At 69.5% G+C, this 57,066-nt stretch carries 51 protein-coding genes and 1 pseudogene (1 of these 52 only partly in view); 24 read left to right on the top strand and 28 right to left on the bottom strand.

From position 1 onward, the window contains the following. Positions 1-640: the 5' end (the start) of a fibronectin type III domain-containing protein gene (locus VFS34_14890; protein ID HET9795738.1), read on the bottom strand. Its footprint begins 2,762 nt before the window's first position; only the first 640 of its 3,402 coding nucleotides appear in the window; it begins with the start codon at positions 638-640; its stop codon lies beyond the left edge, outside the window. 125 nt (positions 641-765) lie between these two features. Between VFS34_14890 and VFS34_14885 the strand changes: the two genes are divergently transcribed. Continuing rightward, positions 766-1,062 (top strand): hypothetical protein, encoded by a 297-nt coding sequence (locus VFS34_14885; protein ID HET9795737.1) that lies wholly within the window; start codon positions 766-768, stop codon positions 1,060-1,062. Between the two features lie 59 nt (positions 1,063-1,121). Here the strand turns inward: VFS34_14885 and VFS34_14880 are convergent, their stop codons facing one another. Together VFS34_14880 and VFS34_14875 are read right to left on the bottom strand one after the other, a co-directional pair. Beyond that, on the bottom strand, positions 1,122-2,408 hold the full coding sequence (locus VFS34_14880; GenBank protein HET9795736.1) for a glucoamylase family protein: 1,287 nt from the start codon (positions 2,406-2,408) through the stop codon (positions 1,122-1,124). After that, a complete protein-coding gene (locus VFS34_14875; protein ID HET9795735.1) occupies positions 2,405-5,314 on the bottom strand; it encodes an FAD-binding and (Fe-S)-binding domain-containing protein in 2,910 nt (969 codons plus the stop codon). The genes VFS34_14880 and VFS34_14875 overlap by 4 nt, the downstream gene beginning before the upstream one ends. Before the next feature lie 142 nt (positions 5,315-5,456). Here VFS34_14875 and VFS34_14870 point away from each other — a divergent pair, with 142 nt between their 5' ends. After that, positions 5,457-5,744, top strand: a complete 288-nt coding sequence (locus tag VFS34_14870) for a hypothetical protein (GenBank protein ID HET9795734.1) — start codon at positions 5,457-5,459, stop codon at positions 5,742-5,744. A 37-nt stretch (positions 5,745-5,781) separates the two neighbouring features. Here the strand turns inward: VFS34_14870 and VFS34_14865 are convergent, their stop codons facing one another. The 6 genes and pseudogenes from VFS34_14865 to VFS34_14840 all read right to left on the bottom strand — a co-directional run bounded on the left by VFS34_14865 (position 5,782) and on the right by VFS34_14840 (position 12,796). Next, positions 5,782-6,327 (bottom strand): helix-hairpin-helix domain-containing protein, encoded by a 546-nt coding sequence (locus tag VFS34_14865; GenBank protein HET9795733.1) that lies wholly within the window; start codon positions 6,325-6,327, stop codon positions 5,782-5,784. A gap of 155 nt (positions 6,328-6,482) precedes the next feature. Next, the gene (locus VFS34_14860) at positions 6,483-9,509 is read right to left on the bottom strand and encodes an efflux RND transporter permease subunit (protein HET9795732.1); all 3,027 of its coding nucleotides are present in this window, start codon (positions 9,507-9,509) and stop codon (positions 6,483-6,485) included. Next, entirely contained in the window at positions 9,506-10,489 is a 984-nt protein-coding gene (locus VFS34_14855; protein ID HET9795731.1) for an HlyD family efflux transporter periplasmic adaptor subunit, read from the bottom strand. Before VFS34_14855 ends, VFS34_14860 begins: the two co-directional genes overlap by 4 nt. Further along, positions 10,486-10,983: pseudogene (locus tag VFS34_14850) on the bottom strand (TolC family protein). Before VFS34_14850 ends, VFS34_14855 begins: the two are co-directional and overlap by 4 nt. A gap of 21 nt (positions 10,984-11,004) precedes the next feature. Next, positions 11,005-11,727, bottom strand: a complete 723-nt coding sequence (locus VFS34_14845) for a TolC family protein (protein HET9795730.1) — start codon at positions 11,725-11,727, stop codon at positions 11,005-11,007. Between the two features lie 49 nt (positions 11,728-11,776). Next, positions 11,777-12,796, bottom strand: a complete 1,020-nt coding sequence (locus tag VFS34_14840) for a hypothetical protein (GenBank protein HET9795729.1) — start codon at positions 12,794-12,796, stop codon at positions 11,777-11,779. 55 nt (positions 12,797-12,851) lie between these two features. On the opposite strand from VFS34_14840, the gene VFS34_14835 reads away from it, so the two are divergent. From VFS34_14835 to VFS34_14825, 3 genes are all read left to right on the top strand, one after another. Continuing rightward, entirely contained in the window at positions 12,852-14,165 is a 1,314-nt protein-coding gene (locus VFS34_14835) for an NAD(P)/FAD-dependent oxidoreductase (GenBank protein HET9795728.1), read from the top strand. 83 nt (positions 14,166-14,248) lie between these two features. Further along, positions 14,249-15,889 carry an AarF/UbiB family protein gene (locus tag VFS34_14830; protein ID HET9795727.1) on the top strand — a complete coding sequence of 547 codons (1,641 nt, stop codon included), beginning with the start codon at positions 14,249-14,251 and terminating at the stop codon, positions 15,887-15,889. Next, positions 15,886-17,220, top strand: coding sequence for a phospholipase D-like domain-containing protein (locus VFS34_14825; protein HET9795726.1), 1,335 nt, complete (start codon positions 15,886-15,888; stop codon positions 17,218-17,220). The genes VFS34_14830 and VFS34_14825 overlap by 4 nt, the downstream gene beginning before the upstream one ends. A gap of 165 nt (positions 17,221-17,385) precedes the next feature. Here the strand turns inward: VFS34_14825 and VFS34_14820 are convergent, their stop codons facing one another. The 3 genes from VFS34_14820 to VFS34_14810 form a co-directional block, all read right to left on the bottom strand. Next, complete coding sequence (locus VFS34_14820; GenBank protein HET9795725.1) at positions 17,386-18,024, bottom strand: DUF2911 domain-containing protein; 639 nt, start codon at positions 18,022-18,024, stop codon at positions 17,386-17,388. 95 nt (positions 18,025-18,119) lie between these two features. Beyond that, the gene (locus VFS34_14815; GenBank protein HET9795724.1) at positions 18,120-18,587 is read right to left on the bottom strand and encodes a DUF2383 domain-containing protein; all 468 of its coding nucleotides are present in this window, start codon (positions 18,585-18,587) and stop codon (positions 18,120-18,122) included. Positions 18,588-18,591: 4 nt separating this feature from the next. Then, on the bottom strand, positions 18,592-19,038 hold the full coding sequence (locus VFS34_14810; GenBank protein ID HET9795723.1) for a DUF2383 domain-containing protein: 447 nt from the start codon (positions 19,036-19,038) through the stop codon (positions 18,592-18,594). Positions 19,039-19,151: 113 nt separating this feature from the next. Between VFS34_14810 and VFS34_14805 the strand changes: the two genes are divergently transcribed. Then, positions 19,152-19,394 (top strand): hypothetical protein, encoded by a 243-nt coding sequence (locus VFS34_14805; protein HET9795722.1) that lies wholly within the window; start codon positions 19,152-19,154, stop codon positions 19,392-19,394. Positions 19,395-19,590: 196 nt separating this feature from the next. On the opposite strand, the gene VFS34_14800 is transcribed toward VFS34_14805, so the two are convergent. Continuing rightward, positions 19,591-20,208: a DedA family protein gene (locus VFS34_14800; GenBank protein HET9795721.1), complete on the bottom strand. Its 618-nt coding sequence runs from the start codon at positions 20,206-20,208 to the stop codon at positions 19,591-19,593. Between the two features lie 153 nt (positions 20,209-20,361). Here VFS34_14800 and VFS34_14795 point away from each other — a divergent pair, with 153 nt between their 5' ends. Further along, complete coding sequence (locus tag VFS34_14795; protein ID HET9795720.1) at positions 20,362-21,237, top strand: MBL fold metallo-hydrolase; 876 nt, start codon at positions 20,362-20,364, stop codon at positions 21,235-21,237. Positions 21,238-21,368: 131 nt separating this feature from the next. Here VFS34_14795 and VFS34_14790 read toward each other — a convergent pair whose 3' ends face one another. Beyond that, positions 21,369-21,908, bottom strand: coding sequence for a hypothetical protein (locus VFS34_14790; protein ID HET9795719.1), 540 nt, complete (start codon positions 21,906-21,908; stop codon positions 21,369-21,371). 162 nt (positions 21,909-22,070) lie between these two features. On the opposite strand from VFS34_14790, the gene VFS34_14785 reads away from it, so the two are divergent. Beyond that, positions 22,071-22,427: a DUF202 domain-containing protein gene (locus VFS34_14785; protein HET9795718.1), complete on the top strand. Its 357-nt coding sequence runs from the start codon at positions 22,071-22,073 to the stop codon at positions 22,425-22,427. 79 nt (positions 22,428-22,506) lie between these two features. Here VFS34_14785 and VFS34_14780 read toward each other — a convergent pair whose 3' ends face one another. The 3 genes from VFS34_14780 to VFS34_14770 all read right to left on the bottom strand — a co-directional run bounded on the left by VFS34_14780 (position 22,507) and on the right by VFS34_14770 (position 24,921). Beyond that, positions 22,507-22,980 carry a hypothetical protein gene (locus tag VFS34_14780; GenBank protein ID HET9795717.1) on the bottom strand — a complete coding sequence of 158 codons (474 nt, stop codon included), beginning with the start codon at positions 22,978-22,980 and terminating at the stop codon, positions 22,507-22,509. Positions 22,981-23,061: 81 nt separating this feature from the next. Then, the gene (locus VFS34_14775) at positions 23,062-24,132 is read right to left on the bottom strand and encodes an Mrp/NBP35 family ATP-binding protein (GenBank protein HET9795716.1); all 1,071 of its coding nucleotides are present in this window, start codon (positions 24,130-24,132) and stop codon (positions 23,062-23,064) included. Positions 24,133-24,183: 51 nt separating this feature from the next. After that, positions 24,184-24,921, bottom strand: a complete 738-nt coding sequence (locus VFS34_14770; protein HET9795715.1) for a lysophospholipid acyltransferase family protein — start codon at positions 24,919-24,921, stop codon at positions 24,184-24,186. A gap of 47 nt (positions 24,922-24,968) precedes the next feature. On the opposite strand from VFS34_14770, the gene VFS34_14765 reads away from it, so the two are divergent. The 6 genes from VFS34_14765 to VFS34_14740 all read left to right on the top strand — a co-directional run bounded on the left by VFS34_14765 (position 24,969) and on the right by VFS34_14740 (position 31,209). Next, the gene (locus VFS34_14765) at positions 24,969-25,790 is read left to right on the top strand and encodes an ABC transporter permease (GenBank protein ID HET9795714.1); all 822 of its coding nucleotides are present in this window, start codon (positions 24,969-24,971) and stop codon (positions 25,788-25,790) included. Between the two features lie 38 nt (positions 25,791-25,828). Further along, positions 25,829-26,623, top strand: coding sequence for an ABC transporter ATP-binding protein (locus VFS34_14760; GenBank protein HET9795713.1), 795 nt, complete (start codon positions 25,829-25,831; stop codon positions 26,621-26,623). Continuing rightward, on the top strand, positions 26,620-27,819 hold the full coding sequence (locus tag VFS34_14755) for an MlaD family protein (GenBank protein ID HET9795712.1): 1,200 nt from the start codon (positions 26,620-26,622) through the stop codon (positions 27,817-27,819). The genes VFS34_14760 and VFS34_14755 overlap by 4 nt, the downstream gene beginning before the upstream one ends. Next, positions 27,816-28,763: an NAD-dependent epimerase/dehydratase family protein gene (locus tag VFS34_14750; protein HET9795711.1), complete on the top strand. Its 948-nt coding sequence runs from the start codon at positions 27,816-27,818 to the stop codon at positions 28,761-28,763. The genes VFS34_14755 and VFS34_14750 overlap by 4 nt, the downstream gene beginning before the upstream one ends. Before the next feature lie 19 nt (positions 28,764-28,782). Then, a complete protein-coding gene (locus VFS34_14745) occupies positions 28,783-30,081 on the top strand; it encodes a UDP-glucose/GDP-mannose dehydrogenase family protein (protein HET9795710.1) in 1,299 nt (432 codons plus the stop codon). A 165-nt stretch (positions 30,082-30,246) separates the two neighbouring features. Then, positions 30,247-31,209: a UDP-glucuronic acid decarboxylase family protein gene (locus VFS34_14740; GenBank protein ID HET9795709.1), complete on the top strand. Its 963-nt coding sequence runs from the start codon at positions 30,247-30,249 to the stop codon at positions 31,207-31,209. Between the two features lie 95 nt (positions 31,210-31,304). Here VFS34_14740 and VFS34_14735 read toward each other — a convergent pair whose 3' ends face one another. Then, a complete protein-coding gene (locus tag VFS34_14735) occupies positions 31,305-32,270 on the bottom strand; it encodes an FHA domain-containing protein (protein ID HET9795708.1) in 966 nt (321 codons plus the stop codon). Then, the gene (uvrA, locus tag VFS34_14730) at positions 32,270-35,122 is read right to left on the bottom strand and encodes an excinuclease ABC subunit UvrA (GenBank protein ID HET9795707.1); all 2,853 of its coding nucleotides are present in this window, start codon (positions 35,120-35,122) and stop codon (positions 32,270-32,272) included. The genes VFS34_14735 and uvrA overlap by 1 nt, the downstream gene beginning before the upstream one ends. Before the next feature lie 143 nt (positions 35,123-35,265). On the opposite strand from uvrA, the gene VFS34_14725 reads away from it, so the two are divergent. Then, positions 35,266-36,366 carry an Ig domain-containing protein gene (locus tag VFS34_14725; GenBank protein HET9795706.1) on the top strand — a complete coding sequence of 367 codons (1,101 nt, stop codon included), beginning with the start codon at positions 35,266-35,268 and terminating at the stop codon, positions 36,364-36,366. A 9-nt stretch (positions 36,367-36,375) separates the two neighbouring features. On the opposite strand, the gene VFS34_14720 is transcribed toward VFS34_14725, so the two are convergent. Further along, entirely contained in the window at positions 36,376-39,801 is a 3,426-nt protein-coding gene (locus VFS34_14720; protein HET9795705.1) for a sialidase, read from the bottom strand. A gap of 144 nt (positions 39,802-39,945) precedes the next feature. Between VFS34_14720 and acnA the strand changes: the two genes are divergently transcribed. Next, positions 39,946-42,840, top strand: coding sequence for an aconitate hydratase AcnA (gene acnA, locus VFS34_14715; GenBank protein HET9795704.1), 2,895 nt, complete (start codon positions 39,946-39,948; stop codon positions 42,838-42,840). A gap of 18 nt (positions 42,841-42,858) precedes the next feature. Further along, positions 42,859-43,275, top strand: a complete 417-nt coding sequence (locus VFS34_14710) for an MscL family protein (GenBank protein HET9795703.1) — start codon at positions 42,859-42,861, stop codon at positions 43,273-43,275. Positions 43,276-43,430: 155 nt separating this feature from the next. On the opposite strand, the gene VFS34_14705 is transcribed toward VFS34_14710, so the two are convergent. Together VFS34_14705 and VFS34_14700 are read right to left on the bottom strand one after the other, a co-directional pair. After that, complete coding sequence (locus tag VFS34_14705; GenBank protein ID HET9795702.1) at positions 43,431-44,534, bottom strand: helix-hairpin-helix domain-containing protein; 1,104 nt, start codon at positions 44,532-44,534, stop codon at positions 43,431-43,433. A gap of 7 nt (positions 44,535-44,541) precedes the next feature. Continuing rightward, complete coding sequence (locus VFS34_14700) at positions 44,542-44,763, bottom strand: hypothetical protein (GenBank protein HET9795701.1); 222 nt, start codon at positions 44,761-44,763, stop codon at positions 44,542-44,544. A 145-nt stretch (positions 44,764-44,908) separates the two neighbouring features. On the opposite strand from VFS34_14700, the gene mscL reads away from it, so the two are divergent. Both mscL and VFS34_14690 read left to right on the top strand, forming a co-directional pair. Further along, entirely contained in the window at positions 44,909-45,343 is a 435-nt protein-coding gene (gene mscL, locus VFS34_14695; GenBank protein ID HET9795700.1) for a large conductance mechanosensitive channel protein MscL, read from the top strand. Positions 45,344-45,413: 70 nt separating this feature from the next. Further along, positions 45,414-46,148, top strand: coding sequence for a DUF481 domain-containing protein (locus tag VFS34_14690; GenBank protein HET9795699.1), 735 nt, complete (start codon positions 45,414-45,416; stop codon positions 46,146-46,148). A 45-nt stretch (positions 46,149-46,193) separates the two neighbouring features. Here the strand turns inward: VFS34_14690 and VFS34_14685 are convergent, their stop codons facing one another. From VFS34_14685 to VFS34_14670, 4 genes are all read right to left on the bottom strand, one after another. Continuing rightward, on the bottom strand, positions 46,194-48,407 hold the full coding sequence (locus VFS34_14685; protein HET9795698.1) for a UvrD-helicase domain-containing protein: 2,214 nt from the start codon (positions 48,405-48,407) through the stop codon (positions 46,194-46,196). Between the two features lie 154 nt (positions 48,408-48,561). Then, complete coding sequence (gene glmS / locus VFS34_14680; protein ID HET9795697.1) at positions 48,562-50,388, bottom strand: glutamine--fructose-6-phosphate transaminase (isomerizing); 1,827 nt, start codon at positions 50,386-50,388, stop codon at positions 48,562-48,564. 200 nt (positions 50,389-50,588) lie between these two features. After that, positions 50,589-51,899, bottom strand: a complete 1,311-nt coding sequence (gene glmU, locus VFS34_14675) for a bifunctional UDP-N-acetylglucosamine diphosphorylase/glucosamine-1-phosphate N-acetyltransferase GlmU (protein ID HET9795696.1) — start codon at positions 51,897-51,899, stop codon at positions 50,589-50,591. A 63-nt stretch (positions 51,900-51,962) separates the two neighbouring features. Next, entirely contained in the window at positions 51,963-52,637 is a 675-nt protein-coding gene (locus VFS34_14670) for a hypothetical protein (protein ID HET9795695.1), read from the bottom strand. A gap of 132 nt (positions 52,638-52,769) precedes the next feature. Here VFS34_14670 and VFS34_14665 point away from each other — a divergent pair, with 132 nt between their 5' ends. The 3 genes from VFS34_14665 to VFS34_14655 all read left to right on the top strand — a co-directional run bounded on the left by VFS34_14665 (position 52,770) and on the right by VFS34_14655 (position 53,921). Further along, positions 52,770-53,051: a hypothetical protein gene (locus tag VFS34_14665; protein ID HET9795694.1), complete on the top strand. Its 282-nt coding sequence runs from the start codon at positions 52,770-52,772 to the stop codon at positions 53,049-53,051. A gap of 91 nt (positions 53,052-53,142) precedes the next feature. Further along, positions 53,143-53,595 (top strand): Mpo1-like protein, encoded by a 453-nt coding sequence (locus tag VFS34_14660; GenBank protein HET9795693.1) that lies wholly within the window; start codon positions 53,143-53,145, stop codon positions 53,593-53,595. A gap of 59 nt (positions 53,596-53,654) precedes the next feature. After that, positions 53,655-53,921, top strand: coding sequence for a ferredoxin family protein (locus tag VFS34_14655; GenBank protein ID HET9795692.1), 267 nt, complete (start codon positions 53,655-53,657; stop codon positions 53,919-53,921). Between the two features lie 167 nt (positions 53,922-54,088). Here the strand turns inward: VFS34_14655 and VFS34_14650 are convergent, their stop codons facing one another. After that, the gene (locus VFS34_14650; GenBank protein ID HET9795691.1) at positions 54,089-54,847 is read right to left on the bottom strand and encodes a dienelactone hydrolase family protein; all 759 of its coding nucleotides are present in this window, start codon (positions 54,845-54,847) and stop codon (positions 54,089-54,091) included. A gap of 71 nt (positions 54,848-54,918) precedes the next feature. Here VFS34_14650 and VFS34_14645 point away from each other — a divergent pair, with 71 nt between their 5' ends. Together VFS34_14645 and VFS34_14640 are read left to right on the top strand one after the other, a co-directional pair. Then, positions 54,919-55,431: a SprT-like domain-containing protein gene (locus tag VFS34_14645; GenBank protein ID HET9795690.1), complete on the top strand. Its 513-nt coding sequence runs from the start codon at positions 54,919-54,921 to the stop codon at positions 55,429-55,431. After that, complete coding sequence (locus tag VFS34_14640; protein ID HET9795689.1) at positions 55,428-56,282, top strand: DMT family transporter; 855 nt, start codon at positions 55,428-55,430, stop codon at positions 56,280-56,282. Before VFS34_14645 ends, VFS34_14640 begins: the two co-directional genes overlap by 4 nt. A 51-nt stretch (positions 56,283-56,333) precedes the next feature. Here the strand turns inward: VFS34_14640 and VFS34_14635 are convergent. Then, positions 56,334-57,066: hypothetical protein (locus tag VFS34_14635; protein ID HET9795688.1), on the bottom strand; the 733-nt coding region annotated here is incomplete at its 5' end.

The following is a 57,066-nucleotide window of genomic DNA, read 5'->3' as shown; positions in this document are numbered from 1 at the left end:
ACTTCCCGGTCTTCCAGTCGGCGCCGATCGACGGCTCGCCGGCGCTCAGACCGAGGCCGCTCCCGGAGGCGGGCGTGTAGGTCTGATACCGGGGAACGCCCGGAACCGGCGGCGGGGAGGGAAGCGGCGGAGGCGTCGAATTGACGGTGAGCGTGATCGTTCCCGTGAACGTGTCGCCGCCGGCGCCGTGGTTGACCGCGTAGGGGACGACGAGGACGGTGTAGTCCGTATCGACCCGCGGAATCGCGGAGAAGCTCACGACCTCCGGGTCCGCGGCAGAGGCCGATTGCGCCACTTCGTTTCCGTTCGCGTCGAGAACCGTCATGTCGAAGTCGGACGAGGCGTCGGCCCAGCCGATCGAGACGGTCACGACGTAGGACGTTCCGTCGGTCGCCGGAATCGACACCTTCAGCGCATAAGAATCGCAAGGAAGTGCCGGGTCGGCACACGTCGGCGTGACGCCCCCGATCGGGGCCGAGTCGTTGTCGTAGTCGAATGGTCCCCCGGTATAGGTCAGCGTCGTGACGGTCGGAGAAAGCGTGCCCGAGGATGGCGATCCCGCGAAAGCGGCGGTCGTCGCCAGAATCGCGGCGAGCAACCCGATCGCCAGGGTCCGGTAGGCGCCCGAATTCGTCTGCATTGGTTCCTCCCCTTCGGGCAGGCTCACAATGCAACAATGGTACCACCACTACCTATAGCCATAGTTTCGCTACTACCCGATTGGCTTACAATCCGGTCATGGCTGGGTCGCCCCGAACTAAAGCATTGACAGAACTGACGCACCGGACCCGGAAGGCCCTGGATGAGTTTCGCGAGGAGCTCAAGCGAACCGCGCGCTGGAGCGCCGTCCACCAGGCCGCCTACAACGCCTGGAGGCGACATCTCGACGATTCCGAGAAGCACGCCCGCGAGGCGTCCGGCAAGACTCCGAAGGCCGCGTGGGACCTGGCGGTCGCCCAGGCCCGACGCGAGCGGGATTACTGGTCTTCGGCGACGGCGAAGGCCGCCGCCCACCCGACCCGGAAGATCGGCGTCGAGGTCTTCGACGCGGACACGGATTAGCCCGCCCTGTCCGACGGAGCGGCACGCGCCCGGCCGGCTCTTTACGTCGCCGCGCCCGCCTAAGAAAGCCAACCGTTGCGGAACCCCGCGGCCTTCAGCCCCCGCACGATCGGTTCGCATTCCCGCATCAGCTTCCAGAGCAGACCGGTCCGGTAGTTTTCGATCATCAGCACGATCGGCCCGTCGTTCAGCCCGAAGTTGTAGGGAGAGAGCCAGCCGCTTCGGCGCCCCGAATCGGGGAACGTCGGGTTGAACGTCGCCTCGACGCCGTACGGGCTCGTCGAACCGACGCCGAGCTTCATCAGGTGGCGAATCGTGGGCAGGACGATCTCCGGCGCGAACGGAAGCGACGCGACGGCGCCCCAGGGACCGATGGTCCCGTCGTCGGGTCCGTCCGGGGCTCCCCGGGCGAGATAGCTGAAGAAACGCCGCTTCACTCCGTCGATCTCGAAGACGGCGGGGCCGGGTCCCTCCGAGGCCGTCACGCCCCAGCAGTGTTCCCCGTATTCGCGGAACTTCAGCGGGTTCCGGATCGCGTACTGCTGCTGGACGTGCGTCGCGCGGCGGCTGTTCTCGAAATAGTCGCATTCCTTCTCGCGCATGAACGCGTCCTGGATCCCGCGAAAATCGACCCAGACGTGCGAAAGCTGGTGGATGAAGAGAGGCCCCGCGTGGAGATAGTCGATCCCGTAGACGTTCCTCCACCAGTAGGTCTTCGTCCACGCCTCGTAGCTCTCGGGCGGCACCGGATGCGTGGGTGACCCGAGCGCGAGAGCGTACAGGACCAGCGCTTCGCTGTACCCTTCCCACCGGTACGGGATGAATCCCCGCTCCGGCGTCCATCCGTGCGTCACCGTCGCTCCGCCGTTTCTCGCCCACTCCCAGTCGGCTCGCCGGTAGATCGCGTCCGCGCCGTCGCGCACCGAACGCTCGACCGGGCCGGAGCCGTCGAAATACCGGGCGGCCGCGAGCGCGCCGGCGAACACGTAGGAGCTGTCGATGGTCGAGACCTCGCAGCCCCACACGCGGCGGCCGCTCGCCATGTCGAGGAAGTGGTAGAAGAACCCTCGGTTTCCGATCGCTTCCTCCCCCTCCCCCTGTTTCCCGTTCGCGAAGAAGGCGAGCATCCGCGCGGCGCGCTCCGCCGCCACGGCTCGCGAGACGTAGCCGCGCTCGACCGCGATCGGGTAGGCGGAGAGACCGAGTCCGCACGCCGCGATGCTCGAGGGCGCTCCCGGACGCGTGCAATCGGCGACGAGCCCCGTTTGGGGATGGGTGTGCCGCGCGAAATACCCGAACGCGTCGCGCTGGAGCCGGTCGAGATCCTCCGGGGAAAGCGGCTTCATGCCGGCTCTCCCGGCCCGAGGACCTCCGCGAGGTGCTTCGGCCGGCGCCCGGTCCCCTGCGCGATCTGCTCGCGGCAGGAAAACCCGTCGGCCAGGACGAGAGTGTCGGGCGACGCCGCGCGGACGATCGGAAGGAGAGCCCGCTCGCCGACGGCGACGGAGACCCGATGACGCTCGCCGCGCTCGAACCCGAACGCTCCGGCCATGCCGCAGCAGCCGGCGTCCGGCACGTCGACCGAGAGCCCGGCCGCCTCGAGCAGGGTCCGCTCTTCCGCGAATCCGGTCGCCGCGCGATGATGGCAGTGCGGCTGCACGAGAGCGCGCCCCCGGAGCGTCGGCGGCCGGTAACCGGGAGCCCGCGCGAGGAACTCCGAGAGGAGAAAGGTCGTCTCCGAGAGCCGCCGCGCGGCGCCGTCGTCGGGAAACAGGCTCCGCAGCTCGTCGCGGAACACCGAGGCGCAGCCCGGCTCGAGCACGACGACCGGCGTCCCCGCGGCGAGGGCGGGGGCGAGCGCGGAGAGGATCGTCCGCAGCTGCCGGCGCGCGAGATCCAGCATGCCGAAATCGTAGAGCGGCCGGCCGCAGCAGAGCGGCCGCGGCGGAATCTCGACGCGGAACCCGGCGCGCCGAAGGACCGACACCGCCGCGTGAGCGATTCGCGGCTCCAGGTGATTCGTGAAGGTGTCGGGAAAGAGGAGGACCGGGACGCCGCGCGCGTCTTCCCCCTCCCGCCGGAACTCCGAGACGAAGGTTTTCGGCGCGAAGCGCGGCACCTCCCGTTCGGGCGCGATGCCCGCCGCGAACTTCGCGACGCCCGAGAGGAGCGGCGCATGCGTGAGGAAATTCGCCGCGCCGGGCGCCATCGACGCCGCCCGCGCGATCCAGGGAAAGAGACCCATCGACCAGGCGGCCCGCGGACGAAGGCGCCGCGCGTAATGGTGCGAGAGGAACTCGGCCTTGTACGTCGCCATGTCGACCTGGACGGGACACTCGCTCTTGCACGCCTTGCAGGAAAGGCAGAGGTCGAGCGCCTCGCGCACTTCCCGGCTCCTCCATCCCGCGGTGAGCGCCTCCCCCTTCAGCATCTCGAAGAGGAGGCGCGCCCGGCCGCGCGTCGAATGCTTCTCCTCCCGGGTCACCATGAAGCTCGGGCACATCGTTCCGCCCTCGGTGCGGCGGCAGGCCCCCACGCCGACGCATCGCAGCATGGCGCGGGGAAAGCTCCCTCCGTCCTCCGGGTATCGGAACGCGGTCGGCGAGGGCGCCGCGAGCGGACCGCCGGCCAGCCGCAGGTTCTCGGTCGCGCCGTGAGCGTCGACGACCTTTCCCGGGTTCATCCTTCCGTCGGGGTCCCAGATCGCCTTGAACTCGCGGAAGGCGGTCACGAGCCGCTCGCCGAACATCAGGGGGAGCAGCTCGGCGCGCGACTGCCCGTCGCCGTGCTCACCCGAGAGCGATCCGCCGAAGGACACGACCAGCCGCGCGGCGTCCGCGAGGAATCGCCGGAACCGGTCGACGCCGGCCGGCGATTCGAGATCGAAGTCGATCCGCGTGTGGACGCATCCCTCTCCGAAATGGCCGTAGAAGTCGCCGCGGTAGCCGTGTTCGTCGAGGAGCCTCCGCAGGTCGCGAAGGTAGGCCCCGAGCCTCTCCGGCGGAACGGCCGAGTCCTCCCATCCCTCCCACGTGAGCGACTTTCCGGGAACGTGCGCGGTCGCGCCGAGCCCCGATTCGCGCACGAGCCAGAGGCGCCGTTCGTCGTCCGCGTCCGCGAAGAGCCGGTGGCCGGCCGTCGCCCCGGCCATCGCCGCGGCGAGCGCCGCGGCCCTCGCGTCCGACTCGGCGCGGGTCGCTCCGCCGAACTCGACGAGCAGGAAGCCGCGGCCGCGCGGAAGCAGCCCGAGAGCGTCGCGGTGCAGGCCGATCGCCGCCATGTCCGCGACGAGCCGGTCGTCGACTCCCTCGAGGCCGATCGGCCGATGCGCCATGATCGACGGAACCGCGTCGGCCGCGGCGAAGACGTCCTCGAAGCCGAGCACGACGAGGGATCGGGCGGGGGGCGCCGGAACGAGGTTCGCGGTCGCCTCGAGCACCGTCACGCACGTGCCTTCGGATCCCACGAGCGCCCGCGCGACGTGGAAACCGTTCTCCGGAAGGAGCTGCGGCAGGTTGAAACCCGAGATGCGCCGCGGGATCCGAGGATAACGGGCGCGGATCTCGTCCGCGTAGCGGTCGCGGAGATCGCGGAGCGCCGCGTAGATCGCGCCGCGCGGTCCTCCGGCGGCCACGATCGCCGCGAGCTCCGCGTCGGTCGTCCGCCCCACGCGCAGGCGTTCGCCCCCGTACGTCGCGACCTCGAGCGACTCGATGTTGGCCGCGGTCGTTCCGCCGTCTCCTTCGAACGCGGCCATCACCGAGTGCACGCCGCACGAATCGTTTCCGATCATTCCCCCGAGCGTGTTGTACGCGTGGGTGGCGGGATCGGGGCCGAACGTCAGCCCGTGGGGCGCCGCCGCGTCGCGCAGCGTGTCGAGCACGCATCCCGGCTGGACGCGGGCGAGCCGGCGGCGGGGATCGACCTCGAGCACGCGGTCGAGATGGCGGGAGAAGTCGAGGACCACCGCGACGTTGCAGCACTGGCCCGCGAGGCTCGTCCCGCCTCCCCGGGAAAGCACCGGCGCGCCGAACGCGCGCGCCGCGGCGAGCGCCGCCATGACGTCCTCCGCATCGAGAGGCACCACGACGCCGATCGGCACCTGGCGGTAGTTGGACGCGTCGGTCGCGTAGAGGGCGCGCGAGCCGGCGTCGAAGCGGACGTCGCCGCGGACGCTCCGGCGAAGCGCTTCGGCGAGACCGCGGGCGTCGACCGGACTCGGGCGCGTGCGGTTTCTCGTGGGAGGTCTCACGTCGGCGGCGCCGAGAAGCATATCCCGGCCGGCTGCGGAGTTCCGGCCGGCGGGCGCACCTCGTCGGAGAGAGCGTACCCCGGCCGGACGAATCCGCGGAAAGGGGCGCCTGGACGTAGAATCGCGGACGAAAGGAGAACCCATGAAATCGAAGCTGCTCCTCGCCGCCGCCGTCTCGGTCGCCTCGCTCTTCCCGCTCGCCGCCTCGGCGGAGACGGCGAAGACCTACCAGGTCACGGGTCCCGTGCTCGAGGTGAGCCCGACGATGATCACCGTCCAGAAGGGGAAGGATCGCTGGGAGATCGCGCGCGACGGCTCGACGAAGATGCCCGCCGACGTGAAGGTCGGCGACAAAGTGACGATCGAGTACCGGATGACCGCGACGAGCGTCGAGGTCAAGCCCGCCGCGAAGAAGGGCGCCAAGAAATAAGGAGTCTCCGGGGGCCGCGGGATCGCGGCCCCTTTCGTCACTCCTTCCCGGACTTTCGGTACCCCGCCTGGATCGCCTCGCTCTCCGTCATCCAGCGGCCATGTTCCGTCCTCCCGGAGGCGGGGTCGCTCGAGAGCCGATACGTGCGCGAGTCCGGATCTCCCCACACCATGCCCCGGTGCGGAGGAACGACGGCCCTCGGCGGCGGGGCGGGGTTCATCGGCCGGTCCGCCGCCCCCATCGGAGTCGACGGCCCTCCGGCGCCCGTCACCTTCACGAGCGGCCCGATCCGTTCGAGCGTCTCTTTCGAGAGTCCGGTCCGCGAGAGCTCGGCGACGGATGCGAACGGCCGCGCGTCGACGATCCGCCGCGCGCCCTCGGTTCCGACCCCGGGCAGCGCCGCGAGCTCGGCCTCCGACGCGGTATTGACGTCGAGCGGATGTGCCCGGGTCGGTATGCCGGCAGGCCGGGCCGTCTTTGCCGGCTCCCCGCTCCGCGGCGAGGGCGGCGGGGGCGACCCCAGAAGCGGCAACGCGGCCGCGGCCGTGACCAGAGCCAGGACGATACGGATATTCGTACTCATGGCGACTCCCTCCACTCCCCGGAGAAGCAAGATCCGAGCCCCGAAGCACGTCGCCCACGCGGTCGGGCGCCCCCGGAAGCCGGGCTCGGCGGGGCCGGACCGGAGGCGCCCGTCGAGCCGCCGGCGGGCCCGGCGGGCCCGTCCGGCGGCTCGGATCACCGCCCCAGTCGCCCTTTCGGGTCGAGCCACGAATAGAGGGCGGGCAGGATCAGCAGGACGACGAGCCCCGAGAAGATGAACCCGCCGATCACCGCGATCGCGAGCGGCTGCTGCAGCTGGGCGCCGGCGCCCCACGCGAGCGCGAGCGGCAGCAGGGCGAAGACGGTGGCGAGCGTCGTCATCGCGACGGCCCGGAACCGCCGCTCGGCCGCCCGCGCCCACGCCTCCTCCTTCGCGTACCCCCGCCGCAGCTCCTCGCGTGCGTCGTGGATGAAGAAGACCGACTTCTCCCCGACGATGCCGACCATCATGATCGCCCCGACGAAGCTCGAGATGTTCAGCGTCATTCCCGTCGCGAGCAGGAGGGCGAAGACGCCCGCGAGCACCGACAGGGAAACGAGTCCGGTCAGGAGCGGCGCTCGCCAGTCCCCGAATTCGAAGAGGAGCACGACGGCGACGAGGAGGAGTCCCCCGAGGAGGACCCCGACGAGCGACTTGAAGGACGACTGCTGCTGCTCGTACTGGCCGCCGTAGGCGAGCGTCATTCCCGGCCCGAGCGCCAGCTGCGACCCCAGCTTGTTCCGGATCTCCCCGACGGCGTCTCCCAGGCTGCGCCCCGCCAGCCGCGCCGTCACTCCGAAATAGCTCTTCAGGTTCTCGCGGTCGATCTCCGCTTCCGGAGGCCCGGTTTCGATCGACGCGAGGTCGGACAGCGGCACGACCGCTCCGGAGCCGGTCTTCACCGAGATACCGGTGATCGGGCCGTTCCGCCGCGTGAAGACGCGGACCGGATAGACGCGCTCCCCGATCGGGAGGTCGCCGGCGAGGGTCCCCGTGAGGGCGGGCTCGACAGCCGCGTGCAGGTCGTCGGTCGTCATCCCGCTGCGGGCGAGGACGCCGGCGTGGGGACGGATCGAGAGCGCCGGGCCGGCGATCGTGATCCCGTCGAAGACGTCCTCGACGCCGTGCACGCCGCCGATGATCTTCGCCGCCTGGCGCGCCTTCTGCTCGAGGAGAGCCGGGTCCGAGCCGAAGATCTTCACGTCGATCGGCTGCGGCACGCCGCCCGTGAGATCCCCGATGTTGTCTTCCAGGAGCTGCCCGAAATCGGTGTGGATCGCCGGCTCGGCGGAAGCGATCTTGCCGCGGAGGTCGTCGATGACGTCGTCGACGTCGCGGCGGTGCTTCTTCGGCTTCAGCTTGATCACGTAATCGCCCCGGTTCGGTTCGGTGATGAAGAAACCGAGCTGCGTTCCCGTGCGCCGCGAGTAGGCGTCGACGTCGGGCGTTGCGCGGATGATCTTCTCGGCCGCGTCGAGCATCTGATCGGTGTCGGTGAGCGACGTTCCGGGCGGCGTCCAGTAGTCGAGGATGATCGAACCCTCGTCCATCTCCGGAAGGAAGTCGGTTCCGATCACGCGCCAGAGGACGTATGCGCTCGCCATCAGGACGACGAACGCGGCGAGCGCGAGAACCGGCCGGCGGACGAAGGCGGAGACGAGGCGCCGGAGGCGCGGCATGCCCTCCTCCGCGGGAGGCTTGCCCCGCCCTTTCGTCGCGCCCAGCGCCTTGACGGCCGCGGGGACGGCGACCGCCGACAGGAGGAAGGACACGCCGAGCGCCATCGCCATCGTCAGGGCGAGCGGCCGGAAGAACGCCCCCGTGACCCCCGTGACGAGGACGAACGGCAGGAAGATGACCACCGTCGAAAGGCTCGAGCCGAGGAGCGGAGGGAGAAAGCGCGAGATCCCGAGGTCCTCGGCGAGCTCGCCGCCCGACGCGTGGGCGCCGTGCTGGATGTCCTCGACGACGACGATCGCGTCGTCGGCGATGAGGCCGATCGCCGCCGCGATGCCGCCGAGGGTCATGAGGTTGATCGTCTGACCGGCCGCCGCGAGTCCGAGCAGGACGATCGCGACGCAGACCGGGATCGTCGCCGCGGCGATCGCGGTGAGGCGCCAGTCCCGCAGGAAGAAGAAGAGGACCAGCACCGCGAGTCCGACGCCGATCAGGATCGCGTCCCGGGCGCCGCCGACCGACCCCGAGACGAACGCGGCCTGATCGTAGAAATTGGTCCAGCGGACTCCCCTCGGGATCAATCCCGGCTCCCGGCGGAGGAGGTCGGACACGCCGCGCGCGATCGCGACGGTGTTCGCCGAGGGCTGCTGGACGATGTTGACGAGAACGGCGGGCCGGCCGTCGGCGGTCGTCCGGACCGGCGAGAAGGCGTCGCCGGAGGCGACGGTCCCGAGGTCCGAAAGCCGCGCCGGCACGCCTTCGCCGGGGAGCGGAACCGGCAGCGCGGCGAGTTCGTCGATGCCCCGTGCGCGGCCGTCGACGAGGGAGAGATACAGCTCGTGGTTCGACTCGAGCAGGCCGGCCGATTCGACGTCGTTGTTCTTCCGGATCGCGTCGACGACGTCGCGCGCCGAGAGCCTCCTTCCCGCGAGGGCCGCCGGATCCAGACGGACCTGGAACTCGCGCCGGCGGCCGCCCTGGATCTGCACCTGCGCCACGCCCGGAATCCGGATGAGGGCGGGCTTCAGCGTGTATTCGGCGAGCTCCCAGAGCGACGCCTGCGACTCCGTGTCGGACGTGAGGGCGTAGCCGAGGATCGGAAAGATCGACGTGCTCATCCATTCGACGTCGACCTTGGCGTCCGGAGGCAGGTCGGGGCGGATGCGCTCGACCTCCGCCTGCACGCGCTGGAGCGCCTGCCGCATGTCGGTTCCCCACGAGAACTCCGCGCTCATCTCGGTCGAGCCGCGCGACGTCGCCGAGAGGACCCGGCGCACGCCGGGAACGCGGAGGACCGCCTCCTCGAGGGGGCGCGTCGACGTCGGCATCATCCGCGAAGCGGGCTCCTCGCCGACGTCCGCGATGACCTTGACGATCGGGAACGTGACCGCCGGAAAGATCGAGGCCGGCGAGCGCAACGCCTCGAAGACCCCGCCCGCCACGAGAACGGCGACGACGAGGAAGACGGCCGCGCCCCGGTCCCGCGCCAGTCGCGCGAGGCTCATCGCGACGGCGCCACCGGAGTGCCCTCGGGGAGACCCGCCTGCCCCGAGACGATCACGCGAATCGCGGGATCGAGCGGGGGGGCGGCGATCTCCGTACGGCCGTTCTGCGCGATCCCGGGCGTCACGGCGATCCAGTGCGCCTTCCCGTCGGCTCCCGCGACGGCGACGCGCGACGCTCCGGTCACGTCGTCCCGGACGACGGCGGCGTCCGGCACGGACGGGACGTCGCGCCGCTCGGCGACCGTGATCCGCGCGGTCGCGAACAGGCCGACGGCCATTCCCGGCGCGGCGTCGAGATCGATGCGTACCGGCGCCGTCAGATCCGAAGGGCCGGATTCCGCGAGGATGCCGTGCACTCTCCCGCCGGCCGGCGGACGCCCGGGGATCTCGATCTGCACCGCCTCGCCGGCGCGGATCTTCGGGAGTTGCGCCTGCGGGACGTCCGCGAGGACCACGAGAGACTTCGTCTCGGCGATCGACAGGATCTCCTCGTCCTCGGAAACCCGGTCGCCAGCGCTCGCGGCGTGAGAGACCACGATCCCGTCGGACGCGACGGCCAGAGGCGCCCGGACGAGGTTCCGCCGCGCGAGCTCGACGGCGCGGGCGGCGTCACGCCGCTCGGCGTCGGACTTCGCCTCCCGCTCCATCTCGCGGGCTCCCGCGAGCGCCGCTTCGCTGTCCCGCGCGACCACGCTCCCCACGATCTGGCCGCGGCGCACGCGGTCGCCGTCCGTGACGGTGAACTCGACGAGCGTGCCGGCAAACGGGGCGCGGACCTTCTCCTGCGACATCGCGGTGATCTTGCCGGGAGCGGAGACGATCTCGGCGAGCGTCGCTTTCTCGACCGGAGCGACGCGGACGGGCGTCGCCGGCCCGGGGGCGGAGGACTGCTCCTTCTTCGGGTCCGTCGCGCTCCCGCCGCACCCGGACGCGAGGATCGCCGCCAGGAGGAGCGTCGAAAGGCGCGCTCGGAAGGTCATGGCGTCTCCCATCGTTTCTCGAGCGCCTCCGCGATCCGCAGGCGGGACTCCGCCTGCGCGAGCTTGATCGAGGCGTCGATCGCCGCCGCGTACGCGTCGATCACCTCGAGCGCGGACGCGGCGCCCCCGCGGTATCGGCTTTCGGCTTCCAGCCACGAATCGCGCGCGGCCGGCGCCGCCCGCGTGAGCACGTCGATCTGCCGGCGAAGGGCCTCGGCCGTCGCCCGGGCCTTCGCCCGCTGGAGCGCGGCTTCGCGTTCCCGCGCGAGGATTTCGAGCCGCGCCCGGCGTCCCTCGATTCGCGCGCGAGCGATCCGCGCGTCCGAGGCCCCGAAATCCCAGAGGAGCCAGGACACCTGCATTCCGAGCGAGAAGCCCGCGTCCTGACGCCAGCGCTCGATCGACCAGCGCGTCGTGTCGGAGCCCCACCATCCGGCGTCCGCCGACGCGAAGAGATGGGGCTTGCGCTCGGCCTCCGCGGCGACGACGTCGGCGTCGGCGCCGCGCGCGAGCGCCTAGGCCTCGCGGACTTCGGGCGATGCGGGCGGCGGCCCGGACGCGGCGGGAGCGGCCGCCGGAATCGGCGGAGCGACCACCGTCAGCGGCGCCTCCGGAGCGCGGCCCATGAGCACGTTCAGCTCCGTTCGCGCTTCCTCCGCGCGCGCGTCGGCGTCGATGGCGTCCGCCTCGTCCGACGCGAGCCGGACGTCGGTCTTGAGCAGGTCCGCGGCGACGCCCTGCCCCGACGCCTTCCGGCTCTCGAGCGTCGTCCGGTATCGACTCAGCCTTTCGATCCCGCCGCGGCGCGCCTCCGCTTCGTCGCCCGCCTCGACGAGCTCGGCGAACCGGCTCGTCACCTCGACGTCGAGATCCTTCTCGGCCACCCGGTAGCGGGCGGTCGCCGCGTCCCGGTCCGCGCCCGCCTTCGAGATCGCCGCCCGGCGGGCGCCGCCGTCGAGGAGCGGTTGCTTCGCCGTGAGCTGCAGGCGGGCCTCGCCGGCGTTCGTCACGACCGGGTCGTATCCGCCCGGCGGGGCGTACAGGAAATCTCCGTCGATCGCGACCTTCATCCACCGTTCCGCCCGCGCCTCCCGGATCTTCTCCTCGGCGGAGTCCCGCTCCAGAGCGGCCTGGGGGAGCTTCGCGTTGGCCTCGTGCGCGAGCCGGATCGCGTCGTCGAGCGTCAGGGGCGCGGGAGAAGCCGCGGCGAGGAGCAGGGCGCACAGGAGCGGCATCATCGCGTTCGAACGGGCGCGCCTGCACGCGGCGCGCCAGAGGGGCGCGCCGTTACGGCGTTCCTCCCGGGAACGTGTCCCGGAGGACGATGACGGCGCCGTGCGGCGGGTCGCAGACGTAGATCCCGCCGCCCGGCTCGGACGCCACGCAATGCGCGCGCGGGGCCGTCGGGAAACGCCCGAGAGCCGCGAGCTCTCCCGACTTCGAGACCGAAACGACCGCGAGCTGCGCGTCCTTGGCTCCCGGGACGTAGAGATGGCCGAGCGCGGAGTTGTAGTCGATGATGTCGATGCCGTTCGGCGCGGCGACCGACGACAGGGTCTTTCCGTTTTCGACGTCGAGGGAGACGACGCGCCCCTCGGTGCACGCGGCGAAGAGGAACCCGCGCCGGCGATCGAGGGCGAGGCCGCGGGCGCCGCCGCAGCCGTTCTTCCACCGCGCGGCGACGCTCCGCGCTTTCAGGTCGATCGCCACGGTTTCCGCCTTCCAGAGATTCGCGTACGCCCTTCCCCGCGCTCCGTCGATCGCGAGCGACTCCGGACCGCCGGGAACGGAAACGAAACCGACGTGCTCGATGGTGGGCGGGAAGCCGGAGCCGAGCCGGAAGATCTCGATCTTCTCGCCGTCGGGTTCGGTCACCCAGATCTCGTGGGTGGCCTCGACCCAGCGCACGTAGTCGGGTCCTCCGGCGAGCTTCGCGCGCGAGACGATCTTCCGTTCCTTCTCGTCGACGGCGACGACCTCGCCCGCGGTCCGGTCGGTCGCGAACAGCAGGCCGGCTCCCTCGGAGGCGGACGTGGTCCCCTCGCCGTGGCCGGCCCCGGCCGCCGACACGCGGAACCCGCCGATCTCGATCATCGGGCCCCCGGCGGGATCGATCAGGTCGATGCGGCCCGTCCGCCCCGCCGGAACGACGATGCGGGAGAGCGAAGGCGCCCATCCCATGTCGTCGAGGCCGATGCCGCCCGAGCCTTCGGGAAGCGGGATCGCCTTCCCTCCGGGAGCCGCCGGCGTCGCCGCGGACAGGAGCCCGGCGACCAGGGTGAGAACGAGAAGACGCGCGCCGCGCATGCCGCCTCCTTCCGAACCCGGAGAGTGTATCGCGCGACGGCGATATTCTGCCGCCGTGACGTCGTCGACCGTGTCCGGCCGCGCCCCCGCGGATTCCGCCCGCCCGCACGTCGTGCTGATCGGTGGAGGATTCGCGGGACTCGCGGCGGCGCGGGAGCTCGCGGCCGCTCCCGTGCGGCTCACGATCGTCGATCGCCGGAACCACCATCTCTTCCAGCCGCTCCTCTACCAGGTCGCGACCGCCGCGTTGAACCCGAGCGACATCGCCGCGCCGATCCGGAGCGTCGTGCGCGCCCGGAAGAACACGACGGTCCTTCTCGGCGAAGTGACGTCGATCGATCCCTCCGGCCGCAGGCTCCGCGTCGACGGGCGCGATCTCGGCTACGACTTCCTGATCGTGGCGTCGGGAGCGGGAGACTCGTACTTCGGCCACGACGAATGGCGTCCCCACGCGCCGGGGTTGAAGACGGTGGACGATGCGCTCGAAATCCGGCGGCGCGTCCTCCTGGCGTTCGAGCGCGCGGAGTGGGAGACGAATGCCGCCGCCCGCCGGGAGCTCCTCACGTTCGTCGTCGTCGGAGGAGGTCCGACCGGCGTCGAGCTCGCCGGGGCGCTCTCGGAAATCGCCCGCCACTCGCTCGTTCGCGACTTCCGCGACATCGACCCGGCGCAGGCCGCCGTCGTCCTCGTCGAGGCCGCGGAGCGCGTCCTTCCCGGTTTTCCGCCCGAGCTCTCGGCGAAGGCGGCGCGGCAGCTGGAATCCCTCGGGGTGACGATCCGCACGGGAGCCCGCGTGACGAAGATCGACGAGGAGGCCGTCTGGCTCGGAACGGAGCGGATCGGCGCTCGCACCGCGCTCTGGGCCGCCGGAGTCGCCGCCTCGCCGCTCGGAAGATCGCTCGGCGTTCCGCTCGACCGGCAGGGACGCGTCCGGGTCGAGCCCGACCTCTCCGTTCCGGGGCACCCCGAGATCTTCGTTGCGGGAGACCTCGCCGCGGTCGAGCAGGAGGGCCGCCCCGTTCCCGGCCTCGCTCCCGCGGCCATGCAGGAGGGGCGCCACGCGGCCCGCTCGATCCGCCGCCGGATCGCCGGAAGGCCGACGATCCCGTTCCACTATGTCGACAAGGGGACGCTGGCCACGATCGGCAGGAGCGCGGCCGTGGCGGACATCCGCGGGTGGAAGATCTCGGGGTTCTTCGCGTGGGCGGCCTGGCTCGGGATCCACATCTTCTTCCTGATCGGATTCCGGAACCGGCTCCTGGTCATGTTCGAGTGGGCGTGGGCCTACCTCACGTGGCAGCGCGGCGCGCGGCTGATCACGGGGCGCGAGGCGGACGCCGGCGGGACGGATCGCCCGCCGAACGGCTGACCGCCTCGAAACTGGCCTCTTCGGCCACCCGGCCCGGTCCTTGCATTTCTTCCGGCATGGCCCTTTCGCTGAAGCCGAAACACGTGTCTCGATACAAGGACATCGCCACGCTCCTGTGGAAATACGGTCGTGGCGACATCGCGCGCAGCCTCGACGCGGACGCGCCTCCCCCGGCGGCGGGCGCCGAGGCACCCGCGAAAGAGCTGGCGCGCGATCTCGAAGAGCTCGGCCCCGCCTACATCAAGCTCGGGCAGATCCTCTCCACCCGGGCCGACCTGCTCCCGTCGACTTACCTCGATGCCCTCAGCCGGCTGCAGGACGACGTCGAGCCGTTCCCCTTCGAACGCGCGAAGACGATCATCGAGGAAGAACTCGGCGTCCGCCTCTCGAAGGCGTTCTCCGCGTTCGATCCCACGCCGATCGCCGCGGCATCGCTCGGACAAGTCTATCGGGCGGCGCTCCGCGACGGACGTCCGGTTGCCGTGAAGGTCCAGCGCCCCGATATCGAAAGCCGCATCGAGGAGGACGGCGAGGCGTTCGAGGAGATCGCCGACCTCGTCGACCGGCACGTCCGCGGCGGCCGCGACCACGCCTACCGGGACATGGTCGCGGAATTCCGGAAGGTGCTCGCGACGGAGCTCGACTACCTCCAGGAGGCGAACAACCTCAAGGCGATCGGGGCGGAGCTCGCCGATTTTCCGCTCCTCGTGATTCCCCGCCCGTACGACGACTACACGTCCCGGCGCGTGCTGACGATGGAGTACGTCGAGGGAACCAAGATCACCGGCCTCCATCCGGTCGTGCTGATCGACGTCGACACGGAGCGTCTGGCCGACGAACTCTTCCGGGGGTACCTGAAGCAGGTGCTGCTCGACGGCCTCTTTCACGCCGATCCCCATCCCGGCAACGTCCTCCTCACCTCGGACCATCGCCTGGCGCTCGTCGATCTCGGAATGGTCGGACGGCTGTCGAGCGAGGTCCGCGACCGCCTCCTGCGCTTCCTCCTCGCCGCGAGCGAAGGCCACGGAGAGCGCGCCGCGGAAGCGGTCGTCGGGATCGCCCGGCCCTCCGAGGATGCGCGTCCGGACGATTTCCGCCGCGCGATCGCGGAGCTCGTCCAGCGGTACGCGGGCTCGACCGTCGGCGACCTGCAGATGGGTCGCGTGCTGCTCGAGATCAGCCGGCTCTCCGCGGAAACCGGCATGGCGCTTCCGCCCGAGCTGTCGACCGTGGGAAAGACCCTCCTCCACCTCGATCTCGTCGGCCGCACCCTCGCGCCCGACTTCGATCCGAACGCCTCGATCCGCCGCTACAGCGCCGAGCTCATGTCCCGGCGCATGCGCCAGGAGGCACGGCCCGGCAACGTGTTCGCGACGCTTCTCGAGGCGAAAGACTTCGTCGGCAAGCTCCCGGAGCGGGCCGGAAAGATCCTCGATCTCGCGGCGGAGAACGGCCTGCGTCTCAAGGTCGATGCGATCGACGAGCACCTCCTGATCGAGGGACTTCACAAGATCGCCAACCGGATCGCCCTCGGCCTCGTCCTCGCTTCGCTGATCGTCGGGGCCGCGCTCCTGATGCACGTGCCGACCCGCTTCCAGATCCTCGGTTATCCGGGCCTCGCGATGGTCTTCTTCCTCGGGGCGGCGGCGGGCGGCGTCGCTCTGGCCGCGAGCATCGTGTTCGGCGACGCCACGCGGCGCGACCCCGACCGCCGGCGCGGATGAGCGCCCGCCCGAAGCCTCCGGGCGCCGCACGCCCGTCGTCCCGTGCTCGCCCGCGGACCCGCGGCGCGTCCGCCGCCCTCGTCACCGGCTCCATCGTCGCCGGCGTCCTGCTCGCCTCCGCGCTCTACCGGCTGCGCGCGCCGCGGGATCCGAACTTCCGGGTCGTTCACGGCTTCGGCGTCTCCGCCCCCACCTTCGTCCCCTCGGCCCTCCTGGTGCCCGCGTTGACGGCGGGTAACCGCGTGGATTTCCTCGAAAACGGCGACCGGATCTTCCCGTCCATGCTCGAGGCGATCCGCGCCGCCCGCTCCACGATCACGTTCGAGGCGTACATCTTCTGGTCCGGCCGGGTCGGTTCGAGCTTCCGCGACGCGCTCGCGGAACGCGCCTCTCACGGCGTGACGGTTCGCGTGCTGCTCGACGCGGTCGGATCCCCGGCGCGCCGGCTGAACTCCTCCGACGTGGAGGCGATGCAGCGCGCCGGCTGCCACGTGGCCTTCTTCCACCGAAAGAAGCCGTGGAGCCGGGGCGCGATCGATCACCGCACGCACCGCCGGATCCTCGTCGTCGATGGGCGCGTCGGATTCACCGGCAGCGTCGGCTTCGTCGACGAATGGCTGGGCGACGCCGACTCCCGGGAGCACTGGCGCGACACCCAGGTGCGCCTCGAGGGACCCGTCGTGACGGAGCTCCAGGCGGCGTTCCAGGAGAACTGGTCGGAGGCGACCGGCGAGACGCTCGCGGGCGAAGCGCTCTTCCCGCGCATCGACGCGGCGGGGCCGGTCGCCGCCGAGATCGTCTCGTCCTCCGCGCGGTATGCCGGAGCCGACGTCCAGAGACTCTACTCGGTCGCCCTCGCATCGTCCGAAAGGACGATCGACATCGCGAATTCCTATTTCCTGCCCGATTCCGACGCCGTCGCGCTCATGGTCGCCGCGCGGCGTCGGGGGGTTCGCGTCCGCATCCTCGTCCCCGGGAAAGTGAACGACGTTCCGGCGACCAAGACCGCCGGCCGCGCGGCCTTCGGAGACCTCCTCGCGGGCGGCGTCGGCATCTGGGAATACGGCGGCACGATGTTCCACCAGAAGTCCATGGTCGTCGACGGGCTGTTCGCCACGCTCGGCTCCGCCAATTTCGACAACAGGTCGTTTCGCCTGAACGAAGAGGACAACCTCGTCACGGACGATCGGGAAACGGCCGCGCGCCTCGAGGAGATGTTCGAGAGGGATCTCGCCCGGGCGCGCCCCTACACGTTGTCGGAGTGGAAACATCGATCGCTCGGGCAGCGGATGTCCGAGTGGGCGCTCCAGCCCTTCCGCTCCCAGCTCTAGCGGCTCCGCGACGCGTCGAGCGGTGCGGCCGTCTCTCGCCGCGCGTCGGCGTCGACTTCGAACGAGAGCCCTTCGCGTGAATCCCGCCGGGCGACGGGATTCTCGACGGCAAGAAAAAGGCGGAGCCGAAGCTCCGCCGGATTCGTGTCTCGACGGGGAACCGGGCTACTTGCCGACCGTGAAGTCCGCCATCGCGGACGTATCGCCCCACGCGACCGCCAGCTTGCCGCCGGCGTCGGTCATGTCGACGAACGCGATCGTCAGCTGATCGACGGAGTGCTTGATCTTGGCGACCGTCATCGGCGCGCGCGCCACGTCGAATTTCGGATCGTAGCCGTACGAGCCCCAGATCGCCGTCTTGTCCTTCGGGTCGTACTTCGCCTGGGTCGGCTGGGTCGAGGCGATGAGCGTCCATCCGCCTTCCTTCAGCTCGACGAAGAGGTCGTAGGTCCCGGGGGCGAGCGTCTTGCCGCCGATCGTCAGAGGCACTTCGGTCGTGAGCTTCGTCGTCTGGTTCGCGCCGAGCCGCCAGACGGGCGCTCCGGCGTTCACCTTCTTGCCGTAGTCGGCCCCGGAGCCGAAGACGTCCGAACGCCCGCGGAGGATCGGCCGGCCGTAGTCCACCTCGATCCATTTGCCGTCGGAATAGCGGGACTCGCCCTGCGCGTCGGTCGTCCATTTCCCGCCCACCTGGGTGGCCGTCTGGCCTCGGGGGCTCAAGGGTTTGCGCTGATCCTGGGCCGCCGCGACCCCGGCGCCGACGAGCAGCGCGATCGCGAGCGAAACACCGTTGCGAAACTTCATGGATCCCTCCTTACGGCGGAGGAATATACATCAGCGCTCGGGGGCGGCGCGCGTTGCGAGGGCCGACGGCGAGAACGGGCGCTCGCCCCGCTTCGTCAGGGTTCGGGCGATCGTTCGTTCCAGGCACAGACGTTCCGAAGCTGCGCCGGAATCAGAGAGCCGAAGAACGCCTCCCGCGCGAATCGGTCCACGCGGTCGAGCGCCTCGCGATAGCTCTTCAGGCCCATGCGTTCCCGCTCGCGGAGGCTCATCCACCCGGAAGGGCCGTTCGCGATCGAGCCGGTCACGTCCGACAGTTTCGACCACGAATCCGCGGGGGGCGCCGAGGTTCCGGCGTCGCCGCAGAGGCGAGCGATCTGGCGGCGGAGCTCGGCGGCCTGGGTGGCGTGCCGTTCCGCGATCGCGGTCAAGCGCCGCCCGAGGACGGCGTCGTTGACGTCGCGACTCGCCGTCCGGTACAGGTTCACGGCGGCCGATTCGGCGGCGAGAAGGGAACGCAGCTGGCGCACGGTGTCGTCGATTCCCGAGGTGGAGATGGCGGCGCGCGGCTCTCTCGTCTTCATGGGGTCACGCGCGGTCGATCATCGCGTCGAGGATGTCGATGTGCCGCTGCTGCGCCGGAACCATCGTCTCGGCGATCAGCTGCCGGCACGATGCGTCCACGTCCTCGAGCGCGTCCTGGTAGTCCTTGAGCCCATGCTCCTCCCCTTCCTTCAACGCCTTGAGCGCGGACGCGTCGCCGAACAGGGAAGAGACGCCCTGCACCGTCTTCGCCCAGGCGCCCCACGCGCCGGAGGAATCGTCGGCCTCGCCGCCCATTCGCCGGATCTCCTCGCGCAGCTTCTGGGCATGTTCGCCGTGCTCGCGGGAGATCTCGCGGAGACTGGCGAGCTCGGTCGCCCGGTCGCCCTCCACCTTGTCGATCGCGATCCGGTAGGTCTCGGCCGCGGAGATTTCGCCGCGAAGCAGAGAATTCATTTGCTCGACCGCCGTGCCGGTCATCGTGTCGGCCATTCGTGGTTCCCTCCGGGCGAACGCTTTGCAACAACCGTTCCACCGAAAGAACGAGATTTCCCGGGGAGAAGCGCGGGCTCGCGAATTGCAGTCGCGTTCTTTCGGAGGCGCGCATGAGGCACCCCACCATCACCCTGGAGGACTTCACCGGAATGGCCGCGGGGCGCGATGTCGAGGACGGCGTCGTGGAATCGTGCCCGCGCTGCGGAAGAAACGGCGTGTTCCGGCACGACCCCGCGGCGGACTACGTCGTCCACGTCCAGATCCTCGAGATCTTCGGCGACGGCATGCGCGACCAGCCGCGCGACTGCTGCACGCTCCTGACGGGGAGGGAACAGGGAGACGGGAGCTCATAGTCCCGCCCGTCGCGCCTCGTGCCGGCGAGCCTTCTTCCAACAATACACGGGTTTGCGGGAACACGGGTCGAGCCGCTCCGCGCGAGGGGCGCTGGCGGGGGCGACGCCCCCGCGGTCTTCCTCCGGGCGCCTCTCACCTCCCGATTTCACGTTCCGGAAAGATCCCGGCGCCTGCAATCCGCGAGCCGACGCCCGGTCAGCGGGCGCGGCGGGCCGACGGGCGCGGGCGCGGGGATGGGCCCCTGCGGAAGCGCATCCAGAGGAAGGCGAGGATCGCGAGAGCGACGACGAGCAGGCCGAGGCCGGCGAGGCCCGCGCGATGAACGACTTTCTCGGCGTTGCGCCCTCCCCAGTAGCCGAGGAGAGTCGAAAGGGAACCCCAGAGGAGTCCCCCGGCCAGGTTCCACGGCAGGAACCGCTCGTACGGCATCTTCGCGGCGCCCGCGGCGGCCGGCATGATCGTGCGCAGAAACGGGGTGAACCTCCCGACCAGGACGGCGATGCCGCCCTTCTTCAGGAAGGTGCGCGCCCGGCTCCAGTTCCGGTCCCGGCGCCGGCGTTCGAAGAAACGCGCATTCCGGCCGAGGAAATAGCCGGCCGAGTCGCCGCACCAGGCGCCCGCGACCGCGGCCGCGAGAGCGGCCGCGAGCGGAACGCGTCCATGCGAAGCGATGACGCCCCCGAGGATCGCCGCCACTTCGCCCGGCACGAGGAACCCGATGAGGAGCGCGGATTCGGCGCCCGTGAGGAGGAACACGGCCGCGACACACCATCCGACGGGAATCGAGAAAAACGCGGCGATCAGTTTCTTCACGAGCGGGCTTCAGGGTAGCAAGAAATCGGCCGGCGAACGTCGGGTGCGATACTCGGCGCGATGGGGGCGCCCTTCGACGGACGACGGTATTCGAACCCGAGCCCCGGCGCGGATGCCCGCCACCGCGCGGCTTTTCCGAATTTTCTGAAATGGATGCTGACCCGCCGCCGCGGGCGCTGGAAGCCGTGGACGGACGCGCCTCCCGCCGCGCCGCCGGAGGACCGCGTCGTGGCGCCCCGCTGGCGCGCGACGTTCGTCAATCACGCGACCGTCCTCCTCCAGGGGGCCGGCGTCAACGTTCTGACGGATCCCGTCTGGTCGGAGCGCGTCTCGCCGGTTCGATTCGCGGGCCCGCGGCGACACCGGCCGCCCGGGGTCCGCTTCGAGGACCTTCCCCCGCTCGATCTGGTGCTCGTCTCGCACGACCACTACGACCATTTCGATTTCCCGACCGTCCGGCGCATCGCGCAGGCGCATCCGAGCGCCTTTTTCGCGACTGGACGGGGCAACGGGAGGCGTCTCGCCGCCCTCGGCGCCCGCCGCGCCGCCGAGCTCGACTGGTGGGAGTCCGCCGATCCCGCGCCGGGGCTGCGCGTGACCGCGGTTCCCGCTCGCCACTTTTCCGGCCGGACCTTGCTCCGCGACCGGACTCTCTGGGCCGGCTTCGTGGTGTCGAACGAAGCGGGGAGCGCGTATTTCGCCGGCGACTCCGGTTACGGGCCGCATTTCGCCGAGATCGGCGCGCGCTTTCACCGGATCGCCCTGGCGGTCCTTCCGATCGGCGCCTACCGGCCGCGCTGGTTCATGCAGCCGATGCACATCTCCCCCGCCGAGGCGGTTCGCGCCGCGCAGGACCTCGGCGCGAGGGCCGCGATCGGAGTCCATTTCGGGACGTTCGAGCTCGCCGACGACGGCGAGGAAGAGCCGTTGCACGAGCTCCACGACGCGCTGGCGGCAAGCGCCGGCGCGCCGCCGTTTCGCGCTCTCGGATTCGGGGAATCGTGGGACGTGCCGACCGGAAGGGACTGAGGGGGGTCGAAAAAACCGAGAGGCCGGCCGACGCGCCTCCGTCAACCGGCCTCTCCCTCATCAACCCGGGTGGAATCGATGCGAGAATCGCGCCAACCGCCTCGACGGGTTTCGGCGTGACGGCATTCTTCTCATCGGGATCCCCGTCGCGAGTCGCGGACGCGGTGGAAGGAATCGCGGACCGCTTCCCGGACGTCGACCCAGCCCGGCTCCTCCGGCGGACGGCGCGCCTCCCAGCGGCGGGCGAGCTCGGTTTCCACGTCTTCGAACCGCCGGTCCCGGAACTCGAGGCCGGCGGCCTCCTCCCATCCGAAGCGGTACCCGGGCTCGATGTGCTCGTACGGTTTTTCCGCCCGGTAATACGGACGCCGCCGGTAGTTCTCCCGCCAGTAGTCGCCCTCCGCGACCGGATCCAGATCCTCGCCCGCTGCGAGTCCGCCCGCGCCGACGGCTTCTCCGCGATCGATCCCGAGACCGGTCGCGGCCCCCGCCGCGATCCCGACGAAAGCTCCCTCGGAGTCGCCGGTCGAGGCCTCGGTCTCCGAAGCGTCGACTCCCGCCGCGTCGGTGCTCATTCCCTCGCGCATCGCCTCTTCCGGATCGTGGTCCATGACCGCGGGATCCGGCCGGAACTCCGACGCATCCACCCATCTCCCGTCGCGTTTCGCCATCGATAACCTCCTCGCCCGCGCGGCCGAGCGAGGGCTTCCCCGAAAAGGAGCAAGACCCGTACCCCGGAAGATCGCCGGAATGGCTCCCGGCTTGCATTTTTTCCGGCCATGCCCGAGCCGTCGTCCACGAAAGTTCCCGGGCCGCCGCCGGAAAAGAGGGCGGTGGAATACCTCTCCAACGAACGGACCTTCCTCGCCTGGATACGCACGAGCATCGCCGTCATCAGCCTGGGGTTTCTCGTGGCGCGCTTCTCGTTGTGGCTCCGCGAGCTCGGCCAGCAGCTCTCCCGGCGTTTCGTCTCCTCGCGCTGGAACACCTCCCTCCCCATGGGCGAAAGCATGATGCTTTTCGGAGCGCTGCTCGCCGTCCTCGCGGCCTGGAGGTACCACGCCGTCAACCGCGCGATCGAGAGAGGGGTCGTTTCGGCCGATCGCTGGCTGGTCGCCGGGGTGACCGTTCTTCTCGTCGCTCTGACGGCCGCAATGATGGTCTACGTCGCGACCGCTTCGGGCCCGTGATCGGCGATTCCGCGACGGGCGACGGCAGACGGGAACGGGTGAGAACCGATCCGGAACGCGCGAGCGGAAACGGCCGGGCTCAGATCGCTTCGACGACGGTTCCCGGAAGCGATCGAGCGCACCAGACGCACGCGAGGACTCCCCGGGATCGGAGCGCTTTCGAAAGGCTCTTTTCCGAAACGCGGACCGCCGCGCCGCAGCGGGCGCAGTTGCCCACGAGAGGGTACGCGCGAGCGGGGACCATCCGCGCCCGCATCGCCACGAGAAACGGCCCCTCGCGGCGCCCCCGCGGCTCGAGACCGGGCGCCGAATACGCGACCCTCCGCAAGAGGCGCCGGATCTCCTCGCCCCCCATCTCGAATCCCTCCTCCGCGGCGATGGCGCAACGCTTCAGGACGTCCCGCAGGATCTCGTCGTCGCCGGCGAAGAGGGCCGGTCCCTCCGCCGCGTCGAACGCGATCACGCCCCGAGCCCACGCGGAGAGGTCTTCCGGGGAAATTCCTCCGGCGAGTCTCAGGAGGAGGCGCTGCTGGAGATCGCCGGCGTCGACCATCGATCCAGTCTAAACCGGGCCGAACTCTCCCGCGGCCGCCCGCGCCCGTCCTTCCCCGGGGAATCCGTGCGGATCGCCGCCTCACCCCGCCAGGGTTCGCGCGATGTTGTCCGCCAGGGCCATGTACGCCTCGGTCGCGCGGGACTTCGGCTCCGCGACGACGATCGGCGTGCCCGCGTCTCCCCCGGCGACGATCTTGGGGTCGATCGGGATCTCGCCGAGGAAGGGAACGCCGAGCTTCTCCGCGGTCCGTCTGCCCCCCCCGTGCTTGAAGATCTCGTCGCGGTGTCCGCAGGAGGGACACTCGTAGTAGCTCATGTTCTCGACGATCCCGAGGAGCGGGACGTTGACCTTCTCGAACATCGCGAGACCCTTCCGCGCGTCGATCAGCGACACCTCCTGCGGCGTCGTCACGATCACGGCGCCCGAGAGCTGGATCTTCTGCGTCAGCGTCAGCTGCGCGTCTCCGGTTCCCGGCGGGAGGTCGACGAGCAGGAAGTCGAGCTTTCCCCATGCCACGTCCTGCAGGAACTGCTCGACGGCCTTCATCACCATGGGGCCGCGCCAGATCACGGGCTGATCGACGTCCATCAGGAACCCGAGGGAGATCACCTTCACCCCGTGGCTCTCGATCGGGACGATCTTGTCCTCCTCGTTGACGTACGGCTTCTGGGTGATCCCCATCATCATCTGCTGCGACGGCCCGTAGATGTCGGAATCCATGAGACCGACGCGATAGCCGAGCCGGGTGAGCGCGAGCGCGAGGTTCGCGGTGACCGTCGACTTCCCCACGCCTCCCTTTCCGGACGCGACCGCGACCTTGAAGCGGACGTCCTTCAGGAGCTCGCCGGACGGGATCGGCGCCGGCCGCGCCCCCGCCGGGGCGGCCATCCCGGGGGCGCGCGCGTCGAGCGCGATCGTCACCGCCTGGACGCCCGGGAGCGACCGGAGCTTCTCGGTCGCGTCGCGCTTGATCTCCTCGGCGACGCGGGGGGACTCGGTCGTGATCTCGAGGCGGAGCGAGACGTTCCCGCCCCCGACCGCGAGATCCTTCACGAATCCGAACGACACGATGTCCCGGGAGAGCCCGGGGAACTTCACGGTCCGGAGAGCCTCCAGGACCTGCTTCTCATCGACCTCGGCGGACGTCAACGCGGCCTCCTCGCGAAAACTCGATGATAGCGGCTTTCGGAGAACGCGAGACTAGGCCGATGGCGCGCCGGCGAGAGCCCGGGCGCGCTGCCTCAGGGTTTCGATCGCGCCGCGGCATTCCTCGAGCAGCGCGTTCCGGTCGGAGAGAGGCCTCCCGTCGACGGCGATCGGCTCCCCGATCACGACCGCGACCGGGCCGGGCGCGAGCCGGAAGCCGCCGCGCTGCTGGATCGCGAAGGTCCCGCCGATTCCGACCGGAACGATCGGCGCGCCGGTCTTGAGCGCCAGGAGTACGCCCCCCTTCTTGAACGGGAGCAGCTCCCCGGTGCGGGTGCGCGTCTGTTCGGGAAAGACGATGACGCGCATGCCGGCGCGGATCCGGCGCGCGGCGACGTCGAGCGACTCCGCCGCGCGGCGGCGGTCCTCGCGATCGATCGCCACGAACCCCGCGGCCGCCATCGACCAGCCGAGCACCGGAATCGAGAAAAGGCTCTTCTTCGCGAGGAAGCGGAGGCGGCCGGGAAGCGCCGCGAGCAGCACGAAGATGTCGAAGAGCGACTCGTGATTGGCGAAATAGAGACACCCCGGGAGGGGTTCCGCCCGGTCGGCGCCCTCCGTTCGCCAGGAAACGCCCGTCGCCTTCAGGACGGTTCTCGCCCACCCCCGGGCGAACGGAAGGAACCAGTCGCCTCGGGGAGGAATGAACGCGGCGAAGATCGAAGGAATCCCGAAGGCCAGCGTCGCGACGACGATCACGATCCAGGCCCCGAGCGAGCGGAGGAACCGCACGCGCCGGATCTTAGCGCGGCGCATGCATTTGATACGATCGCCTGCCGATGACGGCGCCGAGCGAAACCACCGTTTTCTATCGCAACCTCCGGTGGCTGCGGTTCGTCGACGCGTTCGGGCGGCGCGGGTCGGGGGCGCTCGACTATCTCGGCGGGATCGCGGAGATGACCTTCCAGGCCGTCGCCGGGGCGTTCCGCAAGCCGTTCTACGCTCAGGAGATCGTGCACCAGATGGACGAGAGCGGCGTGAAGTCGCTCGGCATCACGAACGTCACGGCGCTCTTCACCGGAATGGTGCTCGCGCTGCAGACCGCCTATTCGCTCGCCGCCTTCGGCGGAAAGCTCTTCATCGGCCGGGTCGTCTCCCTCTCGCTCGTGCGGGAGCTCGGGCCGGTCCTGACCGCCCTGATGGTCGGGGGACGCGTCGGCGCCGGCATCACGGCCGAGATCGGCTCGATGACCGTCACGGAACAGGTCGACGCGCTCCGCGCGATGGCCGTCAACCCGATCAAGCGCCTCGTCACGCCGCGGCTGATCGCCGTCTTCTTCATGCTGCCGATCCTCACGGCGCTCGCCGACCTCCTCGGGATCCTGGGCGGGCTCCTGATCGCCGTGACCGAGCTCTCGATCACCGCGTCCTTCTACTTCAACAGCATCTGGAACCAGCTCCGGATCTCCGACATCGCGAGCGGCCTCGGGAAGTCCTTCTTCTTCGCGACGGAGATCGCCCTGATCGGGTGCTACAACGGCCTGAACGTGCGCGGCGGCGCGGCGTCGGTCGGGACCTCGACGACGCGCACCGTGGTCGCGGCTTCGATCTCGATCCTCGTCTCCGACTTCTTCCTGACGAAGCTGTTCCTCGCGCTGTGACGAACGACGCCGCTCCGCATCCCGCGCCCGGATCCGCCGTGGACCTCGTCTCGGTGCGGAAGACCTACGAGGGCCGGGCGGTCCTCGCCGGCGCTTCGCTGACCGTCCTGAGCGGAGAGACCATGGTCATCCTCGGTCCGTCCGGAACGGGGAAGAGCGTGCTCCTGCGCCACATCAACGGGCTCACGAAACCGGACTCCGGCCAGGTGTTCGTCTGCGGCCGCGACATCGTCCCCCTCTCGGAAGAAGAGCTCGTCGAGGTTCGCCTGCGCGTGTCGATGCTCTTCCAGGGAGGCGCGCTCTTCGATTCCATGAACGTCCTCGACAACGTCGCGTTCCCGATGCGCGAGCACACCGAGATGACGCCGAAGGAGATCAAGGACCGGGTCGCCGACAAGCTCGCGATGGTCGGTCTTCCCGGCACCCAGAAGAAGATGCCGTCGGAGCTCTCCGGCGGGATGCGCAAGCGCGTAGCGCTCGCGCGGTCGATCGCGCTCGACCCCGAGATCATCCTCTTCGACGAGCCGACGACCGGCCTCGACCCGATCAATTCCGAGAAGATCAACGAGCTGATCGACGATCTCAACGAGCGCCTCAAGGCGACGTTCGTCGTCGTGACCCACGACATCGTCTCCGCGCGCGTGATCTCGGACCGCGTCGCGTTCCTCCACGGCGGCACGTTCGAATTCGTCGGCACGTTCGCCGAGGCCGCGCAGGGCGGGCATCCGATCCTCTCCGACTTCTTCCGGTCGCAGGGATTTCCGGCGGGCACCGAGACCGCCGCGATCGCCGCGTCGGCCGCGCGTTCGACCGGCCGGGGAGAGCCCGCATGACGGCGCCGGGCGAGATCGTCCGCCGGCGGTTCCGGGTGGGCCTCGTCGTCTTCGTCGCGCTCGTCGCGTTCGCGATCGGCATCTTCATGGTCGGGCAGCGGGCGAGCCTCTTCACGCGGAAGGTGGACTACCGGATCCATTTCCAGTCGGCCGCGGGCCTGACGACCGGAAATGCGGTGCGGCTCTCGGGCGTGACGGTCGGAAACGTCACGGAGGTCGCGCTCTCCGAAAAACCCGGAGACAGCACCGTCACGGTCACGGTATCGATCGAGCGCCGGATGGCCTCGCGCATCCGCACCGACACCACCGCTTCGATCAAGACGATCGGGCTCCTCGGCGACAAGTACATCGAGCTGATCGGCGGCTCTTCGGAAGCGGCCGAGATCGCGCCGGGCGGGGAGATCCCCCCGGCGAGGGAAGCGGGGATCGAGAAGCTCCTCGCCGGCGGCGAAGGCCTCCTCGGGGACCTCACCGAAATCGCCCGGTCGCTCAAGGTCATCCTGGGAAGGACCGAGAAGGGCCAGGGCCTCCTCGGCGAGCTCACGAGCAACTCGGACGAGGGCAGGAGCATCGGGACGAACCTCAACCAGACGCTCCACCAGCTCTCGGCGACGCTCGAGAAGATCAACTCCGGCCGTTCCTTCGCCGGAAAACTCCTCGCGGACGAGCGCTACGGGCGGGAGACGGGCAAAGCGCTCCAGAACGCGATCGGCTCCGCCTCGCGCGCCTTCGGCGTGATCGCCGACGACCTGCAGAACGGCAAGGGCGCGCTTCCGGCGCTCATGGCCGACCCCGAGGGAAAGAAGAAGGTCTACGGGCTGATCGACAATCTTTCGGCGGCGGGGGTCTCCCTCGCGCGCGCCTCCTCGGACCTCGACCGCGGCAAGGGCCTCCTTCCGGTTCTCCTCCACGACGAAGCATTCGCCGCGGACTTCCGGCGGCACCTGACGAACCTCACGATGCACCTCGACTCGATCTCCGAAAAGCTCGACCAGGGCGACGGGTCGATCGGAAAGCTCATCAACGACCCCGCCCTCTACGACGCCGCCAACGACATCGTCGTCGGCGTCGACGAGTCGAAGCTCCTTCGCTGGCTGGTCCGGGACCGCCAGAAGAAGGGGATCGAGAAGCGATACGAGCGCGAGTCCGCGAAGGCGAAGGCGGGATCCTCCACTTCCGAGCCGCCGCCCCCGTGAAGATCCTCGTCACCGGAGGCGCCGGCTTCATCGGCTCGCAGCTCGTCGACCGGCGCCTCGCCTCCGGCGATCGCGTGACCGTGATCGACGATTTCAACGATTACTACGACCCCGCGCTGAAGCGGGCCAACGTGGCGCCCGCGCTCGGCCGGCCGGGGTACCGGCTCGTCGAGGGCGACATCCGCGACCGCGAGCTCGTCTTTTCGCTCTTCCGGGAGGGGGAATTCGACGCCGTCGTCCACCTGGCCGCACGCGCGGGCGTCCGGCCCTCGATCCAGGATCCCGTGCTCTACGAGGAGGTCAACTGCGTCGCGAGCATCCATCTCTTCGAAGCCGCCGCGCGGTTCGGAAAGCCCCGATTCGTGTTCGCGTCCTCGTCGTCGGTGTACGGCGTGAACTCGAAGCTCCCCTTCTCCGAGGAAGACCCGATCGCGCGCCGGGTCTCCCCCTATGCGACGACGAAGCGCAGCGGCGAGCTCCTCGCGTTCAACTTCCACCATCTCGAGGGGCTCGACGCGTTCTGCCTGAGGTTCTTCACCGTCTACGGGCCGCGGCAGCGCCCCGAGATGGCGATCGCGAAGTTCACGGAAGCGCTCGAACAGGGCCGCGAGATCCCGTTCTTCGGCGACGGCTCCTCCCGCCGCGACTACACCTACATCGACGACATCCTGGACGGCGTCGAGGCGGCGATCGAGCGCTGCCGGGGATTCGAGATCGTCAACCTCGGCGGCGCCCACCCGATCTCGCTCGCCGAGCTCGTCGAGCTGCTGGAGCGCGCGACCGGACGCCGGGCGCTCCTCCGGCGTCTGCCCGACCAGCCGGGCGACGTCCCGGCGACGTACGCCGACGTCGACAAGGCGCGCCGACTCCTGGGCTTTTCCCCGAAGGTGCCGATCGCGGAGGGCCTCGCCCGCTACGTGGCGTGGCGCCGACGGCACGCCTGAAGGTCTTGCGGAGAGCACGATGAACATCTGCATGGTCGGCACCGGTTACGTCGGCCTCGTCACGGGCACCTGTCTCGCCGATTTCGGGATGAACGTGATCTGCGTCGACGTGGACGAGGCGAAGATCCAGGCGCTCCAGCGCGGCGAGATCCCGATCTACGAACCGGGCCTCGAAGAGCTCGTCATGAAGAACGAACGGGCCGGCCGGCTCTCGTTCTCGACCGATCTCAAGGGCGCCGTCGAGAACTCGCTCGCGATCTTCATCGCGGTCGGGACCCCGCCGCTCCCCGACGGATCCGCGGATCTCTCGTACGTGCGGCAGGTCGCCGAATCGATCGCGGACCATGCCAACGGCTACAAGGTCGTCGTCACCAAGTCCACGGTTCCCACCGGAACCGGGAAGATGATCGAAGAGATCCTGAAGGGGAGGAACGGCGAGCACGAGTTCTCCGTCGTGTCCAACCCGGAGTTCCTCCGGGAAGGCTCCGCGGTCGCCGACTTCCTCCGCCCGGACCGCGTCGTGATCGGCACCCGCGACCAGCGGCCGGTCGCGATCATGAAGGAGATCTACTCGCCGCTGTATCTCCTCGAGACGCCCATCATCGTCACCGACGTCGAGTCGGCGGAGATGATCAAGTACGCGTCCAACGGATTCCTCTCGGTGAAGATCTCGTTCATCAACGAGATCGCGTCCCTGTGCGAGCTCGTCGGCGCCGACGTCCACGCGGTCGCGCGCGGGATGGGCCTCGACAAGCGGATCGGCCCGAAATTCCTCCATCCCGGTCCGGGCTTCGGCGGCTCCTGTTTCCCGAAGGACACGCATGCGGTGGCGGACCTCGCCCGGAAATTCGGCGCCCGCTTCGAGATCATCGAGGCCGCGATCACCGCCAACGAGAAGACGAAGGCGCGGATGATCGAGAAGATCGAGGCGGCGGCGGGACCGCTCGCGGGCAAGACCGTCGGCGTCCTCGGGATCTCGTTCAAGCCGGCGACCGACGACATCCGGGAGTCCGCGGCGCTCCGGATCATCCGGGACCTCCAGGAACGGGGGGCGCACGTCCGGGCGTTCGACCCCGCGGCGGTCGAGAACGCGAAGAAAGTTCTCTCGGACGTCGTCTACGGGCGCGACGCCTACGACTGCGCCGCGGGATGCGACGCGCTCGTCCTCGTCACCGAATGGAACGAGTTCCGCGCGCTCGACTTCGGAAAGCTCGAGAAGGCGATGCGCGCCCGCGTCCTCGTCGATCTCCGGAACGTCTACGAACCGGAGGAAGTGCGGGAGCTCGGGTGGGTGTATTCGGGAGTGGGAAGAGGCTGAGAGTCGCCGCGGACGGAAGCCCGGGTTTCGAAGAGGGCGTCCCGGGATCCGGCTCTGGAATCCTCCGCCGGCCGCGACCCGCGCCCGGCCGTTCCCGATGAAGGGTTTTTGCTATTCTTCCGGACGAACCGCGGAAACCGCGGGGACAGCCTGAAAGGACGGAGGATGCGGATTCTGGTCACCGGCGGAGCCGGGTTCCTCGGCAGCCATCTGTGCGACCGGCTCCTGCGCGAGGGGCACGAGGTCACCGCGATGGACAACCTCATCACGGGGAACACGCGGAACATCGCGCACCTGATCGGACGCCGGGACTTCACGTTCATCCATCACGACGTCACGAACTACATCTACGTGGACGGGAAGCTCGACGCGGTCCTGCACTTCGCCTCCCCCGCCTCCCCGATCGACTACCTCGAGCTGCCGATCCAGACGATGAAGGTGGGGGCGCTCGGAACCCACAAAGCGCTCGGTCTCGCGAAGGAAAAGAAGGCGCGGTTCCTCCTCGCCTCCACGTCCGAGGTCTACGGCGACCCGCTCGTGCACCCCCAGCCGGAGACCTACTGGGGCAACGTCAATCCGATCGGGCCCCGCGGCGTCTACGACGAGGCGAAGCGTTTCGCCGAGGCGCTCACGATGGCCTATCGCCGGAGCCACGGCGTCGACACCCGGATCGTCCGCATCTTCAACACGTACGGCCCGCGAATGCGGCCCAAGGACGGCCGCGTCGTTCCGGCTCTGATCGGACAGGCGATCGCCGGCGAGCCGATGACCGTCTTCGGCGACGGGTCGCAGACGCGGTCGTTCTGCTACGTCGACGACCTGATCGACGGGATCTACCGTCTGCTGATGTCCGGCGAGCCCGACCCGACGAACATCGGGAACCCCGCGGAGATGACCGTGCTCGAATTCGCGAAGGTGATCCGGCGTCTCACCGGGACGGCGTCGCCGATCGTGTTCCAGCCGCTCCCGACCGACGACCCGAAGGTCCGGCAGCCGGACATCGCGAAAGCCCGCCGCGTCCTCGGCTGGGCGCCCCGCGTCCCCCTCGAGGAAGGCCTCGCGAAGACGATCGAGTATTTCCGGGAACTCGCCACGGGGACCGCCCCGGCGACCGCCGCCGCGGGCTGAGCGCCGACGGGCGGAGAGCCCGGCGGCGGCGAGCGCATCCTGAAACGGACGTGGCGCCGCCGTCGCGGATGACCGCCGATCGACGCGTCGGAATTTCAGGCCGCGACGACGCGCGACTTCGAAACTCTGTCCGCCAGCCCGCGATGCTCCCGATCGAACACGACCGTCAAAGCGAGCAGGCCGGCGGTCGCCAGGTAGAGAACCAGGATCGCGAGGCGGAGAAACGCGCGCCCGCCCCCGACGAGCCCGCCGTCCACGGAGACGAGGCGAACGCCCGCGGAGCGCTGCCCGAGGGTGGCGCCGCGGCCGCACCAGCCGCTCAGGTAATACACGATGATCGCGCCGGCCGCAGCCGCTCCGCAGAAGCCGACGAGCGCCCAGAACGCGAGCCCGGAACCGGCCCGCTCGCGCAGGGCGCCGTGGGTGAGGATCGCGATCAGCGCGGGGACCGAGCACACGAAAGCGATCGCCGCCGACAACAGGAGGTCGGCGGCCGCCGACGCGATCCTCGCGCCGAGCGGCGCCGGCTCGAACGCCTCGATGCGCGCCTCCATCTCGGGCGGCTCGTCCCCCTCCTCGTGCATGACGAAGTCGTCGAGCGAGCGAGGGCGCCGGCGCGGCCGTTCGGCGGGAACGGCCGGCGCGGCCTCCGCCGCCGCCGCGCCGACGGGAAAGAACCGCGTGGCGGTCTCGGTGGGACGGGGGGCCGCGCCCGGGAGCGTCGCGATCATCGCCGTCCTCGCCTCCACGTCGGGAGGCGGGATCACGGTGAACGTCAGCGTCGCGCTTCCGAGCCCGATCGTGTCGCCGTCGGAAACGGCGGCCTGTCCGGCGACACGCCGGCCGGCGACGAAGAGCCCGTTCGAAGAGCCGAGATCCCGGATCACCGCCCGCCCTTCGCGGAGCGTCAGGAGCGCGTGAGAGCGAGAGACCGTCTCCTCGTCGACCCGGACCCCCGCGCTGTGGCTGCGCCCCAGGACGACGTCCCCGTCCGAAACCGGGATCTCGCGCGCCGCGTGGCGCAGCACGTACGACCACCCCTGGCTCCGCGCCAGCGCCATCAGCGGGGGACCCGCCGCGCGTTCGGGCCCGTCCGCTCGGCGGGAGCCCTGCCGGCGAGATGGCGGCCCGTCTCGCTGAGGGGAGAGCGGGCGATCTCGCCCGGCGTCCCTTCGGCGACCATCTCTCCCCCCCGGTCGCCGCCGCCGGGCCCGAGGTCGATCACCCAGTCGGAGGCGGCGATGAAGTCGAGGTGGTGCTCGATCGCGACGACCGAGTGCCCGCGCGCGATCAGTTTCCGGAACGTCGCGAGGAGCACGTCGACGTCTCCGGAATGGAGCCCGGTCGTCGGCTCGTCGAACAGGAAGAGGTTGCCGCGCGGGGAGCTCTTCTCTTCGAGGAACGACGCGAGCTTCAGGCGCTGCGCCTCGCCCCCCGAGAGCGTCGACGTGGGCTGCCCGAGCGGGAGATACGCGAGGCCGACTTCCGCCAGCGGCGAGAGCCGGCGGGTGACCTTGGGCAGATCGGCGAAGAAGGCCGACGCCTCGGCGACCGTCATGCGGAGCACGTCATCGATGTTCTTGCCGCGGTATCGTATCGCGAGGACCTTCGGGCTGAAGCGCCGGCCGTCGCACCGGTCGCACGTCACGACGACGTCGGCCAGGAACTGCATGTCGATCGTCGTCACGCCCGTCCCCTGGCACGCCTCGCACCGGCCCCCCGGAGTGTTGAAGGAGAAATCGCGCGGCGTCACGCGGTTCGCCCGCGCGCGCCCGGTCGCCGCGAACGCGTGGCGGATCTCGTCGTACGCCTTCGTGTAGGTGACGGGGTTCGAGCGCGCCGAGCGTCCGAGCGGCGACTGGTCCACGAAGAGCACGTCGGAGACGTGATCCAGCCCGCGGATCTCGTCGACCGCGCCGATCTCGACCGCCGCCACTCCCTTGACCCGCCGCTGGTAGACGTGGAAGAAGCAGTCGCGCAGGAGGGTCGACTTCCCCGATCCGGAGACGCCGCTCACGGAAACGAGTCGGCCGAGCGGGAGGCGCACGGTGAGGTTCTTCAGGTTGTGCTCGCGCGCGCCGACGATCGTGATCGCCCGGTCGTGTCCGCGGCGGAAGGGGACGACGTTGCCCGCCGCCGGCGCCGCGCGTTCGCGGCGCCGGAGCGCGGCGGCCGTCCGGTTCTGGGCGACGCGGCGGAGCGCCGCGGGAGTTCCGGAGAACAGGAGCTGTCCGCCCCGGGCGCCCGCTTCCGGGCCCAGATCGATCACCCGATCGGCCGCCGCGATGACGTCGGGATCGTGTTCGACGACGACGACGGTGTTTCCCCGGTCGGCGAGCTTCCGGAGGATCGACAGGAGCAGCCCCGTGTCGCGGGCGTGCAGGCCGATCGTCGGCTCGTCGAGGACGTAGAGCGTGTTCGTGAGCGCGCCCCCGAGCGCGCAGGCGAGACCGATCCGCTGCGCCTCCCCTCCCGACAGCGTCCGCGCCGCCCGGGAGAGCGTGAGGTAATCGAGGCCCACTTCGTTCAGGTACCGCAGGCGCGAACGGATCTCGCCGAAGATCGAGGAGAGCGATTCCCGCTCGCGCGCCGAGAGCTCGACGCGGTCGAACCAGGCGGCGAGCTCGCCGACCGGCATCTCGTTCAACTCGGCCATCGTCTTCCCGCGGAATCGCACCCAGGCCGCTTCCGGCACGAGGCGGCCGCCGCCGCAGGCGGCACAGCGCGTGTACGCCCGGTAGCGGGAGAGGAGGACGCGGACGTGCACCTTGTAGCGCTTCGTCTCCAGCCATTCGAAGAAACCGGAGATCCCGTAGAACTTCGCGTTCCCCTTTTCGACGAGCGCCCGCTCGGCCGCGGAGAGCGACGAGAACGGCACGTGCCGGCGAAGCCCGATCTTGCGGCCGGCGCGGAAGAGCTCGTCGTAGGCCGACTCGTACGCGGGGGTGTTCCACGGCGCGACCGGGCGCTCGTCGAGGGTCAGGTCGCGGTTCGGGATCACCTTGTCCCAATCGATGCCGATCACCCGGCCGAATCCCTGGCACGCCGCGCAGGCCCCGAGAGGCGAATTGAACGCGAAGAGCGCGGGCGTCGGCTCCCGGAACTCCCGGCCGCACTCCGGGCAGAAGAGGCCCCTCCGGAAGGTCTTCGTCTCGATTCCGTCCGGACGGTGGATTCGCGCCCGGAGCGTCCCCGCCATCGCGAACGCCGCCGCCACCGCGTTCTCGATCTCCGGCCCGTTCTCGGGCGAGATCGCGAACCGCCCGACGACGACCGGCAGCACGCCCCCCTCTTCGCGGAGGGCGGCGATCCCGTCCGGCTCCGCCGGGAGCTCGACGACCTCGCCGGCCGGTGAGAGCGCCCGAAAGAAGCCGGCGCGCCGGAGCTCGGGCAGGATCGCTTCGACGTCGCCGGCGGTTTCGCCGGCGGCGACCGGAGCCACCAGCGTCACCCGGGTTCGATCGGGGAGAGACCGCAGCGCCGCGGCGGCGAAATCGATCCCCCCGCGTTTCGCGGCCGCGCCGTCGTCCGGGCAGACCGTCTCGCCCCCGTGAGCGAAGAGGAGCCGCATCGAGTCGGCGATCTCGGTCTGCGTCCCGACGGTCGACCGCGCGTTCGTGACGCCGTTCTTCTGCTCGAGCGCGATCGCGGGCGGCACCGGCTCGATCGAGTCGACGTCGGGACGGTCGAGCCGCTCGAGGAACTGGCGCGCATAGGTGGACATCGATTCCGCGTAGCGCCGCTGTCCTTCGGCGTAGAGCGTGTCGAACGCGAGCGAGGACTTTCCGGAACCGGAGACCCCGGTGACGACCGTGAGACTCCCCTGCGCGATCTCGACCGAAATGTTCTTCAGATTGTGGGTCCGCGCGCCGACGATCGAGATCGGTTCCCGCGGTCCTTTGGGTGCGCCCATGGAACTCCCTGGCCGTGTCAGGCCAAACAGGCATTTTCCGTCATCCGCGAAGACCGGTCAAATACCCGCGGGACGTTGACTCTCGCCGGGCCGCGGCCGACAATCCGGGGGAACTCACGGCCTCGGCGCGAGAGGAGAAGAACATGAAACGACCGGCCCCGATCGCCGCGATCCTTTCGGTCCTCATCTGTGCCACGGCGTGGAGCTCATCGGTCCTCATCGACACGGGGGCGCCGGACGGGAGAATGGCCGCCGCGTCGCGCCCCTCCCTGGCGGGCGGGATCGAGATCGAAGCGGCAGACGACTTCCTCGTTCCCTGCGCGACCACGATCGAGAGCGCGACGTTCACGGGGCTCCTTCCGGCCGACGCCACCGCCGAGGAGGTCGTCGTGGAGATCTACCGCGTTTTCCCCCAGGATTCCGATTCGATCCGGACGCCCTCCGTCCCGACACGCGCGAACTCCCCGTCCGATGCGGCCTTCGCGTCGCGCGACAGCGCCGCGGCCGGGCTGACCTTCACGACGACCGTTTTGCTTACGAATTACACCGCCTCCAATTCGGTATTGAACGGCATCAACAAGTCTCCGAACCAGACGACCGGGGGCGAAGGCCCGGTGACGGGCACGGAGGTCGAGTTCGACGTCGCGTTCTCGCCGGGGATCGGCCTGCCGGCGGGACACTATTTCTTCGTCCCTCAGGTTCGGCTGAACACCGGCGATTTCTTCTGGCTGTCGGCGGCGCATCCGGTCGCGTCGTTCACGCCGGACCTCCAGACGTGGATCCGGAACGAGAACCTCGCTCCCGACTGGCTCCGGATCGGGACCGACATCGTCGGCGGGAACCCGGCGCCGGCGTTCAACGGAAGCTTCTCGCTGACCGGGACCTCGACGCCCCTCGCCGTCTCGTCGTCCGCGGGAAATCCGATCGCGGTCGTCCCCGGAACGGCGATCGCACCGGTCACGTTCTCGGCATCCGGCGCGACGCCCCCGCTCACGTTCTCGGAGACCGGAGCGCTCCCCGGCCTTTCTCTGGATTCTTCGACCGGCGTCCTCTCCGGCACGCCGAACGCGATCGGGACCTTTCCGGTGACGATCACCGCGACGGATGCCCTCGGCTGCTCGGGAGACCTCGCGCTGACGATCCGGGTGGAAACCCGTCCGACCGTTCCCGCCGTCGGCGGGACCGGACTCGCTGTTCTCGCGCTCGCCCTGTCGGCGGCGGGAGCGCTCGCGCTGCGGCGTTAGGCGGAGTCCCTACTCGTCCTCTTTCTTTTCCTTCGCCGGCGGAAACTCCGGAAGGACCTCCTTGACGGGAACGATCGCGCCGAATCCCTTCGCTTCCATGGCGCGGTTGAATGCCGGGACGTCGGCCGAAAACACTTCCTCGAACTCCTTCCTCGCGTCGTTCAGGCGGCCGTCGAGAAGCGCGAAGACGTCGCGTTCGGGCTGCGTCGGCCCGAGATCGGCGTTCCCGGAAACGTCGGCGGCGCCGGTCGCCGCCTCGGCGTTGAGCCAGATGAACTTCAGATACAGGCCGAGCGGACCGCGGAACGACTTCTGGTCCTCTTCCGCGATGGTCGGCTGCAGCAGCTCCGCCTCGACCGCGCGCATCTTCTTTCCGAGCGCGTCGGCGGCGTCGACGAGCGCCGCATCCCCGTTCTCGGCGCGGACCATCTTGCGGAATCTCTCCGCTTCGAGCCGGCCCCATTCGAGCTGGTTGATCATCCCGGCGGCGGCGTTCGTGTCCCGATAGATCGCGAGCGAGAACTTCGTGCCCTCCTCGACGTCCGCCGCGGTTCCCCCCGAGTTCGGATCCTTCCGGACCTCGACCGGCGTCGAGTACTCCCGCCCGTCGACGTCGAGCTTGACCGTGTACGTCCCCGGCGGCACGAGCGGACCCTGCGTCGCGTCCTCGATCCCGTAATAGAGGACCGGGCGCCGGTCCTTCCCGACGAACCGTTTCTCCTCCCACACGTGCCGATTCCCGGGCGGCGTCGCGCGGAGCCTCACTTCCCGGAACGGGTCGTACCGGAGATCCCAGTCCACGCGGTTGAAACCCTTCTCGTTCGATCCGCGGAGCGACCGCACCTTGTTCCCCGCCGCGTCGTAGATCCGGATCTTGACGAGCGGCGGCTTCTCCTTCTCCGGGATCTCGTCCTCGCCCTCGTCCTTCTTCTTCGGTTTCGGAACTTCCTTCTTCATCCAGTACGTGATGAAGGCGCCGTCCGGACCGTTCTTGCCGTGAGCGGCGCCCACCGGCGCGTACGCGGGCTGGGAAACGGCACGAAATCGGTACGCCGGGACGGACGGGAAGAGAACCACCGGCGCATCTCCCTTCGGCTCGACCCATCGCTCGAGCGCGGTGACGTCGTCGAGGATCCAGAATCCCCGTCCGTAGGTCGCGACGACGAGATCGTGGAATCTGGGCTCGACCGTCAGCCAGGACACCGGCGCATGCGGGAGCTTCCCCTGGAGCGGCCGCCAGCGCGCGCCGTCGTCGAACGAGACCCAGAGGCCGTTCTCGGTGCCGGCGTAGAGCATTCCTTTCCGGAAGGGGTCCTCGCGCACGACATGGACGTACGAGAGCGGGCTCTTCGGCAGGTCGCCGGCGACCGCCTTCCACGTCTTCCCCCAGTCGGCCGTCTTGAACACGAACGGATTCCGGTCGTCGACCTGGTGGAGATCGACCGAGACGTAACAGGTTCCCTTCTCGTGGGAGGACGGTTCGACGGAACCGACGGTCCCCTTCGGCGGGAGCATCGCCTTCGGAGGGGTGACGTTGGACCAGTGCCCGCCTCCGTCCCGCGTCACCTGGACGACGCCGTCGTTCGTCCCGGCCCAGATCTCCCCCTTCGAGAGCGGCGACTCCGCGATCGAGAACACGACGCCGGCGTACTCGACGGAAAGATTGTCGACCGTGAGGCCGCCCGAGTCTCCCATCATCGACGGGTCATTCGTCGTGAGATCGGGAGAGATCGTCTTCCAGTGCTCGCCGCCGTCGGTCGTCTCGTGGACGTACTGGCTCCCGACGTAGACGGTGTTGTGATCGTGCGGCGAGATGGCGATCGGGAAGGTCCAGTTCATCCGCAGCTTCACCTCGCCCGCGTTGGCGCCCATCGTGCGCTCCGGCCAGACCGACACCGACCGGCTCATCCGCGTCTTGCCGTCGTAGCGCTCGACGACTCCCGCGTAGCACCCGCCCCACACCACGTCCGGATCCACCGGGTCGGGCGTGTTCCACCCGGTCTCGCAGCCGGCGGTCGTCGTCCAGAGGGCGGGGGGAATGCCGTCGCCTCCCGGGTTGCGGCTCGGGCCGCGCATCGACCCGCCGTCCTGCATCTGTCCGTACACCTGGTACGGGATCCGGCTGTCGGTCGCGACGTGGTACATCTGCGCGATCGGGAGGCGCGTCCAGTTCCATTTCTTTCCGCGCGTCGTGGAGATCACGACCCCGATGTCGCTCCCGATCATCATCCGGCTCGGGTCCTTCGGATCGGCCCACATGTCGTGGTTGTCGCCGGCCCAGTCGACCTGGTCGGCGGTCTCCCCGCCGTCGTAGGTCACGCCCATCGAATTCGACGGGAAATAGACCTCGTTCGCGTTGTCCGGCATGACCAGCATCCGCGTGTAGTAGTGCGGGCGCTCGTTCAGGAGACGGCTGCGATTGACGAGGCGCCAGGCATTTCCTCCGTCGTCCGAGCGCCAGAGAGACCCCTTGTCCCCCGTCTCGATCAGCGCGTAGACGCGGTCCGGATCGTTCGTCCCGATCCCGACCGCGATCTTGCCCAGGGGGGGATCGGGAAGGCCGTGCTCTTTGATGCGCTTCCACGTCGTTCCGCCGTCGCGCGAGACCCAGACTCCCGACCCGGGGCCGCCGCTCTTCCTCCCCCAGGTCTTGATGTCGATCTGCCAGGTTCCCGCGAAGAGGACCCTCGGGTTCTTCGGGTCCATCGCGAGGTCGGACGCGCCGGTGTTCTCGTCGACGAAGAGCACCCGCTCCCAGCTCTTCCCGCCGTTGGTCGTGCGATACACGCCGCGCTCGGGCTGCGGACCGTAGCAGGTCCCGAGGGCCGCGACGAAGACGGTGTCGGGATCCCGCGGATCGACGATCACGCGGCCGATCCGTCCCGTTTTCTCCAGGCCCATGTGCTTCCAGGTCTTCCCCGCGTCGGTCGACTTGTAGACGCCGTCCCCGATCGAGACGTTGCTGCGGATGAAGGTCTCTCCGGTCCCGACCCAGACGACGTTCGGATCCGAAGGGGCGATCGCGATCGCGCCGATCGACTGGGCGTCTTCCTTGTCGAAGACCGGCTTCCACTCGTTTCCGCCGTCGATCGACTTCCACACGCCGCCGGAAGCCGCGCCCGCGTAATAGACGTTCGGATCGCCCGGCACGCCGACGACGGCGCTGACGCGGTTGCCCGGAGGCCCGATGAAACGGAACTTGAGTCCCGCGAAGGGGCCGGCCTTCTTTTCAGCCTCCAGCCCCTCGGGAGTCGGTTTCTCCTCCTCTTCCGAAGGCTGCGCCGAAGTCGTCTTCTTCGCCTCCTCGGGAAACGCGCGCTTCGGCTCCGAGGACGGCTCGGAGGAGCCCGGGGATTCCGCGGCGGTCGTCCCGGCGTGCCCGGGCGCGACCATCACCGCCGCCATCAACCAGAGCGCCGCCGCCATCCGTCTCATCCTTCCTCCTGCGTGCCCGCTTCGCGCGGGCGTCCGTTGCTCTTCGGGGAAATCGGTCGGAATTCTACCGGACCTTCCGCCGCCCCGCGCCGCTGATGCATTCGAATCCTGGGAATCGGGATCGTTGCGATAGGCTAAGAATCGATGAAGAACGAACAGAAATACCTCGATTCCTTCGGCACGCGCCGGGACCTCGCGGCGGGGGGCGCCACCTGCGAGATCCGCTCGCTCGCCGCTCTCGAGAAGGCGGGCCTCTCCGGCATTTCCCGGCTTCCCGTCTCGCTCCGGATCCTCCTCGAGAACCTGCTGCGGTTCGAGGACGGACGCATCGTGAAACGGGAGGACATCGCGGCGCTCGCCGCGTGGGACCCGAAAGCGAAGCCCTCGCGCGAGACGCAGTTCACGCCGGCCCGCGTGCTCCTGCAGGACTTCACCGGGGTGCCGTGCGTCGTCGACCTCGCCGCGATGCGGGACGCCGTCGCCGCCTGGGGAGGCGACCCCGCGCGGATCAATCCGCTCCGGCCGGCGGACCTCGTGATCGACCACTCCGTCCAGGTGGACGTCTTCGGAAAGCCGACCGCCTTCGCGGAGAACGCGAAGATCGAGTTCGAGCGCAACGCCGAGCGGTATTCGTTCCTGAAATGGGGACAGACCGCGTTCGACCGGTTCCGGGTCGTTCCTCCGGACACCGGGATCGTCCACCAGGTCAACCTCGAGTTCCTCGCGCGCGTGACGTTCGTCGAGCCGCGCGCCTCCGGCAATCCGCTCGCGTATTTCGACACGCTCGTCGGCACCGACTCGCACACGACGATGATCAACGGCCTCGGCGTTCTCGGCTGGGGCGTCGGAGGAATCGAGGCGGAGGCGGCGCTCCTCGGCCAGCCGATCTCGATGCTCATCCCGGAGGTCATCGGCTTCCGGCTGACGGGATCCCTCTCGCCCGGCGCGACCGCGACCGATCTCGTGCTGACGGTCACGCAGATGCTCCGCCAGAAGGGCGTCGTGGGGAAGTTCGTCGAGTTCTACGGGCCGGGAATGGCGGCGCTCGCGCTCGCCGACCGGGCGACGATCGCGAACATGGCCCCGGAATACGGCGCGACGATGGGGTTCTTCCCGGCCGACGACGAGACCCTCCGATATCTCCGCTTCAGCGGCCGCGACGAAGCGCTCGTCGCGCTGACGGAGGCGTACCAGAAGGAGCAGGGCGTCTTCGGCGGAGGCGGCGAGCCCGAGTTCTCGGACCGCATGGAGCTCGACCTCGCGTCCGTCGAGCCGTCGATCGCGGGCCCGAAGCGCCCGCAGGACCGGGTACCGCTGTCCGACGCGAAACGCGAATTCCGGCGCTCGCTCGCGCAGATCCTCGAGAAGAGCACGGCGAAAGTGACCAAGACGGCGGTCGAACGGTGGGTGGGCGAGGGAGGCAACGTCGATCCGGTGCCGGCCGAGCTCGCGCAGCCGGAAGACCTCGGCCACCTGCGGACGTGCGCGACGATCCCGCTCGACGGAAAATCGGTGGAGCTGACGCACGGGTCGGTCGTGATCGCCGCGATCACGTCGTGCACGAACACGTCGAACCCTTCCGTGATGATCGCCGCCGGACTCCTCGCGAAGAAGGCGGTCGAGCGGGGCCTTCGCGCTCCGGCCCAGGTCAAGACGAGCCTCGCCCCGGGCTCGAAGGTGGTCACGGAGTACCTCCGGGAGGCCGGGCTGCAGGACGCGCTCGACCGCGTCGGCTTCCAGCTCGTCGGATACGGCTGCACGACCTGCATCGGCAACAGCGGCCCGCTGCCGGAGGCGGTCGGAAAGGCCGTCAAGGAGCACGACCTCGTCGCCGCCGCTGTCCTCTCGGGAAACCGGAACTTCGAAGGGCGCATCAATCCCCTCGTCCGCGCGAACTACCTCATGTCGCCGCCCCTCGTCGTCGCCTACGCGCTCGCGGGCCGCATGGACATCAACCTGACGCGCGATCCGATCGGCACGGGAAAGGACGGCGCGCCGGTGTATCTCTCCGACATCTGGCCCTCCCCGCGGGAAGTCGCCGAGACGATGCGCGCCGCGGTCCGGCCGGAACAGTTCCGCCGGACGTACGCGAAAGTCTTCGAGGGCGAAGCGGAGTGGAACGCGATCGAGGTCCCGGCCGGGAGCCGCTACGCGTGGCCGGAATCGACGTACATCAAGTCGCCGTCGTTCCTGCACGATCTCCCGAAGACGCCGGTCCCCCTTTCGGACATCCGCGCCGCGCGGGTTCTCGCGTACCTGGGCGACTCGGTCACCACCGATCACATCTCCCCCGCGGGATCGATCGCCGCCGACGGCCCCGCGGGCCGCTACCTCGTCGCGCACGGCGTTCCGCCGTCGCAGTTCAACTCCTACGGCTCACGGCGCGGGAACCATGAGGTGATGGTGCGCGGCACGTTCGCGAACATCCGGCTCCGCAACAAGCTCGCCCCGGGGACCGAGGGCGGCGTCACCCGGTACCTCCCCGGCGGAGAGGCGATGTCGATCTTCGACGCGGCCGAGAAGTACCGCGCCGAGAACGTGCCGCTGATCATCCTCGCGGGAAAGGAGTACGGCTCGGGGTCGTCCCGCGACTGGGCGGCCAAGGGAACGCTCCTCCTCGGGGTCCGCGCCGTGATCGCGGAATCGTTCGAGCGGATCCACCGGAGCAACCTCATCGGGATGGGCGTTCTGCCGCTCCAGTTCGCCGGGGGGGAGAGCGCCGAAACCCTCGGCCTGACGGGCGAGGAGATCTTCTCGATCGGGGGGATCGCCGACGGATTCGCTCCCGGCAGGCTGATGCGCGTCCGAGCCGTCTCCGCCACCGGCACCGCGAAGGAATTCACGGTGCTGTCGCGCGTCGATACGCCCAACGAAGGGGACTACTACCGCCACGGAGGCATATTGCCGTTCGTCCTCCGCTCGATGCTCTCCGCCCAGCAGCACGGCCATCCATCGAGCCGCGCCTCGTCGCCGCCGATACTCTGCCGCGTGTATCCGGGCGTGATTTCCTCGGCCGTCGCCCGTTTCGGAACGCGATAATCGGCCCGGGAGGAGAACATGAACCTCTGGACCGAGTTCAAGCAGTTCCTGCTCAAGCAGAACGCCCTCGCGCTCGCGATCGGCGTCATCATCGGCGCCGCGATCGGCAAGGTCGTCTCGGCGATCGCCGACGACGTCATCAACCCGATCGCCGGACTCCTGCTTCCGGCGGGCGACTGGCGGAGCGCGAAGATCGTGCTTTCGCGCGCGGTGGACGGCACCGGAAAGATGACCGAGAACGCGATCGCTTACGGCGACCTGCTCGGACGGGCGATCGACTTCTTCATCATCGGGATCGTCGTCTTCCTGATCGCGAAGGCGTTCATCCCGAGGGCGTCCTCGAAGATCACGACGAAGACCTGCCTGGAATGCGAGGAAATCATCCCGGCCGGCGCCCGCCGCTGCAAGGCCTGCGGCCAGCCGCAGGCGGCGTGAGATGAGCCGGCGCGGCGATTCCTGGCCGCGCCGGACATTCGTCAGAACGAGGCGTTCAGCGGCGCGCGCCCATCGGCCCCGGGGAGCCGAGATCGTGTATTATTGACTCCTCGCATCCGGCCAGGGGCGGGCCGCGCGACCGCTGCGACGCCGGGCTATTTCTTCGGCATGCCCTGCTTGGACGCCCGATATCCCGCCTTGATGGCGTCCGCCTCGTTCATGAACTTCCCTTCCTTCGTCTTCCCGTACCAGGGATCGCCCTCGCGGTGGTAGACCTTCGTCGCGGTGTTGACCCACACCATTCCCGGGGACGGAGGGGTCTGCGCCTGCGCGGAAGGCACGGGGGCGGGAGCCGCCGTCGCCGGAGCGCCCGCGCGGCGCGGCGCGGCCGGAGCCGGCGAAGGGGCGGCCGCGGCCCCGGCTCCCCCGGAGCTCGCTCCCGGTGCCGCGGCCCCGGCCGTGACGAGCGGAGAGATCTTTTCGATCGTCTTCGCGGAGATCCCCGCGCGCGACAGGTCCTGAACGGACGCATACGGCCGGCCGGCGATGATCTTCTTCGCGGTCGCCGGGCCGACGCCGGGAAGCGCCTCGAGCTCCTTCTGCGAACCGGTGTTGACGTCCACCCGGCCGCCGGTCGTCGGGGCAGCCGCCTTGCCGGCAGGGAATTTCGGGGCGGCGGATGTATTCATCGGCCTCGCGGCGGCGTCGACCTTGACGAGAGGCGTGACCTTCTGGATCGTCTTCTCGGAGAGTCCCGCCCGCGCGAGATCCTCCACCGAGGAGTACGGCCTCCCGGCGATGATCTTCTTCGCCGTCGCGGAGCCGACGCCGGGCAGCGCCTCGAGCTCCTTCGCGGACGCCGTGTTCAGATCGATCGCCCCCGAAACCGCCGGAGCGGCCTCTCTTCCCCGGGCCGAAGGGCTCGCGGGGGCGGACGATTTCTTCGGCGTGGCCGATGCGCCGCCGACCGTGACGAGCGGGGTCAGTTTTTCGATCGTCTTCGCGGAAACTCCCGCGCGCGAGAGGTCCGCGACCGACGCGTACGGCCGTCCCGCGACGATCTTCTTCGCCGTCGCGGCGCCGATGCCGGGGAGGGCCTCCAGTTCCTTCTGGGACGCCGAGTTGATGTCGACCGCCGCAGTCGACGCCGCCTTCGCCGGCTCCTTCGCTTTCGCCCTGGCGTCGGCGGGAGGCGGCCCGGCCAGCAGGATCGCGGCCCAGGCCGCGAACAGGATCGTTCCCAGTCTCGTCGTTCGCATCACGCTCTCACTTCTTGAACCCGGCCGGCAGCTTTTCGGCCAGCTTCTTCTTCTGTTCGTCCACCATGCCGGCGACCTTCTGGCCGGCCTGGTTCTTGAGCTCTTCCGCCTTCGTGGCGAGCGTCTGCTTGCCCTCCGCGAGGAGCTCCCGCCCCTGGGCCACCGCGAGTTCCTTCCCTTTCTCCGCCAGTTCCCGGGCTTCTTCCTTGATCTTGTCCATGATTCCCATGCCGGACTCCTTTCGGGAGGCGGTCAGCCAGTCGCGACCGCCGGGACGTCAATCGTATACTTCCACCGGCCCGCGACACTGGAAGTTCCCGGTGGCCTCGAGAGCGTTCGATCTGGTCCATCCCCGCAAATTGGCTCGCCCTCGGGTGCACGAAAAGAGAAAGGGGATCGAGATGATCAAGGAATTCAAGGAGTTCCTCCTCAAGCAGAACGCGATCGCCCTGGCCATCGGCGTCATCATCGGCGCCGGAATCGGCAAGGTGGTCGCGGCCATCGCCGACGACGTCCTCAATCCGATCATCGGACTGCTGCTGCCGGCCGGCGACTGGCGAAACGCGAAGATCGTCCTTTCGCGGGCCACGGACGCCGGGGGGAAGGTCACCGAGAACGCGATCGCGTACGGCGACCTGATCGGCCGAATGGTCGACTTCATCATCATCGCTTTCGTCGTGTACATGATCACGAAGGCGTTCCTCCCGAAACCGGGTCAGCCGACGACGAAGGAATGCCCCGAGTGCCGGGAAGTGATTCCGAAGGACGCGCGGCGCTGCAAGGCGTGCGCCCAGCCGCAGCCCGCGTGATCTCTCCGGCGGATTCCCGATGCCGCCGGCATCATTCGTGAATTCGGGGACCTGACGGGGAGGAAACCGCATGAAGATCCGATCGGGTGTGCTCGCCATCGTCGTTCTCCTGGCCGCCGGTGCCGCCTTCGCCGAGGAACCGCCTGCCGGCCCCCCGCCGGTCTGGTCGGGGAAGGCCGAAGCGTCGTACGTGGGGACGACCGGAAACACGAACGTCCAGACGGTCGGCGCGGGACTCGAGATCGATTTCAAGAAGGACGTCTGGAACGGGCTCGCCAAGGGAGCGTTCGTCCAGGGGAAGACGGATGGCGTGACGACGGCCAAGACGATTGCCGGCGAGTTGCGCGCCGCCCGCAACTTCACCCCGCGATTCGAGCTCTTCGTGCAGGACGACTATTTCAAGAACGAGTTCGCGGGCATCGAGCAGCGCCTCTCCACGCTGGGAGGCGCGGCGTACTCGGTCGTCAAGACCCCGGCGCAGGAGCTGAAATTGCAAGCCGGCGCCGGCTACACGAGAGAAAGGCGCGTCGTCGGCGAGGACAAGTCGTTCGGGACCGGACAGGCGGGCTTCCTCTACAAGTGGAAGGTTTCGTCGACGACGGACATCTCGGAAGAATTCTCGTACGTCGACAGCTTCAAGGATTCGAGCGACTGGCGGATCGCGAACACGTTCTCGGTGAGTGTGGCGATCAACAAGGTTTTCTCGTTGAAAGCCTCGCACAACCTCGCGTACCTGAACGAGCCGGTGCCCGGGTTCGGCAAGACCGACACGATCACCTCGATCGCTCTCGTGGCGAAGTTCTAGTCCGTCCGTCCCCGCTCGCGCGGATCGCCCGCCGGCCGGCGCGACCTACGCCGGCGTCAGGTTGGCGAACTTCGCGACGAACTTCTTCTTCCCGGCGCGGTCGAAGAAGACGGTCAGCCTCGCCTCGTCTCCCGACCCTTCCTGCTGGAGGACGACGCCGGACCCGTACGTCGGGTGCCGGACCCGGGCCCCGCGCGAGAAGCCGGAAAGCGCGCCCGGGACGGGCGCCCGGCGTCGCGCGACGGTGACCGGGGGCGGCCGGCGAAGCGGGAGACGGACGCGCTCGGTCTTCTCCCAGCGGAAATCGCGATCGTCGTCCTCGTCTCGCGAGAAGAGCGTCGGCACCCCTGCCGCGTCCTCGATCCGGGTGACCGACGGCGGAAGCTCCGCGGCGAAGCGGGATTCCTGCCGCGGCCGCGTCTCGCCGTACAGCATCCTCTGTCGGGCGAGCGTGAGCGTCAGGCGCCGGCGTGCCCGGGTCATCCCGACGTAGAGCAGCCGGCGCTCCTCCTCGATCTCGTCCTCGGAGCCCGCGCTCTGCACGTGCGGCAGGAAGCCCTCCTCGAGGCCGGCGACGTAGACGTCCGAGAACTCCAGGCCCTTGGCCGAGTGCAGCGTCATGAGGGTGACGGCGCCCGAGGGCCTCGGGGCGTCCGCGTCCGTCGCGAGGGACACGGCGTCGAGAAATCCGCGCACCGTCGCGCCCTCCCCTTCCCGGCGCTCGTACTCCCGGGCCGCCGAAACCAGCTCGACCAGGTTCTCGCGCCGGGCGACGTCCTCCCGTTCGGAAGAGGCCGCGTAGAGCGCCCGGTACCCGGAGGTCTCCAGGAGGAACTCGAGGAGCGCCGACGGAGAGAGCTCCCCCGCCCTCGCCCGACCGGCTTCCACGACCCCGCGAAACCGGTCGAGGGCGATCCGCGCGCGCTCCGTGACGCCGGGCACGTCGGCGGACGCCTCGAAGAGCGAGATGCCGCGCTCGCGCGCCGATGCGGCGAGCCGCTCGACGGTGACGCCGCCGATTCCCCGCGCCGGCACGTTGACGACCCGGCGAAACGCCAGGTCGTCCGCGGGGTCGAGAGCGAGCCGGTAGTAGGCGACCGCGTCCTTGACCTCCGCCCGCTCGTAGAACTTCATCCCGCCGATGACGACGTAGGGCACGTTCTGCCTCATCAGCTCGTCCTCGAACGAGCGGGACTGCGCGTTGACGCGGAAGAGGACGGCGAACTCGGAGAGCGGCCTTTCGGCGCGCCGGATCTCGGAGACGACCGCCTCCGCCTCCACGCGATCGTCGCGGAAGGCTCGCACCTCGACGGGCTGGCCCGGCCCCGCCTCCGAGACGAGCTTCTTCGGGCGGCGCCGGCGGTTGTGCGAGACGACGGCGGCGGCCGCGTCCAGGATCGTCGCCGTCGAGCGGTAGTTCCGGGTGAGGGCGACGATCCGCGCGCCGGGGAAATCCTGCTCGAAGCGCAGGATGTGCTCGACGCGCGCACCCCGCCACGCATAGATCGACTGGTCCTCGTCTCCGACGGCGCAGAGCGAGCGGGCCTTCTCGCCGAGGAGCTTGATCAGCGCGTCCTGCGCGGCGTTCGTGTCCTGGTATTCGTCGACGAGAAGATGCTCGATCGCCGAGCGCTCCCGGTCCCGGAGAGCGTCCGATTCCCGCAGCGCCCGGACCGGAACGGCGATCAGATCGTCGAAATCGAACGCGTTCGCGGCTCGGAGCTTCTTCTCGTACCGGGCGAACACCCCGGCGATGCGCGTGCCCGCGAAATCGCCCTCTTCGGCCGCGAATCTCTCGGCGGAGCGGGCGGACGATTTCGCGTCCGAGATCCGCGCGTGCACCGCGCCGGGAGTGAACGTCTGCTCGGAGAGGCCGAGCTCTTCCATCGACTCCCGCACGAGCGCGACCTGGTCCGCGGTGTCCGCGATGGAGAAGCTCGCGGTCCGCCCCTCGGCGCCGCCGGTCCGCCGCAGGAACCGCAGGCCCCAGGAATGGAACGTTCCGACGAACGACGGCAGCCGGCGGCCGACGAGGGCCGCGACCCGCTCGCGCATCTCTTCGGCGGCCTTGTTCGTGAAGGTCACGGCGACGATCCGGCGCGCGTCCGCGCCCTCGCGCACGAGCCGGGCGAGACGGCGCGTCACGACGCGCGTCTTCCCCGAGCCCGCGCCGGCGAGGACGAGCATCGGGCCCTCCCCCGCGAGCACCGCTTCGCGCTGCTCCGGGTTGAGGTCCTGGAGGAGAGGGTCAGCGTCCATGAAGGGGGGCATTATTCACGAGAGCGGCCGGATTCCCAAGAACCGCAGACCGCGCCGTCGCGGGCGAGGCAGGCGGCGCGAGAGCGTTCGCCTCGACTCGCCCGTGAGGCAGGAGCCCAGCTCCGCTGCAAGCTCCGGCAGAGCGTCGACCGCTCTATTCCACAGTCACGCTTTTTGCGAGGTTCCGCGGCTGGTCGACGTCGCAGCCGAGGATCACGGCGACGTGATACGCGAAGAGCTGGAGCGGAATGACGGAAATGATCGGCTGGAGCTCCGGAATCGTCTCGGGGATCTCGATGACGTCGTCGGCGAGCTCCTCGATCTCTCCGTCCACGTGCGTCGTGACCACGATCGCGCGCGCGTCGCGGGACTTCACCTCGCGAAGGTTCGAGAGCGTCTTTTCGCGCCACCCGTCGCGCGGAGCGAGCACGACGACCGGCATCTCCTCCGAGATCAGCGCGATCGGGCCGTGCTTCATCTCGCCCGCCGGGTAGCCCTCCGCATGAATGTAGGAGATCTCCTTCAGCTTCAGCGCCCCTTCGAGCGCGATCGGGTAGTGGGTACCCCGGCCGAGATAGAGGAAATCGCGGAAATGCGACAGCTTCCTCGCGAGCGTTTCGAGCTGCGGCTCCTTGCGGATCGTCTTTTCCATCAGTCCGGGAAGCTGGGCGAGGGCCTCCGTCTCCTCCGCGGTCAGCCCGGCGCGGATTCCCCGGACCTCGCGGAGGCGCGCGGCGATCAGGAAGAACACGAGCAGCTGCGTCGTGAACGCCTTCGTCGACGCGACGCCGATCTCGGGTCCGGCGTGCGTCGGCCACACCGCCTCGGCCATCCGGGCGATCTGGGAGCCGGGAACGTTCACGATCGCGCCGAGCGAGGCACCCTGCCGCCGCGCTTCCTGGAGCGCCGCGACCGTGTCCGCCGTCTCGCCCGACTGGGAGACGCCGATCGCGAGCGTCGCCTCGGAGACGACGGGCGCCCGGTACCGGAACTCGCTCCCGTAGTCGACCTCGACCGGAATGCGCGCCATGCGCTCGATCAGGAACTTTCCGACGAGGCTCGCGTGCCACGAGGTACCGCAGGCGAGGAGCAGGACGCGATCGATCCGCGACGCGCGCGCGGGGGAGAGAAGCGGGTCGTCGAACTCGAGCGCGCCCGTCTCGAGCGAGACCTTCCCTCCCATGCTCTCCGCGACCGCGACGGGCTGCTCGTGGATCTCCTTCGCCATGAAGTGGAGATACCCGGACTTCTCGGCGGAAACCGCGTCCCAGGCGAGCTGCCGGACGGGCCGCTCCGCTTCGTTTCCGTCCGCGTCCGTGATCCGGATCGACGCCGCGTCGACGCGGGCGACGTCGCCGTCTTCGAGGAAGATCACGCGCCGCGTCCAGGGCAGGACCGCCGTCGCGTCGGAGGCGACGAAATTCTCCCCCTCTCCCACCCCGAGGACGATCGGAGGGCCGGATCGCGCCGCGACCAGGACGCCGGGCTCGTCGACCGACGAAACGACGACCGCGTAGGCCCCGACGAGGGTCTGTCTCGCCTCCCGAACGGCGGCGAACAGGTCTCCCCGATAGCAGCGCTCCACCTCGTGGGCGAAGACCTCCGTGTCCGTGTCGGAGAGGAACACCTGTCCCTCGGATTTCAGGAGAGCCTTGCGCGAGGCGAAGTTCTCGATGATCCCGTTGTGGATCACCGCGATCCGGCGGTTCCCGGAGAGGTGCGGATGGGCGTTGCGCTCGACCGGCTTTCCGTGGGTGGCCCACCGCGTATGGCCGATCCCGGTCGTGCCGGGAGGCATGTTCCCGTTCAGCTTGTCGACGAGAGCGCCGAGCTTCCCTTCGGCGCGGGCGATGAAAAACTTCCCCTGCTCGAGGACCGCGATGCCGGCGGAATCGTAGCCCCGGTACTCGAGCCGCCGAAGCCCGTCGAGCAGGACGGGCGCGGCTTCCCGCCCGCCGACATAACCGACGATCCCGCACATGGTCTTTAGTCGCTCCGTTACCCGCCGCCGCGGCGGCGAATCATGTCCTGCATCGGTATGGTCCCGGTCGATTCCGGCATCTTTCGCGCTCTCCCGTCGCAAAAAGAATGCCGTCTCCATTGTTCCCGAAAAGCCCGGCGAACGAAAGGCGACCGCGGCGAAAAGAGCGCGGAGCCGCGGCGGAAACGACGCGCCGCCGGTTATTTTCCGTTCTTCTTCCGGCGCGCCGCCGCCCATCCCTCGATGTTCCGCTGCGCTTCCCGGGAGATCGCGAGCGCCCCCGGCGGCACGCTCTTGGTGATCGTCGATCCGGCGCCCACGTAGGCGCCGTCGCCGATCTCGACCGGCGCGACGAGCTGCGTGTCGCTTCCGATGAAGGCCCCGCGGCCGATGCGGGTGAAATGCTTCTTCTCGCCGTCGTAATTGCAGGTGATCGTGCCCGCGCCGATGTTCGCGTCCTCCCCGACCTCGGTGTCCCCGAGATACGAAAGATGGGACGCCTTCGCCCCCTTCTTCAGGTGCGCCTTCTTCGTCTCGACGAAGTTCCCGACCCGGACGTCCTCCTCGAGGACGGTGCCGGGCCGCAGCCGCGCGAAGGGGCCGACCGTCGTGCGCGGGCCGACGACCGAATCGTTCACGTCGCAGAACGACTTGATCTCGCACCCTTCGGCGAGACGCGTCCGCCCTTCGAGCACCACGAACGGATGGATCACGACGTCGCGGGCGGCGGAAACGTAAGGCCCGACCAGGGTCGACTCCGGATCGAGCAGCGTCGCTCCCTGGTCGATCAGCCGCTCGGCGCCGCGGCGGCGCTCCACCGCGTCGGCGAACGCGAGCTCCCGGCGCGAGTTGACGCCCATCGCCTCGCGGGGATCCGGGATCTCGATCGCTTCGACGGCCGCCTTCGCGCGAACCAGCGCGGTGACCGCGTCCGTCAGGTAGTACTCCCCCGCCGCGTTGTCGTCGCGGATGTCGCGCAGTCCGCGGGCCAGGGCCGCGCGGTCGAAACAGTAGATCCCGGCGTTGATCTCGCGGATCTTCTTCTGCGCGGCCGTCGCGTCGCGCACTTCGACGATCGCGGCGAACCGGCCGCCGCGCCGCACGATCCGGCCGAGCGAGCCCGGTTCGTCGGGACGGGCGGAAAAGAGCGCCGCGGCCGCGCGCGTCTTTCGGAAATGATCGAGCAGGAGGCGCAGCGAATCCGCGGTGATGAGGGGAGTGTCGCCGGAGAGCACGAGAACGGGGCCGCGGGATTCCTCGAGGAGGGGGAGCGCGCGCGCGACGGCGTCGCCGGTTCCCCGGGGCGGATCCTGGATCGCGATGCGCACGCGCGGCCGGCCGGCGACGACCGCCGCGACCCGCTCGCGGCCGTGCCCGGCGACGACGACGATCCCCCGGGGATCCAGCTTCTCCGCTTCGTCGAGGACCGCCTCGAGCATCGGGCGTCCGGCGACTCGGTGGAGCACCTTCGGGAGGTCGGAGTTCATCCGGGTTCCCGCGCCGGCGGCCATGACGATCACCGACGGGGCAGGGACGGGCGGAGCCGGGGGTTTCTTCAGGAGCTCTTCTTGCGGCTACGCCGTCGCCGCGGTCAGCTTCTGGAAATGAGCGCTGCCCCGCAGCGGCTCGAAATCGGGATCCCGCCGGGCGAGGGCGCGGCTCCCCTCGTCTTCCGTGATCGCCTGCTCGAGGGCCTCGAGGGCGCTCTCGGCCTCGTTCAACTGCGCGTAGCAGCACGCGAGGAGGTACGGCACCTTGCCGTCGCCGTTCTTGCGCGAAGACTTCTTCAGCTGCTCGATCGCCCCCTGGAAGTTCTTCCGGTTCTTCTCGACGAGCGCCGCGTAGTAGACGTCCTCCGCGTCGCCGGCCGGGCGCGCGGCGGTCTTCGTGCGCCGCTGGCAGACCGCGAGGTAGAGCCGCGCGCGGTCGGCGAGCTCGCGCTCGTCGCCGAACCCGTCGAGGAGCGCGCGGAAGTGCTTTTCCGCTTCCTCGTACTTCTTCTTCTGGAGAGCCGCCGCGCCCTTCTCGTATTCCTTGCGGGCCGCCTCCGAGTGTTTGAACATCTCGCGAAACGACGCGGGCGTCTTTCCGTTGGACGCGTTTTCGGCCGGGCGGAGACCGAGCTTCTCGATCTTCGCCTCCACTTCCTCGACCCGCGCCTCGAGCCGGTCGGCGAGAGACTGGACGTCCATCTTGTCGGCGTTGTCGCGGAGGAACCGGAGATCCGTTTCAGACCAGCGCTTCGTCATGCTGCCTCCCCCGGCAAGGTATAAAAACGACGAATGGTAAGAGCGCGCCGGGATCGTGTCAAGCGTCGCGCCCCGGCCGCGCGATCGGAATTTCGGCCGGGCGTCGCGCGTTACGGCGTGGGGAGAAATGTCGTGAAGAAGAACACCGTCGCTTTCGTCATGTCGATCGCCGTCGCGGCCGCGGTCGCTTCCGCCGCGGAGAAGACCGTTTCCGTCACCGGGGTCGTCGAGAGCTATTCGGCCGCCAGCCATGCCTTCACGGTGAAGACGGAGGCCGGAGAGACGGTTTCGCTGGTCTGGACGAAGGAGACGAAGTTCAACGGCGTCGTCGCCCAGGGCGCCCGCGTGACCGTGCGGTTCACGCCCCGGGCCGGCGGCCCGAACGTCGCGCAGACCGTCGGCGTTCTCAAGTAAGCCGCGCCGACCGTCCGCGCTCTCGGACGCGGCCCGACCGCCCCGTCGCTGCGCGGGGCCGTACCGGATGGCCGTGGCGTAGAATCTTTGGGTGACCTCCCGGGCCGCCCGGCTCTTCGACGACTACGCGTCGGCGCACCGAACCCCGGGAAACCGCCTCTGCCACTCGGTGGGGATTCCCTCGATCGTCTTCTCGATCGTCCTCGCTCTGACGGCCGTTCCTCTCGGTTCCCGCATGACCGCGGCGGAGCCCGTGATCGCCGCCGTCTCGGTCGCCGGGTTCGCCGTCGACCCGCTCCCGGCCGCCGTCTTCCTTCTGTTCTCCGCCGCGTGCGACGTCGCGGGCCGGTTCCTGGTCGCGGAGGCGGGCGTGCGCCCGGCGCTGCTCCTCGCGGCCGCCCTTTTCGCGACTGGCTGGGCTTTCCAGCTCGTCGGCCACGCCGTTTTCGAGAAGAACCGGCCGGCCTTCGCGCGCAACCTCCGCCACCTTCTCATCGGGCCGCTCTGGATCTCGCGCAAGGCGATCGGACGCGCGGCCCGCTGATCGCCGCGGTCGCTCAGGAATCCGATCTGCTAGAATCGCCCGCCGGAGGAAAACTTTCGATGGGAATGTACATCATCGCCGAGCCGTGCATCGGGACGAAGGACACCGCCTGCGTCGACGTGTGCCCGGTCGACTGCATTCATCCGCGCAAGGACGAAAGCGGCTTCGAAGCCGCCGAGATGCTCTACATCGACCCCGATACGTGCATCCAGTGCGGCAACTGCGAACCCGCGTGCCCGGTCACGGCGATCTTCACCGAAGAGACGATCCCCGAGAAGTGGAAGCACTTCCAGCAGATCAACGCCGACTGGTACAAGAACAAGTGAGCCCGGAGCACTCACGACCGTGAGTGCCAGGGCTTATCCCGAGCGAAGCGAAGGATCTCCCGGACGGCGAGCCCGCGCTCCCCGGCGCGTCACGCTCCATCGCGGGCGAGCGGGCAAAGGCCGCCCTCCCTTCCGCCCCTTCCGCGCGTGGCCGGGGACCTCGGACGCTAGCCCTTCTTCAACTCCTTCGCGAGGAACGCGTCCGTCCGCGCGTCGGCGTCGCGGGCCGCCTCCGGCCGGTAGACCTTCGGATCGGGGTTGGACGCGAATCCGTGTCCCGCGCCCGGGTAGACCTTGAAGTCGATCGTCTTGCCGGCCGCCCGCGCCTCCTTCTCGAAGGCTTCGACGGAAGACGGCGGGATCCCCTGGTCCTCGGCGCCGAAGTTCCCGAGCATGGGCGCGCGAATCTTCGCGATCGTCTTCGGGTCCGTCACGAGCCGGCCGTAGTTGACGACGCACGCGGCGAGCGCGGGCTCCTCGATCGCGGCCTCGAGCGAATAGCCGCCCCCCATGCACCAGCCGATCGAGCCGATCCTCCCCGGATCCACGTCCGGGCGCGACGCGAGATAGCGGAACGCCGCGTCGAGATCGCGCGCCGCCCGGTCCTCGGGAAGGCCGCGCATCAGCTGGTGCGCGACGTCCGGGTCGTTCCCGGCGGATTTCCCGCGGTACAGGTCGACGGCGAGCGACACGTAGCCCTCCTGCGCGAAATGGTCCGCCTTTCCGCGCACCCAGTCGTTCAATCCCCACCATTCATGGACCACGATCAGCGCCGGGTGCTTCCCTCCTCCGGCAGGTTCGGAGAGATAGGCCGTGACCGTCTCGTCCCCGCTCTTGTAGGAAACGCTCTTACCGGTTCCCGCGCCCCAGGAGCGCGCCGAGAGGAACAGGGCGGCCGCCATGCAGAGTCCGATCGTCCTTTTCAACTCCCACCTCCCGAAAGCGATTCTACGACTCGTTCGTCCCGCGGAGTCTTGTCGTAGAATCCGGGAACTCGATGCCCGAACAAGGTTCCCTTTTCCCGATTCCGGCCGACGAGCGGACGCGCCTCCAGCAGATCTACGACGGGCTCGCCGAGCGCTTCGGACTCCATCCCGCGCGCGTCCGGATATCCCGCCGGAAGCTCACCGGCGGGCACATCACCTACGGGCCGCCGCACACGATCGTGATCTCGGCGCATCTCTCCGAGCGCGACAAGGTCGAGACGCTGAAGCACGAAGCGGCGCACGCGTACTGTTTCCGGTCGCACGGCCCGGACGAGGCGCACTCGCCGAAGTTCTGGAAGATCGCCCGGGCGTTCGGCGCCCGCCGGCGGCACGCGCCGGAGACCGTCGCCTTGAACGAGTTCCGCAAGAAGCGCGAGATCGTCTACCGCTGCGAGACGTGCCGCGGCCACTTCCTCCGCATCCGGCCGTTCCGCCGGGCCATGCTCTGCGCGGCCTGCCATCGGAAAGGACGGCCCGCCCGTCTCCGGCGGGTGCGTTCGGACTCGCCCGGAAAATCGAAGTGACGCGCGAGCGGCGGGGCGCGATCCAGGTCGCCGCCGCCGCGATCCTCTGGTCGAGCGGAGGCCTCGCGATCAAGGAGGTCGACCTCCCCCCGCTCGCGATCGTCTTCCACCGCGCCTGGATCGCCACGATCGTCCTGCTCGTCCTGCTCCGGCCGAAGAGGATCCGGCCCACGCCGACGCTCGCCGCGTCGGTCTTCGTCTACGCCGGGATGGTGATCACGTTCGTCGTCGCCACGAAGTGGACCACCGCGGCGAACGCGATCTTCCTCCAGGACTCCGGGATCGTCTGGGTGCTCCTCTTCTCGCCGCTCATCGCCCGCGACGCGATCCGCGGGCGCGACGTCGCGGCGGCCGCCGCGTGTCTGGCCGGGATGACGCTCTTCTTCGTCGGCCGGCTCTCTCCGCACGGAATGGCCGGCAACGGAATCGCCCTCCTCTCGGGCGCCTTCTACGCCGTGACGGTCCTCCTGCTGCGGCGGCAGCGCGGCGACGCCTCGAAGTGGACCGCGATCTTCGGAAACGCCCTCGGCGCGCTCTGCGCCGCCTTCTTCGTCCCGCGGCCGTTCTCGATCCCGATCGGCGACTTCGCGATCCTCGCGTTCCTCGGCGTCGTCCAGATCGGCTGCGCGTACGCGCTCTTCGTGAAGGGACTCGAGGCGATCACCGCCGCGGAAGCATCGATCATCTCGCTCCTCGAGCCGGTTCTGAATCCGATCTGGGTCTTTCTCGGGATCGGCGAGAAGCCCACGCCCTTCGCGATCGTCGGCGCCGCGATCGTGCTCGCCGCGATCGCCTGGCGGACGCTCGTCACGGGAAGCTCGCCGACGGGCGGAGTGCCGACTCCGGACTGAGGGGAGCGGCGATCGCTCGCCGCTCCCCCGTTCATCGTGGCATGAGGAACGTCACGGGCAGGTGAACGTCGAATCGTCGAAGAGCAGCGAAAACGGGGCGCCCGCCGGGTTGACGTACGCCTTCGATATCCCCGTTTCGGTGTCCGTGACCGTGACGGTGACGCCGAGATGTGTCAGTCCGTTGACGTAGACGTCGAACGTGCCCGTCCCCCGGCATGCGTCGAGGATTTTGACGACGACTTCTATATCCGATGGATTGAAGAACCAGAACGCCCCGGCGTTCGGAGTGATCGACGCGGCGTTGCCCGTTCCGGACTGTCCCGATCCCTCCCAGGCGGCCGTTACCCGGAAGATGCCCAGGCAGAGCGTGCGGGCGTCCGGGAAACATGGCGCGGCCGGATCGAGGCGACCGATCTTGTTGCTCCCGGCCTCCGTGAACCAGATAGCGTGATCCGGGCCGACCGTGATCCCCGAAGGTCCGGAACCGGCCGGCAGGGAAATCTCCGCGATTTCGCCATTCGGCGTGATTCGACCAATGCGGTCAGCGCCTTCGGTGAACCAGAGATTACCGTCGGGACCGGCGGTGATGTACCGCGCGCCGCTCCCCGACGGGATCGGATACATGGTGATTCCTCCCGACGGCGTCGAACGGCCGATCGCGCCGTGACGGGCGTCCGTGAACCAGAGGTTGCCGTCCGGGCCGGCGGCAATCTGCTCGGGGTTGTTTCCCGCGGCGTCGAACAGCGTGATCTGCCCGGCGAGGGTGATCTTCCCGATCTGGCCC

This window comes from Thermoanaerobaculia bacterium, assembly GCA_035717485.1.
Taxonomy (GTDB): domain Bacteria; phylum Acidobacteriota; class Thermoanaerobaculia; order UBA5066; family DATFVB01; genus DATFVB01.
The sequence above is the reverse complement of the archived record's forward strand: the minus strand, read 5'-3'. Positions and strand labels throughout refer to the sequence as shown.

What these genes read in the sequence shown, in the direction of transcription:
- VFS34_14880 (HET9795736.1), bottom strand. Translation starts at nt 2,408, where the DNA reads ATGAAGCCGCTTTCCCCGGAGGATCTCGACCGGCTCCAGCGCGACGCG.
- VFS34_14870 (HET9795734.1), top strand. Translation starts at nt 5,457, where the DNA reads ATGAAATCGAAGCTGCTCCTCGCCGCCGCCGTCTCGGTCGCCTCGCTC.
- VFS34_14865 (HET9795733.1), bottom strand. Translation starts at nt 6,327, where the DNA reads ATGAGTACGAATATCCGTATCGTCCTGGCTCTGGTCACGGCCGCGGCC.
- VFS34_14860 (HET9795732.1), bottom strand. Translation starts at nt 9,509, where the DNA reads ATGAGCCTCGCGCGACTGGCGCGGGACCGGGGCGCGGCCGTCTTCCTC.
- VFS34_14855 (HET9795731.1), bottom strand. Translation starts at nt 10,489, where the DNA reads ATGACCTTCCGAGCGCGCCTTTCGACGCTCCTCCTGGCGGCGATCCTC.
- VFS34_14845 (HET9795730.1), bottom strand. Translation starts at nt 11,727, where the DNA reads ATGATGCCGCTCCTGTGCGCCCTGCTCCTCGCCGCGGCTTCTCCCGCG.
- VFS34_14840 (HET9795729.1), bottom strand. Translation starts at nt 12,796, where the DNA reads ATGCGCGGCGCGCGTCTTCTCGTTCTCACCCTGGTCGCCGGGCTCCTG.
- VFS34_14825 (HET9795726.1), top strand. Translation starts at nt 15,886, where the DNA reads ATGAGCGCCCGCCCGAAGCCTCCGGGCGCCGCACGCCCGTCGTCCCGT.
- VFS34_14820 (HET9795725.1), bottom strand. Translation starts at nt 18,024, where the DNA reads ATGAAGTTTCGCAACGGTGTTTCGCTCGCGATCGCGCTGCTCGTCGGC.
- VFS34_14815 (HET9795724.1), bottom strand. Translation starts at nt 18,587, where the DNA reads ATGAAGACGAGAGAGCCGCGCGCCGCCATCTCCACCTCGGGAATCGAC.
- VFS34_14810 (HET9795723.1), bottom strand. Translation starts at nt 19,038, where the DNA reads ATGGCCGACACGATGACCGGCACGGCGGTCGAGCAAATGAATTCTCTG.
- VFS34_14805 (HET9795722.1), top strand. Translation starts at nt 19,152, where the DNA reads ATGAGGCACCCCACCATCACCCTGGAGGACTTCACCGGAATGGCCGCG.
- VFS34_14795 (HET9795720.1), top strand. Translation starts at nt 20,362, where the DNA reads ATGCTGACCCGCCGCCGCGGGCGCTGGAAGCCGTGGACGGACGCGCCT.
- VFS34_14790 (HET9795719.1), bottom strand. Translation starts at nt 21,908, where the DNA reads ATGGCGAAACGCGACGGGAGATGGGTGGATGCGTCGGAGTTCCGGCCG.
- VFS34_14780 (HET9795717.1), bottom strand. Translation starts at nt 22,980, where the DNA reads ATGGTCGACGCCGGCGATCTCCAGCAGCGCCTCCTCCTGAGACTCGCC.
- VFS34_14765 (HET9795714.1), top strand. Translation starts at nt 24,969, where the DNA reads ATGACGGCGCCGAGCGAAACCACCGTTTTCTATCGCAACCTCCGGTGG.
- VFS34_14755 (HET9795712.1), top strand. Translation starts at nt 26,620, where the DNA reads ATGACGGCGCCGGGCGAGATCGTCCGCCGGCGGTTCCGGGTGGGCCTC.
- VFS34_14745 (HET9795710.1), top strand. Translation starts at nt 28,783, where the DNA reads ATGAACATCTGCATGGTCGGCACCGGTTACGTCGGCCTCGTCACGGGC.
- VFS34_14740 (HET9795709.1), top strand. Translation starts at nt 30,247, where the DNA reads ATGCGGATTCTGGTCACCGGCGGAGCCGGGTTCCTCGGCAGCCATCTG.
- VFS34_14735 (HET9795708.1), bottom strand. Translation starts at nt 32,270, where the DNA reads ATGGCGCTGGCGCGGAGCCAGGGGTGGTCGTACGTGCTGCGCCACGCG.
- uvrA (HET9795707.1), bottom strand. Translation starts at nt 35,122, where the DNA reads ATGGGCGCACCCAAAGGACCGCGGGAACCGATCTCGATCGTCGGCGCG.
- VFS34_14725 (HET9795706.1), top strand. Translation starts at nt 35,266, where the DNA reads ATGAAACGACCGGCCCCGATCGCCGCGATCCTTTCGGTCCTCATCTGT.
- VFS34_14720 (HET9795705.1), bottom strand. Translation starts at nt 39,801, where the DNA reads ATGAGACGGATGGCGGCGGCGCTCTGGTTGATGGCGGCGGTGATGGTC.
- acnA (HET9795704.1), top strand. Translation starts at nt 39,946, where the DNA reads ATGAAGAACGAACAGAAATACCTCGATTCCTTCGGCACGCGCCGGGAC.
- VFS34_14710 (HET9795703.1), top strand. Translation starts at nt 42,859, where the DNA reads ATGAACCTCTGGACCGAGTTCAAGCAGTTCCTGCTCAAGCAGAACGCC.
- VFS34_14705 (HET9795702.1), bottom strand. Translation starts at nt 44,534, where the DNA reads ATGCGAACGACGAGACTGGGAACGATCCTGTTCGCGGCCTGGGCCGCG.
- VFS34_14700 (HET9795701.1), bottom strand. Translation starts at nt 44,763, where the DNA reads ATGGGAATCATGGACAAGATCAAGGAAGAAGCCCGGGAACTGGCGGAG.
- VFS34_14690 (HET9795699.1), top strand. Translation starts at nt 45,414, where the DNA reads ATGAAGATCCGATCGGGTGTGCTCGCCATCGTCGTTCTCCTGGCCGCC.
- VFS34_14685 (HET9795698.1), bottom strand. Translation starts at nt 48,407, where the DNA reads ATGGACGCTGACCCTCTCCTCCAGGACCTCAACCCGGAGCAGCGCGAA.
- glmS (HET9795697.1), bottom strand. Translation starts at nt 50,388, where the DNA reads ATGTGCGGGATCGTCGGTTATGTCGGCGGGCGGGAAGCCGCGCCCGTC.
- glmU (HET9795696.1), bottom strand. Translation starts at nt 51,899, where the DNA reads ATGGCCGCCGGCGCGGGAACCCGGATGAACTCCGACCTCCCGAAGGTG.
- VFS34_14670 (HET9795695.1), bottom strand. Translation starts at nt 52,637, where the DNA reads ATGACGAAGCGCTGGTCTGAAACGGATCTCCGGTTCCTCCGCGACAAC.
- VFS34_14655 (HET9795692.1), top strand. Translation starts at nt 53,655, where the DNA reads ATGGGAATGTACATCATCGCCGAGCCGTGCATCGGGACGAAGGACACC.
- VFS34_14645 (HET9795690.1), top strand. Translation starts at nt 54,919, where the DNA reads ATGCCCGAACAAGGTTCCCTTTTCCCGATTCCGGCCGACGAGCGGACG.